Source organism: Aureibaculum flavum (assembly GCF_016406085.1).
Classification (GTDB): domain Bacteria; phylum Bacteroidota; class Bacteroidia; order Flavobacteriales; family Flavobacteriaceae; genus Aureibaculum; species Aureibaculum flavum.
The window spans coordinates 173,014-216,561 of sequence record NZ_JAEHFJ010000007.1; the positions used below are offsets into that span (position 1 = coordinate 173,014).

General features: G+C 30.8%; 33 protein-coding genes (1 of these 33 only partly in view). 21 read left to right on the top strand and 12 right to left on the bottom strand.

The features are described from left to right. From prfA to JBL43_RS14845, 18 genes are all read left to right on the top strand, one after another. Positions 1-256, top strand: partial view of a peptide chain release factor 1 gene (gene prfA / locus JBL43_RS14760; protein WP_198842171.1) — the end only. 821 nt of this gene lie to the left of the window's left edge; 256 of the gene's 1,077 nt are visible here — the last part of the coding sequence; its start codon lies off the left edge, out of view; the stop codon is at positions 254-256. A gap of 45 nt (positions 257-301) precedes the next feature. After that, positions 302-1,021, top strand: a complete 720-nt coding sequence (locus tag JBL43_RS14765; protein ID WP_198842172.1) for a DUF6090 family protein — start codon at positions 302-304, stop codon at positions 1,019-1,021. 119 nt (positions 1,022-1,140) lie between these two features. Continuing rightward, on the top strand, positions 1,141-1,671 hold the full coding sequence (locus JBL43_RS14770; RefSeq protein WP_198842173.1) for a DUF6913 domain-containing protein: 531 nt from the start codon (positions 1,141-1,143) through the stop codon (positions 1,669-1,671). Then, on the top strand, positions 1,668-2,543 hold the full coding sequence (gene dapA / locus JBL43_RS14775) for a 4-hydroxy-tetrahydrodipicolinate synthase (RefSeq protein WP_198842174.1): 876 nt from the start codon (positions 1,668-1,670) through the stop codon (positions 2,541-2,543). Before JBL43_RS14770 ends, dapA begins: the two co-directional genes overlap by 4 nt. A 30-nt stretch (positions 2,544-2,573) precedes the next feature. Continuing rightward, complete coding sequence (locus JBL43_RS14780) at positions 2,574-3,089, top strand: ferritin (protein ID WP_138950630.1); 516 nt, start codon at positions 2,574-2,576, stop codon at positions 3,087-3,089. 155 nt (positions 3,090-3,244) lie between these two features. Then, positions 3,245-4,078 carry an outer membrane protein assembly factor BamD gene (locus tag JBL43_RS14785; protein WP_198842175.1) on the top strand — a complete coding sequence of 278 codons (834 nt, stop codon included), beginning with the start codon at positions 3,245-3,247 and terminating at the stop codon, positions 4,076-4,078. Then, positions 4,068-4,397, top strand: coding sequence for a DNA-directed RNA polymerase subunit omega (locus JBL43_RS14790; protein ID WP_198842176.1), 330 nt, complete (start codon positions 4,068-4,070; stop codon positions 4,395-4,397). The genes JBL43_RS14785 and JBL43_RS14790 overlap by 11 nt, the downstream gene beginning before the upstream one ends. A 2-nt stretch (positions 4,398-4,399) precedes the next feature. Beyond that, complete coding sequence (gene coaBC, locus JBL43_RS14795) at positions 4,400-5,611, top strand: bifunctional phosphopantothenoylcysteine decarboxylase/phosphopantothenate--cysteine ligase CoaBC (protein WP_198842177.1); 1,212 nt, start codon at positions 4,400-4,402, stop codon at positions 5,609-5,611. After that, on the top strand, positions 5,583-6,494 hold the full coding sequence (gene porD, locus JBL43_RS14800; protein WP_198842178.1) for a type IX secretion system protein PorD: 912 nt from the start codon (positions 5,583-5,585) through the stop codon (positions 6,492-6,494). Before coaBC ends, porD begins: the two co-directional genes overlap by 29 nt. Before the next feature lie 143 nt (positions 6,495-6,637). Further along, positions 6,638-8,095: a sulfatase gene (locus JBL43_RS14805; protein ID WP_233098796.1), complete on the top strand. Its 1,458-nt coding sequence runs from the start codon at positions 6,638-6,640 to the stop codon at positions 8,093-8,095. Between the two features lie 54 nt (positions 8,096-8,149). After that, positions 8,150-9,385 (top strand): ATP-binding cassette domain-containing protein, encoded by a 1,236-nt coding sequence (locus JBL43_RS14810; protein ID WP_233098797.1) that lies wholly within the window; start codon positions 8,150-8,152, stop codon positions 9,383-9,385. A 209-nt stretch (positions 9,386-9,594) separates the two neighbouring features. After that, positions 9,595-11,259: a DNA repair protein RecN gene (gene recN / locus JBL43_RS14815; protein ID WP_198842179.1), complete on the top strand. Its 1,665-nt coding sequence runs from the start codon at positions 9,595-9,597 to the stop codon at positions 11,257-11,259. A gap of 69 nt (positions 11,260-11,328) precedes the next feature. Then, on the top strand, positions 11,329-12,141 hold the full coding sequence (locus JBL43_RS14820) for an enoyl-ACP reductase FabI (RefSeq protein WP_198842180.1): 813 nt from the start codon (positions 11,329-11,331) through the stop codon (positions 12,139-12,141). A 120-nt stretch (positions 12,142-12,261) separates the two neighbouring features. Continuing rightward, positions 12,262-13,461, top strand: coding sequence for a T9SS type A sorting domain-containing protein (locus tag JBL43_RS14825; RefSeq protein ID WP_198842181.1), 1,200 nt, complete (start codon positions 12,262-12,264; stop codon positions 13,459-13,461). A 108-nt stretch (positions 13,462-13,569) separates the two neighbouring features. Beyond that, positions 13,570-14,565, top strand: a complete 996-nt coding sequence (locus JBL43_RS14830; protein ID WP_198842182.1) for a glycosyltransferase family 2 protein — start codon at positions 13,570-13,572, stop codon at positions 14,563-14,565. Between the two features lie 131 nt (positions 14,566-14,696). Next, complete coding sequence (locus JBL43_RS14835) at positions 14,697-16,058, top strand: pyridoxal-phosphate dependent enzyme (RefSeq protein WP_198842183.1); 1,362 nt, start codon at positions 14,697-14,699, stop codon at positions 16,056-16,058. 134 nt (positions 16,059-16,192) lie between these two features. Further along, the gene (locus JBL43_RS14840) at positions 16,193-17,467 is read left to right on the top strand and encodes a DUF2851 family protein (RefSeq protein ID WP_198842184.1); all 1,275 of its coding nucleotides are present in this window, start codon (positions 16,193-16,195) and stop codon (positions 17,465-17,467) included. A gap of 112 nt (positions 17,468-17,579) precedes the next feature. Further along, positions 17,580-19,289, top strand: a complete 1,710-nt coding sequence (locus JBL43_RS14845) for a L,D-transpeptidase family protein (protein WP_198842185.1) — start codon at positions 17,580-17,582, stop codon at positions 19,287-19,289. A 71-nt stretch (positions 19,290-19,360) separates the two neighbouring features. Here the strand turns inward: JBL43_RS14845 and JBL43_RS14850 are convergent, their stop codons facing one another. The 12 genes from JBL43_RS14850 to uvrA all read right to left on the bottom strand — a co-directional run bounded on the left by JBL43_RS14850 (position 19,361) and on the right by uvrA (position 41,033). Next, on the bottom strand, positions 19,361-20,101 hold the full coding sequence (locus tag JBL43_RS14850) for a murein L,D-transpeptidase catalytic domain family protein (RefSeq protein ID WP_198842186.1): 741 nt from the start codon (positions 20,099-20,101) through the stop codon (positions 19,361-19,363). Between the two features lie 208 nt (positions 20,102-20,309). After that, positions 20,310-20,933, bottom strand: coding sequence for a tRNA (guanine-N1)-methyltransferase (locus JBL43_RS14855; protein ID WP_198842187.1), 624 nt, complete (start codon positions 20,931-20,933; stop codon positions 20,310-20,312). 92 nt (positions 20,934-21,025) lie between these two features. Further along, positions 21,026-23,440 (bottom strand): alpha-ketoacid dehydrogenase subunit alpha/beta, encoded by a 2,415-nt coding sequence (locus JBL43_RS14860; protein ID WP_198842188.1) that lies wholly within the window; start codon positions 23,438-23,440, stop codon positions 21,026-21,028. A gap of 179 nt (positions 23,441-23,619) precedes the next feature. Next, positions 23,620-26,202, bottom strand: coding sequence for a zinc-dependent metalloprotease (locus JBL43_RS14865; protein ID WP_233098798.1), 2,583 nt, complete (start codon positions 26,200-26,202; stop codon positions 23,620-23,622). Positions 26,203-26,213: 11 nt separating this feature from the next. Then, on the bottom strand, positions 26,214-27,551 hold the full coding sequence (locus tag JBL43_RS14870; protein ID WP_198842189.1) for a RagB/SusD family nutrient uptake outer membrane protein: 1,338 nt from the start codon (positions 27,549-27,551) through the stop codon (positions 26,214-26,216). 31 nt (positions 27,552-27,582) lie between these two features. Further along, positions 27,583-31,101, bottom strand: coding sequence for a SusC/RagA family TonB-linked outer membrane protein (locus JBL43_RS14875; RefSeq protein WP_198842190.1), 3,519 nt, complete (start codon positions 31,099-31,101; stop codon positions 27,583-27,585). Between the two features lie 150 nt (positions 31,102-31,251). Beyond that, entirely contained in the window at positions 31,252-32,412 is a 1,161-nt protein-coding gene (locus tag JBL43_RS14880) for a FecR family protein (protein ID WP_198842191.1), read from the bottom strand. 71 nt (positions 32,413-32,483) lie between these two features. Continuing rightward, positions 32,484-33,032 carry an RNA polymerase sigma-70 factor gene (locus JBL43_RS14885; protein WP_198842192.1) on the bottom strand — a complete coding sequence of 183 codons (549 nt, stop codon included), beginning with the start codon at positions 33,030-33,032 and terminating at the stop codon, positions 32,484-32,486. Positions 33,033-33,322: 290 nt separating this feature from the next. After that, positions 33,323-36,127: an aminopeptidase gene (locus tag JBL43_RS14890; RefSeq protein ID WP_198842193.1), complete on the bottom strand. Its 2,805-nt coding sequence runs from the start codon at positions 36,125-36,127 to the stop codon at positions 33,323-33,325. A gap of 1 nt (position 36,128) precedes the next feature. Next, complete coding sequence (locus JBL43_RS14895; protein WP_198842194.1) at positions 36,129-37,367, bottom strand: T9SS type A sorting domain-containing protein; 1,239 nt, start codon at positions 37,365-37,367, stop codon at positions 36,129-36,131. A gap of 81 nt (positions 37,368-37,448) precedes the next feature. Beyond that, the gene (locus JBL43_RS14900; protein ID WP_117884869.1) at positions 37,449-38,174 is read right to left on the bottom strand and encodes an LOG family protein; all 726 of its coding nucleotides are present in this window, start codon (positions 38,172-38,174) and stop codon (positions 37,449-37,451) included. Positions 38,175-38,213: 39 nt separating this feature from the next. Further along, positions 38,214-41,033: an excinuclease ABC subunit UvrA gene (uvrA, locus tag JBL43_RS14905; protein WP_198842195.1), complete on the bottom strand. Its 2,820-nt coding sequence runs from the start codon at positions 41,031-41,033 to the stop codon at positions 38,214-38,216. A 132-nt stretch (positions 41,034-41,165) separates the two neighbouring features. Here uvrA and JBL43_RS14910 point away from each other — a divergent pair, with 132 nt between their 5' ends. The 3 genes from JBL43_RS14910 to JBL43_RS14920 are packed head-to-tail and all read left to right on the top strand — an operon-like array spanning position 41,166 to position 43,306. Then, the gene (locus JBL43_RS14910; RefSeq protein ID WP_117884865.1) at positions 41,166-41,393 is read left to right on the top strand and encodes a PspC domain-containing protein; all 228 of its coding nucleotides are present in this window, start codon (positions 41,166-41,168) and stop codon (positions 41,391-41,393) included. 3 nt (positions 41,394-41,396) lie between these two features. Beyond that, positions 41,397-42,395, top strand: coding sequence for a potassium channel family protein (locus JBL43_RS14915; protein WP_198842196.1), 999 nt, complete (start codon positions 41,397-41,399; stop codon positions 42,393-42,395). Then, entirely contained in the window at positions 42,395-43,306 is a 912-nt protein-coding gene (locus JBL43_RS14920; protein WP_198842197.1) for an SDR family oxidoreductase, read from the top strand. The genes JBL43_RS14915 and JBL43_RS14920 overlap by 1 nt, the downstream gene beginning before the upstream one ends. Positions 43,307-43,548 lie beyond the last annotated feature (242 nt).

A 43,548-nucleotide genomic window follows, 5' to 3' on the forward strand; every position in this document is an offset into this window, starting at 1 on the left:
TAGATTATACGAATCTGAATTGGCAAAAAAACAAGCTGCTGACTCCATAAAACGTAAAAGTATGGTTTCGAGTGGTGATAGATCTGCAAAAATTAGAACGTATAATTATCCTCAAGGTCGTGTTACTGAGCATAGAATTGGATTAACTCTTTACGATTTAAGTAATATTATTAATGGTGACATCCATAAAATTGTTGAAGAATTAAAACTTGCTGAAAATGCTGAAAAATTGAAAGAATCAGGCGAAATACTATAAATTACTACAGACTTTTTTTATATTTAACGGACAATAGTTACAATAATGAAATTATTTTCAAAAGCCAGAAATCAATTAGTGAAAACTTCTGGTTTTAGTAAATATTTAGTATATGCCTTTGGCGAAATTATTCTAGTCGTTACTGGTATTTTGATAGCTCTATCAATTAATAATTGGAGTGAAGATAAAAAACAAACAAAAAATTTAGATAATATTTTACATATTTTTAGAAGTGATATAGTTAGAGATACTACAAGAGCTGACTATATAATTAAATATTATAAAAAGCAAGATTCCGTGGGTAGGTTAGCCCTTAGCGATAGTATTTCTAAAGATTTTTATAAAAAAAATGGAGATCTTCAATCTATTATTTTTACAGGTATTCCGTTAGCAATTACTAGAAATGGTTATGACCTACTTAAAAATTATAGTTATGATGTAGAGATAGCTCAAGATTCTACAGTGGTGTACGGATTGGCTTTGTACAATGAAATTAACGCAAGTTTTATAGACTTAAATACGAAAATTGAAAAGGATGTTTATGAAAACACCTTAAATATGAAAGAGAATTATAATTTTGCCGCTGATATGTACATGAGAAGAGAAAATCAAAAGGCAAGAGATTATTTTAAGTCTGATGACTTTAAGAACCGATTAGCGTTGAATCTACAATTGAAAGCTCAAGGAGCTGTAAGCTTATTGCAAGGATTTAATGCGGCTTCTAAAATGCTATTAGAGAAGATGGATAAGCGTTTAAATAATTAAATTTCAATTATTATACTTGTTTAAATACTAACGTATATAAACTATTCGTTTAATTTGAATACATTACCTTTAGTTTACAACCCGAATTATTAATTTTGCCTTACAATTGTTAGAAACCAATGAATTTTACAGGTTTAAAAAAGAAAACAGCTGCACAGTATTATCAAAAACAATTAAAAAAATTAAAAAGTACAAATGATAATATTCCGACAAAAATAAAAACAATTGGCGTGTTGGCCGATTCGCGATTATTTGGTGGTTATGATATTTCTAGAAATTTGAGTCAGAAATTAAAAATGCCTCATAAAAGCTTAGAAATTATCATTTTTGAAAACCTAAAAGACGATTTTGTAACGCAACATTACAATACCTTTTCTGAAAAGGATTTGGGAATGTTTGGTAAACCAAAAGCATCTAATGTATTAGATTTCGTAAATGCTGATTATGATTTGTTAATCAATTATTGTAGTCATTCAAGTATTTACACAAATATATTATCAATGCGATCACAAGCGAAATTTAAAGTGAGTTTTGCCAATGAAGAATTACAAAATTTGTATGATTTTACCATTGCTGTTGAAGGAAATAAAATTGATGTTTTTAACGATGAGTTAGCAAAGTATTTACAGATTTTTAATTTAATAGAATGACACAATTTTATGGTACTGGAGCGGCTCTAGTAACTCCTTTTAAAGTAGATAAATCAGTTGATTATGAGGCTTTAGTAAGACTCGTTAATTTTCAGATTGACAATGGTATTGACTATTTAGTGGTTATGGGAACTACTGGAGAACCTGCAACGTTAACGAATGATGAAAAACAGAAAGTAATAAAGACGGTTGTTGAAGTAAACAATGGTCAGTTACCTTTGGTTATTGGTATTGGTGGTAACAATACGCAAGCTGTTATCAATGAAATACAAGAAACGGATTTATCAGCATTTGATGCTATTCTTTCTGTTTCTCCGTATTACAACAAACCTACGCAAGAAGGAATTTATCAGCACTTTAAGGCGATTGCATCCATAAGTTCTAAACCAATTATTATATATAACGTGCCTAGTAGAACAGGGGTGAGCATGACTCCAACAACGATCTTAAGATTAGCTTCTGATTGTTCAAATATTATTGGTGTAAAAGAAGCCTCTGGTGATATGGATCAGGCATTTAAGTTGCTGCAAAATAAACCAGAAGGATTTTTAGTTTTATCTGGTGATGATATGGTTGCATTACCAATGGTATTAATGGGTGGTGCTGGAGTAATCACTGTAATTGGTCAAGGCATTCCAGGTGATTTTTCTAAAATGATAAAATTAGCTTTAGAAGGTAAAAGTAAGGAGGCCTCTAAGTTGCATTTTAAATTAATGAATAGTATATATTATATTTTTGAAGAGGGTAACCCAGCAGGAATTAAAGCTTTACTTCAAAAACGTTCCATTTGTGAATCTTCGGTAAGACTTCCTTTGGTAGAAGCGAGTGCGGAATTGCAAGAAAAAATTAGTAACTTTATCGATAATTATTAATAAAGTTAAACGTAGAAAAATAGATAAAAAATGTTGATTAAAGAAGTAGAAAAAGCCCTGAATGAGCAAATAACAATAGAAGCAGAGTCTTCTCAAATTTATTTGGCAATGGCATCTTGGGCAGAAGTAAAAGGATTAGAAGGTGTTGCTGAGTTTATGTATGCACAATCTGATGAAGAAAGACAACATATGCTAAAATTAGTAAAATATATTAATGAAAGGGGAGGGCATGCTAAAGTTTCCCAGTTGAACGCACCTTCATCTTCATTTGGTTCTTTCAAAGAAATGTTTGAAACCTTATTTAAACACGAAGTTCATGTTTCTGAAAGTATAAATGAATTGGTACATATTTGTCTTCAGGTTAAAGATTATGCTACACATAATTTTTTACAGTGGTATGTGGCTGAACAGATTGAAGAAGAGGCTGTTGCGAGAAATATTCTTGATAAAATCAACTTGATTGGTGATGATAAAGGAGGGTTGTATTTATTTGATAATGATATAAAGCAACTTACCGTTCAGTCTTCAGTTCAAATACAACCTTAAAGTTATATTTCGTACTATTAACAAAGTTTTAGTAATCATTATTCTAACAATAAAATAACAAATTTTACATTTGCTTTTCGCTTAAAGCGATGCTCTACGATGAGCTATTAAAAAATAGTTTTTATTAATTAGTTTTAAATAAGTACTTTTGCAAAATGTTTAGAATAAAACAACTTGGTTTATTGGTTATCATTGCGGTGACTTTTTCAGCTTGTAGTGAATACCATAAGGTGTTAAACAAAGGCACAACTGAAGATCAGTATAAATTGGCTACTCAACTATTTGAAGAGGGTAGTTATAATAAATCCATTAACTTATTTGAGAAGGTAATTCCAAAATATGGTGCGAAACCTCAAATGGAGCGTATCCAATATATGGTGGGTGAAGCAAATTTTAAAACAAAAAGTTATGAATTAGCCGCTTATTATTTTGAACGTTTTATTGGAAACTATCCTTCGAGTTCGAAAATAGAAGATGCTACTTTCTTAGCAGCACAAAGTTATTATTATGATTCACCAAAATCAAGTAGAGATCAGGCAAATACACACAAGGCGTTAACTGCTCTGCAAAATTTTATTGATAAATTTCCGGAATCTGAGAAAATTAAAGAAGCAAATCAGTATTATGATGATTTAGCTACAAGATTAGAGAAAAAAGCATTTGACATTGCTAAACAGTATTATATTACAGAAAAATATCAAGCTGCAATTATGGCTTTTGATATTTTTATTGAAGATAATTTTGGTACAGAATATAAAGAAGAAGCACTTGCTTATAAGTTTTTGGCAGCTTATAAATTGGCAATGAACAGTGCAGAATTTAAAAAAGAAGAACGTATTACTAATGCGACCGCTTCTTTTGATAGATTAAAGAAAAACTTTCCTGAATCAGAAAGGTTAAAAGAGTTTTCTTCTAAAGTAGAAGATTTGAATAAAGAGTTAGAAAAGTTAAAAGAACTATACGCAAAATATACTAAAAATGGATTATAAAAATTCTGAAGCACCGCTATCTACTATTACTTATGATAGAAGTAAAATTGAAGCACCTACTCATAACATTTATGAGTCAATTTCAATAATGGCAAAAAGGGCTAATCAAATTAATGAAGACCTTAAAAAGGAACTTATTGATAAGTTAGAAGAATTTGCTACACATAATGATAGCTTAGAAGAAGTTTTTGAAAATAAAGAACAAATTGAGGTTTCTCGTTTTTACGAAAAATTACCTAAACCTACAGCAATGGCAGTTGAAGAATGGTTACATGGTGATATCTATTACAGAAACCCAGAAGAAACTGAAGCTAAGTAATAATGTCTGTTTTAAGCGGTAAAAATATTCTTTTGGGGGTAACCGCAGGAATCGCTGCTTATAAAACCACCTACTTAGTTAGACTTTTTATAAAAGCAGGAGCTCATGTGAAAGTTGTCATGACTCCTGCTTCTAAAGATTTTGTTACTCCACTCACACTTTCTACACTTTCCAAAAATCCAGTTTATTCTACTTTTTACGATAAAGATGATGAGAATGAAATATGGAACAACCATGTTGATTTAGGTCTATGGGCAGATCTTGTTGTAATAGCTCCGGCAACAGCAAATACCATGTCCAAAATGGCAAATGGAATTTGCGATAACTTGTTGCTAGCTACTTATTTGTCCTCTAAATGTAAAGTTTATTTTGCCCCGGCAATGGATTTAGACATGTACAAACACAATTCAACCAAAGATAATTTACAAAAATTAGAAACTTTTGGAAATATTATGATTCCCGCTGAAATTGGTGAATTGGCTAGTGGTTTAGAAGGTGAAGGTAGAATGGCTGAACCTGAAAATATTTTAGCTTTTATTGAAAACCACATAATTTCAGGATTACCTTTACGGAATAAAAAAGTACTTATTACAGCCGGACCAACGTATGAAGCTATTGATCCTGTTCGTTTTATTGGTAATCATTCTTCTGGTAAAATGGGGTTCGAATTAGCAAAAGAAGCTGCGAATCTAGGAGCAGAGGTTATTTTAATTTCTGGTCCATCCAATGAAAGTATAAAACATGCGTTAATTAAGAGGATAGATGTTGTAACTGCTGAAGAAATGTATACAGCGGTACATGAACATTATGCAACGTGTAATATAGCAATATTGTCTGCAGCAGTAGCTGATTTTAAACCAGATCATGCTGCAGTTGATAAAATAAAAAAGATAGATGCCGTATTAAATATTAATTTAGTACCAACTAAGGATATATTGGCTTCTCTTGGGGAAGCTAAAAAGCATCAATTTTTAGTCGGTTTTGCTTTGGAAACTTCTAATGAATTAGAAAATGCTAAAGGTAAATTAAGACGTAAAAATCTTGATTTAATAGTATTAAATTCACTAAATGATAAAGGAGCAGGTTTTAAAAAAGCCACCAATAAAATAACGCTTATTGATACTGAGGAAAAGTGTCAACGTTTTGAAACAAAGTCAAAAACAGAAGTCGCAAAAGATATTTTTAATGAAATACTCAAAAAGCATCAAGCATAGTATATTATTCGTATTATTTTTATGTGCTACTTTTAAAATGAGTGGTCAAGAATTGAATGCTCTTGTCATTGTAAATTCAGATCAAGTTCAAAGTAGTAATAAACAATTATACGATAATCTGCAGGCTTCAATTTCAGATTACATTAATAACACAAAATGGACTGATAAAAATTATAAACCTCAAGAACGTATAAATTGTGCCATTACATTAACTATATTAGAGCAACCCTCAACTAATGATTTTAAAGGTAATATTTCCATTATTGCTACACGGCCAGTATATAACTCTACTTATCAAAGTCCCATTTTAAATTATAAAGACAATAACTTGTCGTTTAATTATACTGAATTTCAAAACTTGATTTATAACGAAAATAGTTTCCAATCTAATTTAGTTTCTATTCTTACTTTTTATGTTTACACCGTTTTAGGTATTGATGCGGACTCTTTTGAGCTTAATGGTGGTGAAGAATATCATAAACAAGCTGAAAAAGTAGTAAACCTTGCTCAACAAGGAGGTTTTTCTGGTTGGAATAGAATAGATGGTAATAATACGAGATATCAATTAAATGAGAACATTTTATCTCCAACGTATAAGGACTTTAGAACTGCACTTTATAAATATCACTTAGATGGGTTAGATCTTATGAGTGAAGATAAGAAAACAGCCAAATCAAATATTAGTGATGCAGTTCTGCTTTTAAATAATATTTATAATACTCGCCCCAATGCTTTTTTATTACGAGTTTTTATGGATACTAAATCGGATGAAATTGTTGATATATTTTCAGATGGTCCACGAATTAATGCGGTAAAACTTAAAGAGACTTTACTTAAAATTTATCCCTCGTATAACGAAAAATGGGATCAAATTAAAATCTAAAATATCAATCGAATTTCCTGTTTAGTGTATTAAAAATTGTATTTATGCTTATCTTAGCGTAATAATTCAATTTTAATTTGATCTTCTCATATATTTTGTACTTAAAAATAATTTCAAAAAGAGTATTTGTCATTTTCATAATTTTGTTAGTTTCAAGTTGTGTAAGTAAGACAGGTAATAATAACACCAAACCAAAAGCGATAAAGAACCCAAATGTTGTATTTATAGCTGTTGACGATTTACGTCCGGAATTAGGTTGTTATGATAATGCCATAATAAAGTCGCCTAACATAGATAATTTAGCTTCAGAAGGTTTAGTGTTTACAAACCATTTTGTACAGGTTCCTACATGTGGAGCATCAAGATATAGTCTAATGACTGGTCTTAGACCTAAAAAAACATCTCATCTCTTAAATAATGCATTTGAAAGTGAAATGGGCCATAAGTTAGATACCATTCAACCAGAATCTTTTGTACATCAATTTAAAAAGAACGGGTATTATACTGTTGGTATTGGTAAAATGAGCCATTCTGCTGATGGATTGGTGTATGGTTATGAAGAAGCCCCGTCTGCCATAAAAGAAATGCCAAATAGTTGGAACGAGTTTCTCTTCAATAGTGGTAAATGGAAAACCGGATGGAATGCCTTTTTTGCTTATGCCAATGGAGAGAATAGACAGAGCCTTAAAAGACAGGTTAAACCTTATGAATCTGGAGATGTAGATGATAATGGTTATCCTGATGGACTAACTGCTGAGTTAGCTATTGCTAAATTAAAAGAATTAAAAAATAAGAATAATCCTTTTTTTCTTGGTGTAGGTTTTTTTAAACCACACTTACCCTTTAATGCTCCCAAAAAATACTGGGATCTTTATGATAGAAGTGATATGCCACTGGCACCGAACCCATTTATCCCAAAAAATGTAAATAAGAATAGTCTTCAGAAAAGTGGTGAGTTTAATGGATATCAACTTACTGATGAAAAAGCCGGATTAACTAAGCCATTGTCAGATGCGTATTCAAAAAAATTGACACATGCATATTATGCCGCTGTTAGTTATGTTGATGCTCAAATTGGTAAAATTATTACTGAGATTAAGGCACTTGGTTTGGATGAAAATACAATTGTTGTAATTTGGGGCGATCATGGTTGGCATTTGGGAAATGATTTAGTTTGGGGGAAACACACACTGTTCGATGTCGCCTTAAGAAGTGCTCTTATCATAAAAGTACCAGGAACGATGTCACAAGGGAAAAAGGTGAATACAGTTGTAGAATCTGTAGATATTTACCCAACCTTAATGGAATTATGTGGAATCTCTGCTGATTACCCACTTGATGGAAAGAGCTTAGTAAATACTATTTCTAACCCTGATACTATTCAAAATAGTGTTGCTTACAGTTATTTTAATAATGGAATTTCTATGAGAACCAATCAATATCGACTTACTAAATATTGGAGAACTGAAGAGCCTACATTGGAATTGTATGATCATGATAAGGACCCTTGGGAGACAAAAAATATTGCAAAAGAAAATCCTGAAATTGTTAGACTTTTATTGCCTTTATTAGCCAAAGGAAATACAGGTCTGTATAATTAGACGGTCAATAATTTTCGAGTAAATATTCACATAACATAGAAAAGTACTTAAGCATTGAAATCAATACAACACTTCGCCATATTAATTAGTAATCGAGTCAATAAAAAGGAATTAATTAATAGAATTTTATCTCAAAATATATACGGACAATTGGCCGTATTTAATAAATCGAAAGGGGTATTATTTTCTGACATTGCAATTGCTGATTTTATTGCCAAAGAACATAGATATCATACTATAGAAATAACAACATCTGAAAAGAGACAATTAAATACCTTTTCTTCTGGAGAGCGGAGAAAAGCCTTTTTAAAATACTGTCTAGCTCAAAAGCCAGATTATATTATTTTCGATAACCCATTTGATCATTTAGATCATCAATCAAGAATAGATTTAGGAGATCAGTTGATAGAGTTATCTCAAACAATATCAATTATTCAATTGGCAAATCGAGATGAAAATATGCTTCCATTTATAAAAGAGAAATGGTATTTAGAAGATAATAATTTTTTGTTTTCAGAAATAAAAAAAACACCTAGAATAAAAACGACCACGTTAAATTCCGAAATTCCTGGCTCTTTATTATCATTTAGTCAAGATTATAAAAGTGTTGTAAAATTTGAAGATGTTTCGGTAAGTTATAATGATAAGGTAATTGTAAAAGATATAACTTGGGATGTTAAAAAGGGTGAGTTTTGGCAATTAATTGGACCAAATGGATCTGGGAAAAGTACTATTCTATCTTTAATAACAGGCGATAATCCAAAAGCGTATGGTCAAAACATATCTATTTTCGGTAAAAAGAAAGGAACTGGTGAAAGTATTTGGGATATCAAAAGTAGGATAGGTCATTTTTCGACTAATATAGCAGAATTGTTTAAAAGAAATCAAACCGTTGAACACATGGTTTTATCAGGTTTTTTTGATTCCATTGGTTTATATAAAGAACCTTCAGATTTACAGCAACACAAAGCGGAACAATGGTTGGAGATTATTGATATGACTCAATTAAAAGATACCTATTTCAATAGATTGACACTGGGGCAACAGAGGTTGGTGTTGATAGTTAGAGCATTAGTGAAACAGCCGCCATTGTTAATTTTAGATGAACCGATAGAGGGGCTTGATCAAGAAAATTCCAACTTGGTTACGCAACTAATAAATACTTTAATAGAAAAAACGAAAATTACAATACTTTATGTTTCGCATACCATTGAAAAATCATTGGAACCCACTAATATTTATGAATTAATACCATCTGAAAATGGTTCAAGCGGACAATTATTATTATAGATTTGAATTTTTAACACTATTTTTCATAAGATGCTTAGAGCGAATTAGATTATTTCTCAAACGTAAAAACTTTAATGAGTTCAACAAAAAAGGCTTAATTTTGGAATTGATTTTAAACAACTATTTCTGATAGAATAAAATGTAAAATGTAAAATGTTCAATGTTTCTAGTTGAATAATTAAGTTACTAATAAATAATAAATTGACAAGATGTTAGCATCATTATCCATAAAAAATTACGCCTTAATTGACCATTTAGAAGTTGATTTTCAAGATGGTTTCTCTATTATTACTGGTGAAACAGGTGCAGGTAAATCAATTTTACTTGGTGCATTAGGACTCGTATTAGGAAAGAGAGCAGACCTGTCAAGCCTAAAAATAAAAGATGAGAAGTGTATTATTGAAGGAGAATTTTTAATAGATAAATTTGACTTACAATTATTTTTTGAGACCAATGATTTAGATTTTGAAAAACGAACAATCATTAGACGTGAAATTTTACCAAGTGGAAAATCAAGGGCTTTTATTAATGACACTCCAACAAAACTTTCGGTACTTACAAGTTTAAGCGATAAATTGATTGATGTGCATTCGCAACATCAAACATTACAATTGGCAGATAATGAATTTCAATTTTTGGTTATTGATGCTTTAGCAAATAATTCTAAAACGTTAACCTCCTTTAAAAAAGGATTGAAAATTTATAAAAAGCTAAGCAAAGAATTTAAAGAAATAGAAAATCGTCAAGTTGAAGCTCAAAGTCAACATGATTATAATTCATTTTTATTAGATGAATTGATAGAAGCTGATTTTAAAGAAAACGAGCAGGGAATTTTAGAAGAAACGTTAGAGAAACTCAATCATGTTGAAGAGATAAAATTACTCTTGACAGATGCTCAGAATTTGGTTGATTTGGAAGATACCGGATTAAGTGATGGATTGTTAAATTATGTAAATATTATTCAAAAGTTGTCTAAGTATGGTAAAACGTTTGAGGATTTGTCAGACAGAATATCAAGTTTAAAAATTGATTTTGATGATATAACTAAAGAACTTGAAAATAGTAATGATGGAGTAGATTATAGTCCTCAAGAAATTGAAAAATATAATGACCGTCTTCAATTACTATATAATTTACAAAAAAAACATCAAGTAGCAACTATAAATGATCTGCTAGAGAAAAAGCAAATTTTGGAAGTAAAAGTTAGTGCTGTTGAAAATGCTGATGAAATTGTAAAAGCAAAGAAAATAGAAATCTTAGAGGTTGAGAAAAAGCTGGACAACTGCTCTGATATTTTACATCATAGTAGAAAGAAGGCAATTCCAGAATTAATTAAACAATTAGAGACGTTACTTAAGAATTTGGAAATGCCGAATACATCCTTTAAAATTAATATAATAAAAGGGACAGCATTTTTTAGTAATGGTAAAGATGAGTTAGAATTTTTAATATCTACAAATAAAGGTAGTAATTATGAAACACTCAAGAAAATTGCTTCAGGAGGTGAAATGTCTAGAATTATGTTAGCTGTTAAATCTATTTTATGTAATTATTCCAATTTACCGACTATAATTTTTGACGAAATAGATACGGGTGTATCTGGAGAAGTTTCAAATAGAATCGCTAAGGTGATGTCGACGATGAGTAAACATATGCAAGTTATTGCAATTACACATTTACCTCAAATAGCAGCAAAAGGACAATATCATTATAAAGTTTATAAAACGGATAAGAATAAACAAACGTTAACCAATATTAAAATTTTATCTCAAGAACAGCGTATACAAGAGCTAGCAGAGATGTTAAGTGGGAAAGATATTGCGGAAACTGCTATTGTTCACGCGAAGCAATTACTAGATCAAGAAATTCATTAATTGGCTGAGTAATTAAAGAATATTACATTAATTTTGCACTTTCTAAAACAGATATAATAAAAGCTTTATATGTACAATTTATTGAAAGGAAAACGAGGAATTATTTTTGGAGCATTAGATGAAAATTCTATAGCTTGGAAAACAGCAGAAAGAGCTCATGAAGAGGGGGCAACTTTTGTGTTAACCAACGCTCCAATTGCAATGAGAATGGGGCAAATTGATAAGTTAGCTGAAAAAACGAATTCTGAAGTTATACCTGCAGATGCCACTTCAATAGAAGATTTGGAGAATTTGGTTGAAAAAGCAACAGAAATTTTAGGAGGAAAATTAGATTTTGTATTGCACTCTATTGGAATGTCTGTAAATGTTAGAAAAAAGATACCTTATACCGAATCTAATTATGATTTTACGACTAAAGGTTGGGATGTTTCCGCTGTATCTTTTCATAAAGTAATGAGTGTTTTATACAAAAAAGATGCAATGAATGAATGGGGATCTATCGTTGCATTAACATATATGGCAGCACAACGTGTTTTTCCAGACTATAATGACATGGCTGATAATAAAGCGTATTTAGAATCAATTGCCAGAAGTTTTGGTTACTATTTTGGTTCAGATAAAAAAGTAAGGGTCAATACGATATCTCAGTCTCCAACACCGACAACAGCAGGTCAAGGGGTAAAAGGTTTTGATGGTTTTATCGCATATGCCGAAAAAATGTCACCTTTAGGAAATGCCACAGCACAAGAGTGTGCCGATTATACTATTTCATTATTTTCAGATTTAACAAAAAAAGTAACATTACAAAATTTATTTCATGATGGCGGATTTTCTAACATGGGTGTTAGTCAGTCAGTTATGGATTATTTTATAAAAGAATAATATTTTAATATTTCGAATAACCTATTATATAATTATAATACCTTTTATACCTTTTTTTTATAATTTTTTTAATAAAAAATCGTTATGTGGGTATTGACAACCTATTTTAATAATAAAATTATGAACAGAAAAACTACATACGGATTTTTAATCGCGTTTTTCTTCGTATTTACTGGACTAGTTCAGGCGAATGTAAATGAAATTGACGACGTTGTTGCACCACCTACCAATGATAATTGTGCTAATGCTACAACTTTAACAGTTAACCCTAATTATTTGTGCGGAACTGTATCTTCTGGAACTTTAGTTGATGCAACAGCATCTTCAATAGCATCAGATGGATTAGGTGGTAGTTGCTTGCCATCTGGCAGCACTAAAGCAAATGATGATGTCTGGTTTAAGTTTACAGCTACTGATGCGACTCATAGAGTTAAATTATCAAATTTTGCAGGTAGTCCAACGGATTTATACGCAAATGTTTTCAACGGAGGTATTGTTGGAAGTTGCCCTACAGCGACAACAGACACTCCTATTTATTGTAGTGATAATAATAATTTTGATTTGAATGGCCTTGTTGCTGGTAATACCTATTTTATACGTATCTATAGTAATTCTACCGCAAGTGGTGCCACTACAACTTTTAACATATGTATTGGAACAAATCCAATAGCTCCACCAAATGATGATTGTGGTAATGCTATATCAATTGGTAGTTTACCTCATGATGTTAATTATGATGCAACTTCTGCAACTAACAATGCTGGTTTTATTTCAGCATCTGGATGTGTTTCTTTGAATGATGGTGTGTGGTTTACAATGGTTGGAGATGGTGGAACTATTTCTATGACTGCTGCCCCTGATTCTTGGGATTTAGGCATAGCTGTTTATACTGGGTCATGTGGAACATTTACTTGTGTTGAGGATAGTAATAGTGGAACAGTAGATGTTATTGAAGGAATTACGTTTACTTCAACCCTTGGTGCCGTTTATTATATAAATGTAGGGTATCCTAGTGGAACTGTAAATGGTGCTGAAGGAGCTTTTGATTTAGCCATAACATCTTCAACATTATCAATAGATAAAATTTTAGCTAAAGGCTTTTCTTATTATCCAAATCCAGTGGATAAGGTTTTAAAAATGAGAGCTAATGAAAATATTCAACAAATTAGTTTGTATTCTGTTTTAGGTAAAGAAATTAAGAGAGTACATCAAAATGATATTCAAGCTGAATTAAGTTTAGACCAATTACCAGCAGGAACTTATTTCGTAAAAGCTATGGTTGGGGGTAGTACAGGAACATTTAAAATACTTAAGAAATAAATAGATTTCGATAATATTTGTAAAAGACTCTCTATTTCGAGAGTCTTTTTTTTATGTCCAAAATATATAAATGCAATCCTTATCTTTGAGATATAAAAAATTAACTATTTGGATCTTCAATTTTCAATAATAATTCCCGTTTATAATCGTCCAGATGAACTTGACGAGCTTTTGCTCAGTCTTGTTGCTCAGAAATTTAAAGAGAATTTTGAGATTGTTGTTGTAGAGGATGGTTCAAATCTAACCTCTAAACATATAATTGGTAAGTTTAAGAATAAACTGAATATTAATTATTTAATAAAGGATAATTCAGGGCCTGGTTTAAGTAGAAATTATGGTATGCAAAAAGCTACAGGTAATTATTACATCATTTTAGATTCCGATTGTATTTTACCTGAGAATTACTTGAGCACAGTTTTAGAGACCTTGTTAAACAATTACACAGACGCATTTGGTGGTGCCGATGCAGCACATCCTTCTTTTACAACAATACAGAAAGCAATAAATTACGCTATGACTTCTGTTTTAACCACAGGAGGACTTCGTGGAAATAAAAACTTAAAAAAATTCCAACCTAGAAGCTTTAATATGGGGATTTCAAAAAAAGCATTTTTAGAAACTGGTGGTTTTAGTGCTTTACGCTTTGGAGAAGATATAAATTTGACTTTTAGATTGTGGGAAAATAATTTTGAGACGCAGTTTATTGAACAAGCATATGTTTATCATAAGAGACGTGTTAATTGGACTAGTTTTTATAGACAAACTTTTAACTTCGGTTCTGCGAGACCAATATTAAATAGACTTCATCCAAACACGGGTAAGATTACTTATTGGTTTCCCAGTATTTTTGTAATTGGTTTGTTCCTGTCATTAATAGGACTTATTTTTCATTTTAACTGGTTAGTCTTATTTTTTATTAGTTATTTTATTTTCATATTTTTTGATGCTTTGTTTAAGAATCAGAATGTGATGGTGGCCCTTTTAAGTATTGTAGCTACGTTAGTCATGTTTTTTGGATATGGGTTAGGTTTTTTGCAATCAATGTTTAGATTGTCAATACTTTCTAAACCTCTAGAAGATACTTTTCCAAAAATGTTTGGATAAAATTTAAAACGGATTTTATGAATTACGATTTAAAACTTGTTTTTTGTATTTTTAAACCATTATAATTATAAATAAAAACTTTTATTAACTCACTACTAGTTGAAAAAACACAATTAAATAGAAAAAAATAAATGCAGTACGCAAAAAATATATTGGAAACGATAGGTAATACGCCATTAGTAAAGTTAAATAACATTACTAAAGAAATTGATGCATTAGTCTTGGCTAAAGTTGAAACTTTTAATCCAGGAAATTCAGTAAAAGATAGAATGGCATTAAAAATGATTGATGACGCCGAAGCTGATGGTAGATTAAAACCTGGAGGAACTATAATAGAAGGAACTTCTGGTAATACAGGGATGGGTTTGGCGTTAGTCGCAATAGTCAGGGGTTATAAATTAATCTGTGTAATAAGTGACAAACAATCCAAAGAAAAAATGGATATTTTAAGAGCAGTAGGAGCAGAGGTAATTGTTTGCCCTACTAATGTTGAGCCTGATGATCCTCGTTCTTATTATTCTGTTTCTAAAAGATTAGCTACGGAAACACCAAATTCGTGGTACGTAAATCAATATGATAATCCTTCTAATAGTTTAGCCCATTACGAGCAGACAGGACCAGAAATATGGGAGCAAACTGACGGTAAAATAACACATTTTGTAGCTGGTGTTGGTACAGGAGGAACAATTTCAGGAGTGGGTAAATTTTTGAAAGAGAAAAATCCTAATATTAAAATTTGGGGAATAGATACTTATGGGTCAGTATTTAAAAAGTATCATGAGACTGGTATTTTTGATGAGAATGAGATTTATCCTTATATTACAGAAGGTATTGGAGAAGACATTTTGCCTAAGAATGTTAACTTTGACATTATAGATGGTTTTACAAAGGTTACTGATAAAGATGCCGCCGTTTTTACAAGAAAGTTGGCAATAGAAGAAGGAATTTTTTGTGGGAATTCAGCAGGGTCTGCAATTAAAGGGTTATTACAGTTGAAGGAACATTTTAAACCGGAAGATGTTGTGGTGGTATTGTTTCATGATCATGGTAGTCGTTATGTTGGTAAAATGTTTAATGATGATTGGATGAGAGAACGAGGCTTTTTAGATGAAGAAATTACCAAAGCTATAGATTTAATTAAAGATAGAGTTGGTAACCAACTCGTAACTGCTAAAACGGAAGAGTTAGTTTCTCATGCTATTGAGCGTATGCGTACGCATGATATTTCTCAAATTCCTGTTGAAGATCAAAATGGTTTTGTGGGATCTATAGATGAGAGTGATTTATTCAGACTTTATTTTGAAGATAAAAATATAGCAGATAAACCAATTAAGGAAGTAATGCGTAAAGCATTCCCTATTGTAAATAAGGATGCATCGATTGACAAAATTTCTAATTTAATAGATAAAGATAATAAAGCTGTGTTAGTTGATTTAGAAAACGGTTCATATCAAATCATTACCAAATACGATGTGATTTCTGCAATACGTTAGCTTTAAGGAATTAATTTTACTGTAACTAATTTGATAAATTAATGATAATTTGAAGATAAACGCTTAAACTAGATTGCCAATGTAAATAATGAATGATATCGTAATTTAAAAATTGATAAATCACAACGAGCTAAATGTTTAAAGAAGATTTTCTACATTATATATGGAAGTACAAATTATTTTCTACTGAAAATTTAAGCACTACCTTGCAAGAAACAGTAGTAATCATAAATAGTGGCGATCATAATTTTAATTCAGGTTCTGATTTTTTTAATGCAAAACTGAAAATTGGAGATCAACTCTGGGCAGGGAATGTAGAAATTCATATTAAATCATCAGATTGGTATGTGCACGGTCACGAGAAGGATAGTAATTATGATAATACTATTTTACATGTTGTTTGGCAGCATGACGTTGATGTGCACCGAAAAGACAATAGTGTAATTCCCACGTTAGAATTAAAAAATTATACTCAAAAAGATATTCTAGATAATTATCATCAATTATTTTCATCACAAGATAAATGGATAAACTGTGAGAGTGATATTAAAGATGTAGATAAATTTCAATTAAAAAATTGGTTAGAACGTTTATACATTGAGCGATTAGAAGAAAAATCTAAACTTATTGAACAATTACTGGTAAGTTCTAAAAATGATTGGGAAGCTGTTTTGTTTAAAATGTTAGCGAAAAATTTTGGACTAAAAGTTAATGGTGATGCTTTTTTTAATCTTGCCAATAAACTCGATTATACTTTAATTAGAAAGCAATCGAATAGTTTAAATTCACTAGAAGCATTATTATTTGGTCAAGCCAATTTATTAACTGATGAAATTCAAGATCCATATTATATCAATTTACAGAATGAGTACCGTTTCTTGAAATCCAAATTTAAGTTATCACATCAAATTGTTACACCATTTCAATTCTTTAGATTAAGGCCTAATAATTTCCCTACAATTCGCATTGCACAATTAGCGGCATTATTTAATAAACATCAGAACCTATTTTCTGAAATTGTTTCAATAACAGATATTCATGAACTCTATAAGTTATTTGATATTAGTTTAACTAGCTTTTGGAAGACGCATTATTCTTTTACTTCACAATCTAAAAGGAGTAGTAAAAAACTAACTAAATCTTTTGTTGATTTATTGTTGATTAATACAATTATACCATTAAAATTCATCTATTTAAAGTCTATTGGTAAATTAAATGAATCAGAGATTATAAAATCTATTAGGCAATTGAAGCCTGAGGTAAATGGTATAATAAATAAGTTTGATCAATTGGAAATTACATCTAAGTCGGCATTAGAAAGTCAAGCTTTATTGCAACTGAAAAATAGTTATTGTACAAAGCAAAGATGTTTGGAATGTGTAGTAGGTAAATATTTAATTGGTAACTAAAAATATTAAATTTTCTACACACCCTGTATTCAGGGATAGTATTATTACGGTAAAGTGTCCTTTTTTTGGTTTGATTCTTGTATAGATTTGTAGTATCAATAAACCTACAAGTATGAAAAAGATATTAAACGAGAACTATGTGCAATTTAATTTGTTAAATTTGCGACTTAGTTGTTATATGAAAAAGACATTAAATATTCTCGTAATCTGTGTTCTGGTTATGCTCACTTCATGTGCTGAAAAGACCCAAACAAAGAACATAGAAATTCCAAAATCAGATTATAGAGCTGATTTTAATCAGTTCTTTGCATCTAATCGTAATTCGATTATTACGGATAAAATAAATGAAATAAGAGTTGATAGCCTACAATGGTTAGAAACGCTTTATAAGAATGTCAATTATTCTACATTATGGGTGTCAGACTCTATCACATTAAATAAAGATGGAAGTAAATTGTTAGAAGCTTTGTCAGATGCTAAATCGTATGGATTAGACACGAGGTTATATCCAATTAACGAATTAAGAGAAATTCATAAGGAAATTGAAGGTATAGCCGATAAAAAAAGTAGGTATGCCTTGTTAAGCAGATTAGAGGTGCTTTTGTCTTATGAGTATATGAGATTTGGTAGGCATTTAAATTATGGTGTTTTAGACTCTTTAAACGAGGTGTCTATTTTACCGCGTAAAAAATTTAATATTAATTTACCTAAGTACTTACAGATTGCTTATGAGAAAGATAGTTTAATGGAAAAATTGATTGATTTTCAGCCGAAACAACCAGAATACAGAAATCTGCAGAAAGGATTGGCAAAGTATTTGGAACACGCTAGTTTGTCAACAGAGACAGTAGCAGTAGTTAACTTTAGACAAGACTCTGTAAAATCAATTGTTCAGGCAAAAAAGGCTCTAGTTTTGCATAATTATTTATCAGAAGAACATAAAGATTCTCTTTACGCAAGTGCAATAGAAAACTTTCAGTTAGATCATGGTTTAAAGTCAGATGGTTTAATAGGTACAAATACTGCGAAAGCATTATCTGTAAGTCCTTATGAATATTACCAACAAATTAAAGCGAGTTTAGAAAGATGGAGATGGAAAGAAAATTGGCCTACAGATTACTTATTTGTGAATATACCATCTTACCAATTAAGAGTTGTTAATGACAATAAATTATCTAAAAAGTTTAATGTTGTGGTTGGAAGTGTTAAAAACCAAACTCCAGAAATAATAGACTCTTTACAATATATTATTGCTTATCCTTATTGGAACGTTCCTAAGACCATATCTGTAAGAGAAATATTAGTTAAAGCTAAAAGAGATTCTACTTATTTAATAAGAAATAATTTTGAGGTTATTGGTAAGGATAGAAAAAAAATTGATCCTACTACTGTAGATTGGGGTGAGGTTAATAAAGCTAATTTTAATTATTCTTTTAGGCAACAAGGAGGTGGTATAAATGCCTTGGGGTATGTGAAGTTTATATTTCCCAATAAGGATGCAATCTATTTACATGACACACCTTCAAAATCTTATTTTAATAGAGAGATAAGAGCATATAGTCATGGATGTGTAAGAGTTCAAAATGCACTAGATTTAGCAGATTACTTGTTAGAAAAAGACCAGAATCGCTACACTATGGATACCGTGAATACATATATAAAAAAGAGAAAAGAAAAGTGGATGCCTATGAAAAAGAATGTTCCTGTGTTTTTATATTACGTATCAGTAGAAGCTGATAGTTCAGGGAAAATTACTTTTTTTAAGGATGTTTATGGCGAAGATAAAAAGCTAATTAGAAGCATGGCAATAAACAATATATAGAAATTAGATATACAAAAAACAGCTCAACGAAAGTTAAGCTGTTTTAAAAATTGTTAGTTATATTTATTTTGTTAGTTTTTCGAATCTAAAATATTTTCCATCGAAATAAGTTTAGATTTAGATAAGTATTGTTCTTGCGGATAATATACAAACACACAACTGCCTTCTTTAATTTTATTTATTATTACGGTGTAATCTTTATCAGGTAGTGCAGGACATCCCCAACTTCTTCCTAACCTACCATTTGATTGTATGAAATCAGGATTGGCATAATCAGCAGAGTGTATCACGATAGCACGTTCTCTGGCTTTATTATTAGAAAATTCTAATCCATCTAAACGTAAAGAAAGTCCATGTTTACCACTATAGGTCTCAGCTGTTTTATAAAAACCAATACTTGATTGATGACTATTAACTTTATTTGAAAATTTCTTGGCATATTCTAAACCTGACTTTTCACCATGAGCAACAACACTTTTATGCTCAATAGTTTGTGTTTCCATGTTTATCAGATAAAATCTTTCCGTATTTGCAGAAACACTCATATCTATTAAAGTTAAATACTTAGAATTTTTAAGTTGTTGTTGGTTTTGTAATTGAACATAACCCTTTAGAGCATGTTTAAAAGCTTCAAAATCTAAGTTATTATCGTTAATTTTTTGGTATATATCTTCAGAATAAGAAGAGAATGCACTTTCTGTATTAGAAGTCGGTTTGTCAGTATCGTTATTATATGAAATTGGAGTTTCCCATGCGTAAATAGGGAAAATTAGAATAAAACTGATAGTTAAGGTAAGAATTTTTCTATACATCTAAATTAGTTTCTTTTGTTATTAAACATTCTAAGTAGTATTTTTCCTACCTAGATAACGTTAATTTTTTTCAAATCTTTTTTAATAATAATCGGGTCGAAAAAAATTATTTAAAAAAACTTAATTCATAGCAACAGAAAATAATAACTCTTAAATCTCAGATTTATTGCATAATACACTGCTAAAAAAATAATTTATTAATAATTAATTATTTTTTCTTAGTTGCATTTTCAGAGTATTTCTGTTTGTTTAATTCGTCTTGCAATTCTCTTCTTAATTTTTGTTCACGTTCTATAGAGCGTTGTCTATGACTTTCATATTCTTCTTCAATCTCAGCTTTTGCTTTTTTAGCATCTACAGTTACAGTATTACTTCTTTTAAATTTACCAATAAAAAACAATAATAGTCCTGTTAATGCAGCTATAATTGTCCAAAGTATAGTATTGTAACCAGTTTTACTCATAGGGATACCCAATAGCTTAATACTGTCTTTTTCTTCAGTAACGGCTGATAAGTTTCCTTTAGTGGCTTCTAACTTAACGTTTAATGAGTCAATTTCTATTTTTTGAGCACTAACAACGTTTTGACTTTCTGCATAAATCTTGCGAGCTTCCTTTAAAGAATCGATCACATTATTTTTGAATTTAAAAAGATTATTAGTTTTTACACTGCGATAATCTTCCCATTTCGGAGATTTTTTATACATATAATCAAATTGGCTTTCAATAGTACCACTATTTAAGGAACCTTTATCTTCCTCTTCTTGGGCGAAAATAATACCTGTTGTAGATACACAAAGGAGAAATGTGATTAGAATTTTAGCGAATTTCATTTGTTTTTATTTAGAGTTGTATAATTCAGCGTTCAAAAGTAAATAATTACTTCTAAACATGAAAGTTAAAGCACAGAAAAAAGTTGAGCAGTTTAGTATAATTTTTTATATTTTAACGGATTAACCTCATTCATAACGTTATAAAGACTTTCAAAAATATCTTCGATAGAGGGTTTTGAAAAATAATCACCATCCGTACCATAGGCTGCTCTATGATTTTTTGAAGTAATAGTCAATGGTTTACTGTCTAAAAATTGATATGCATTTTGCTTGTTTAATATTTGATCTAAAAGATATGCCGAAGCACCACCGGGAACATCTTCATCTATAATAACGAGTCTGTTGGTTTTTTCAATACTTTTAACGACTTCTTTATTTAAATCAAAAGGTAATAATGTCTGAGCATCTATAATTTCAATATCAATTTCGGCTTTTAATAATTCCTTAGAAGCTTCCTCTACTAATTTTAATGTAGAACCATAAGAGACTACAGTAATATCAGAACCTTCTTTTATGGTTTCAACAACACCAATAGGCGTTGTAAACTGACCTAAGTTGGTTGGTAATTTTTCTTTTAATCTATAACCATTTAAATTTTCAACGATTAATGCAGGTTCATCACTTTTTAGCAGTGTATTATAAAATCCTGCAGCCTTGGTCATATTTCGTGGTGTAAGAATATATATACCTCTTAACAGGTGTGTAATAGCCCCCATATGCGATCCTGAATGCCAAATACCTTCTAATCGATGTCCTCTAGTTCTTATAATTAAAGGAGCTTTTTGCTTACCAAAAGTTCTATAACGCAGTGTTGCTAAATCATCACTTAAAATTTGTAATCCATATAATAAATAATCGAGATACTGAATTTCTGCGATAGGTCTTAACCCACGCATAGCCATGCCAATACCTTGTCCCATAATACTGGCTTCTCTAATACCGGTATCAGCAACTCTTAATTCACCATATTTTTGTTGTAAACCTTCCAAGCCTTGATTAACATCACCAATTTTACCCGCATCTTCTCCAAAAATAAGGACATTGTCGTGTTGTGATAAAATAGTATCAAAATTATCTCTTAATACGATTCTAGCATCAACAATTTCTGCATCTTTAGCATAAGTAGGTTTAATTTCTTTTATAGAAGTGGCAGTGTTTTTGAATTCACTATACAGATGTGTACTGTAATTATACTGCTGCTCTTTTTCATAACTATTAATCCAGTTGATCAAAGGGGCTTTCGCGTTATTGTTTTCGTTTCTAACGTAAACCAAGCATTTTCTTGCTGTCGATAAAATATCCTTTTTTAAGGGAGCCTCTAACGTTTCTAAATCATTTTTTAGTTTTGCAATAAAAGGTTTATTCTCACTTTGGTTAGCTAAATCATTTAATAAAGAAACCACTTTTTTTTGTGTTGAAATAATACCTTGCGAGTAAGCAGTCCATGCGGATCGTTTTGCAGCACTAACTTCTTTTTTAGCATTTTTCTCAATAGTTATAAGCTCTTCTTCATTCTCAAAAACATCAAGTATCCACTCTTTCATTTTAGCGTTACAGTCATGTGCTGCTTCCCACTCTAGCCGTTCTGCACTTTTATACCTTTCGTGCGATCCAGATGTAGAATGCCCTTGGGGTTGCGTTAGTTCTTTTACATGTATTAAAACGGGTACATGGTTTTTTCTTGCAATTGTGGAGGCTTCATTGTAAACATCGATTAGTTTTGAATAATCCCATCCATTAACTACAAAAATTTCGTAACCATCAACATCATTTGTACGTCGAAAACCTTCTAAAATTTCTGAAATACTTTCTTTTGTGGTTTGATGTTTTGCGTGAACCGATATACCATATTCGTCATCCCATACACTAATAACCATAGGGACTTGTAAAACACCTGCGGCATTAAAAGTTTCAAAAAAATGTCCCTCAGATGTACTTGCATTACCAATTGTACCCCAAGCTATTTCGTTACCGTTATTAGAAAATGTATTATATTTTTTAAGTTCAGGAATTTCTCTAAACATTTTAGACGCTTGAGCAAGTCCAAGCAAACGTGGCATTTGTCCTGATGTAGGCGAAATATCTGCACTAACATTTTTTTGCTTCATTAGGTTTTTCCATGAGCCGTCATCATTAAGGGAATGTGTAGTGAAATGTCCTCCCATTTGTCGTCCTGCTGAATAAGGTTCTGCCTCAATATCAGTGTGGGCATATAGCCCTGCAAAAAATTGTGCAGGTGTTAATTCTCCAATAGCCATCATAAAAGTTTGATCGCGATAATAACCTGAACGCCAATCTCCATTTTTAAAGGCCTTTGCCAATGCCAATTGTGGCACTTCCTTTCCGTCTCCAAAAATACCAAATTTAGCTTTTCCAGTCAACACCTCTCTTCTTCCTAATAGGCTACATTCTCTGCTAATAACCGCAATTTTATAATCTTCAAGAATTTCTTTTTTAAAATCTTCATACGACAATTTATGCTCTGGTTCTAAGGTTTTTTCTGACATATATTACTTTTATTGGAGTCTCGCAAAAGTACGATTTTTAAGAGAGAAAAGAAAATTTATGGTTTTGGTTTTTTATATATTCATATATATGATTTTCTATATTGGAGTTACTGTAGTATTAAAAAAATAAAACCTCGAATATTTTCGAGGTTTAGAAATAATTTAATTCAAATAATAATTTACTCTAATTTCATTGCTTCATTAAATACATCTTCTATTTGCTTATACATATATTGTAAATGAGCATTTGTCATGCGGTCAGAAACTTTAGGTATGGTTCTCTTTAAGTCTTTTTTTAAGCTTGTTAAATAGCTCAAAGCAAGTGCTCTTGTATCAGTATTTACGGTTAAGCTTTGAGAAAGAATGGCCATAAGCCCTGAAAGTCCTTTTTTAGCTTTTTCAGGTCTATATAAGGCTATCATGTTTTTTAAGTAAGCTTTTTGAACATGTCTTTGATAGATACTCGGACTAAATTTTCTGCCCATATCCAAATCATGCCACACAATAGTATAAAGATCATCAAGGTATTCTTGAGGCTTATAAACTTCTAATGAAGATGCTGTAGCTTCTTTTTGAAATTCTTGTCCGAATTCAGCTAAATCACGTTCATATCTTTCAGCTATAAATCCCATTCTACTTAGCTGTATTCCACTTAAAAGACTAGACATAACACCTTCCATAGTTTTTATTACTTCTTCTTTAGACTGAGGTGATTTTATTTTATTTAAAATTTGATTATCCAATAACCAAACAGGTTCTTTTAAAATGTTATCTCTTAAAAAATAAAGAGCTTCTTTTTGTCTTTCTTTAGAAACCATTCCATAAACATCACCTTCTTCTTCCACGGATTTTGGTGTAACATAAATACCACCAATATTAGTTTTTACATGGGTGATGTATCTCGAATATTGTCCTAAAAGAGCAGTATATGAATTTTTTAAATTTTGATAATCATCACTTTCTCGTTCCTTCGTCCAATAGATTAAATTTGGCAATATTCGCTTTAAGTTTTTAATACCATAGGTACTTGCTAAGGCGGCATTATCACCTAAATCTTCAGTTTGTGAACGAGGATCGTAATCTCTACCTTCTCCACCAAACCATAATCTTGGATTATTAGTAGCTCTATTTACAATCAGTTTACTCAGCATTTCCCTTTCTTCATCTTCAGACATTGATCCTGAAAATTTTGTATAACCCCAAAGGATGGCCCATTTATCATAATCTCCAATTCTGGGCATTAGATTTTCCATACTTATCGAGTCTTCTGGCTGAGCAACATAATTAAATCGAGCATAATCCATTATTGACGAAGTATGACCATTTTTACTTAACCATTTATTATTTCGCAAGCTGTCTACAGGAGTTGCGTAACTAGCCCCCATATTATGTCTTAAACCGAGTGTGTGTCCTATTTCATGGGAAGAAACAAACCGAATTAAATTACCCATAAGTTCATCATCGATTTTCATTTTACGAGCTCGTGAGTCAACAGCACCAGTTTGTATCATATACCAGCTGTTTAATAGACTCATTAGATTGTGATACCATCCTACATGCGATTCTATAATTTCGCCACTTCTAGGGTCAACAATATTAGGTCCGTATGCATTTTTCATTGGAGAAGCAAAATATCTTATTACGGAAAATCTTGCATCTTCTAAGCTCATTGTACTATCCTTAACCGGCCACACTTTACCTGTTATAGCGTTTTTAAAACCTGCAGCTTCAAAAGCAATATTCCAATCATTAATACCATCTATTAAATGAGGAACCCATTTTTTTGGTGTAGCAGGGTCTATATAATATACTATTTTTTTTTTTGGTTCAACCAACTGACCATCTTTCCATTTTTCTAAATCTTTTTCTTGAGGTTCTAATCGCCATCTATGAATAAAGGCTTTCTCTTCAACCTTTTGTTGGTTATCATCATATTGTAGGTTAACACTCGCAAAATACCCCACCCTCGAGTCATAAATTCTTTTTCGCATGGGTGTCGTTGGTAATAACACAAAAGAATTGTTTATTTCTAAGGTAACCATGCCTGATAAAACTGCTGCAGGCACATCTTTATAAATACTTTCAGAACTCGTTTTTGCCGTATAGGTTTTTACAGATTTTATTTCGGTGTTAATTGGAAATGTTTTAATCTCTGATATAAACGATTTACTTTTATCAAGCGAAATTAATTTGTACCGCGTTTTTTGTGCTTTACTTAAGGTTAATAAGTAGTTGTCACTATTCAAAAAATCGGTCACTTCAAAAACAAATGCCCCCGTAAGATCATTTGTAGCATTAATTTCAAAAGCTTCAACAATAGGAGCTACGTTAGAATTTTCTACCGCTTGAGCGATGGCATCTTCTTCAGATGCCGTGCTAATAGAAGTTTTAATTCTTAACAGTATTTTGTCGTTAGGTGCTTTTTCGAAAAAAATCACTCTTTTCCCAATTTCTTCACCACCATAGTATCCGCCTAATTCGGGTGTTCTGATGAATCGTGATACCACCAAAATTTTTTTATTCAATAGAGATTTTGAAAGTTCAAAATAATACTTATTTTCAACCTGATGTATTTTAATTAATCCGTTTTTTGTAATTGCTTCTTTTGTAATTATCTTTTTGTATGGCTCTATTTTTACAACCGTATCAAGTTTTACTAAATTACTGTTATCTATTTTAATTGAGGATCTAAAAAGTCCACAAGAACTTAATAGCAATGATGAAATTATCATTGCTATTAATACTGATTTATTAAAATTCATAGAATTCTATTTTAATGATTTAACTTTATACTAGGATTAAGTATTCTTACTTTTAAAGGAATTTCAAAAGTATAATGTGTACTACCTTTAGCCAAAGTTTCAATAGGTGCTTCATTTGGGTCGTTATCCGGATAACGGCTCACATCTGGCATTTCGCCTAAAAGACCAAGACGTTTCATGTCCATCCAACGGGTTAGGGTATAGGCTAATTCTCTTCGTCTTTCTTGCATAACATGTGTCAAAGCTTCTTCTTTGCTTTCTGCAATTAATATTAAATCTGGAGCATCATCTGGCAGCCTTTTGAGACGTAAATTATTCACCAATTCCATGGCTATGGTAAAATCGCCTAAGCGTGCTTCATATTCTGCTTGTATCATAAGCATTTCAGGGTAGCTAATACCAGTATTTTCGCGATTATCATTACGTGTTTTTAGTCCACTTGTTTGCGTTAAAGTGAATAAAGGTACTCTAATGTCATTTTCACCATAAAGGTCTAATAGGGTTTTTGAATAAGCAGGTGTACTGCTTAAACCATAAGTACTTAACCAAATTTTTTCATTATTCTGTTCCTCTTTAGGGAATTCTGTTCCTTCAAGAAACATATTGTAATCTAAAACCTTGTCAATTTGAGAACTTTCCAAAGCTAATGTCGCATAAGCATTTGCTTGTTCAAAATTTCCTAAGTAAAGATAAATACGAGCCAATAACCCTTGTGCTCCAAACTTTGTAACTCTATAACGTGTAGCTTGTATTTCAGGTAATAATAGTATTGCCTTTTCTAAATTACTAATAATATGCTCAAATGAATCTTTTAGTGTTGCTCGTGGAGGAATTTCTTCGGTTACACTTGTAGAGCTCATTAACGGAATTCCTAAATCGGAAGGATTTGTTATAGGGTCGTAAGTATTCGCAAAGACGGTAAGTAGATGGAACTCGGCCATAGACTTAACAGTTAGTGCTTCTCCTAAAATTTCATCTTTTTGTTGTTGTGACCCTTCCGTTGCATCTTGAATATTATTGATGATAGAATTGGCATAATAAATACTTCCATACATTAAATACCAAACTTGAGGTGTATCTGAAATATCAGTATCTAAATCCGTTTTCCAAAAATATGAATTTACGATTGGAGTTTCGTCTTCAATACCAAGGTTTAAATATACATTATCGGTCATGTACAGTAAATTATTATCTCCAATACTGTGCATACGTCCAGTGTTTAAAAGTAATTCATAGTCTTCAACGGTTTCGGGTATAACCTCTCCTCGCGGTGTAACTTCTAAAAAATCATCACAAGCCGTAAATAAGCAAATGATAGCTGCTACTAATACTATTTTATAATTTTTCATTTGTTTTATTTTATAATTTTTATTGATCATATTAAAATTGAGTGGTTAAAGAAATACTGTAGATGGGTTGCGTACTTAAACCACGAATACCGGTAACTGGATTGATAGCATCTGAATCGATGTTTTTATTGGCCAAATTAAACTTGAAAGCATTTTGAACCTGAAGACGCAATCGGGTATCCAATAATTTTACACGATCTAATAAATGATTAGGTAACCTGTATGTAAGGTTTATATCTGTTATGTTAATTTGATCAGCTTTTATCACATTACGATCTGCCTTGGTGTAGATGGTGTTACCAAAACTAGAAGCACTATAATTAGGATCTCTGAAGGCTGGTTTTACTCTAGGAATATCAGTAGTCAGTTCATCACCAGGTTGTTTCCAATAATTTTCCGTACCCATAAGTGGATAGTCAGCTCTTGTGTTAGGGGTTTCAATTCTTGAGTAATGTCCACCATAAAACATAACTTGAGCAAAGAACTCAAAATTACCAAAACTTACATGATTACTTAATCCAAGTACTTGTTTTGGAGTTGTGGTTCCACTATTTACTAAATCTTCAAATTGAATTTGATCAGAACCAGAAATTGTACTTATAGAGCCGTCATTACGAACTCGCATAGGGTCTCCAAATTCACTTAATCCTGCATATTGATAACTAAGTAATGAATTTAAGGCATAACCTTCTAAAGGAGAGCTACTGTTTATATAATACTGAGACCGGTATGCATTTGGATTTGATTCGTAAACTTTTAAAATAGTATTGGTGTTAAAAGATGCGGTAAGTGAACTCGACCAGTTAAAATTATCTGTGTCTACGATTCTTGCATTTAACCAAAGCTCTAATCCTTTATTTTCAATCGCTGCCGTATTTGATGTGTAATTTAAAAATCCTGTTGTAGGGTCAGCTAATGTGCTTCCAAGAACATCTTCCGTTTTTTTACGATACCAATCAATTGAACCAGAAATGCTATTGTTGAATAAGCCAAAATCTATACCAAGGTTTAAGTTTGTTGTGTTTTCCCATCTAATAGATTCATTTACAGGAGAGATAATGCTATTTGATAATACAGATGGAGATACTAATCTGTTTTGAATAGTTCTTAATATTAAAAAACGTCCGCTATTACTTTGGGGAACATTTCCTGTTAAGCCGTATGCAGCTCTTAATTTAAATTCATTTAACCAATTAGAAGTACCTTGTAAAAACGTTTCTTTATGTAGTTGCCAGTTAGCACCTATAGACCACTGCGGTTTGTTTCTATAGCGTGAATCTGTTCCAAATAAGTTAGATTGATCTAAGCGTACGCTCCCCGTTAAAATGTATTTTTCATTAAAAGAATAGGTCATTTGCGAGTAATAAGATCTAAATCTTCGGTCTGAAAATGCTTCATCAAAATAATTGGCAGTATTAACAAATGGGTTTCCAAAACCTAAAGATGGAAATCCGGACTTTACATCTCTACTCTCTAATGCAGCTAAATCAACTGAGCCTATAATTAGACTTTGACCATTATAGCCAAAAAACGAACTCAAGTAGCTTTGTGATTCTGTTTTACGAACTTCTGTACCTAGGATTCCAGAGAGCTGATGTCTTTCTTTATCGTCTAAATAAGTATTGAGGTTAAACTGAGCTCTGAGTGTAAGTGCTTTTATTGTATGATTTGTTTTTTTTAGAATATCACCTTGTGGTATATGCACAAATAAAGGATTACCCGTAGATTCATCTTGCTGTGCAGAACGATTCAATACATCTCTAACCAAATAATTATCTTCATTAAAAAGCTGATCATCAATCTCATTGTCATGTTCAAAAGCTCCTCCTAAATCCAGGTTTAGCCATTCTGTTATTTTTGTATTCAATTTTACTTGACCACGAATGGCATTTCTGTTTCTATTGTTTTTTTCGGTTAAAAAATCAGAATATGGTTTTAATCTTCTATCATAAAGGCCCAATGCTATTCCTTCGGCATTCAATGCGTCTGAACCTTTTAAGTTTTTATAGTTTGGTAAAGCATTACCTTGGTCGTCTATTATTCGTGTATAAGGTAAAAGTGATGAATAGGTGGGCACATTGCCACGTTGACTATTCCGTTCGTTAGTATAAATAGCTCCAATATCCAAAGTGAAACGATCAGAAATATTATAAGTAGAGTTTAGGTTAGCAATAAATCTTTTATTATCATCAAATTGTTCGTTTCCACTGTAGTCAACATAATTAAGACCTACTCTGTAAAGATTATTTTCTCCACCACCACTCATACTTAGGTCATAATTATTAATGATTGAAGTTCTATAAAACAAATCTTTATATTCATTAAGGTTGTGATATTTTCCTAATTCTTTCAATGAAGCATTAGCTTGTTCTTCTGTTATTAGACCTTCTTTAAAATCTAATCCTATTGATCTTACTGGAGAAGGTTGTGTATATCTCTCAGCAGGACGAGAGCTTGTACTTTGTAATTCTGTTGCATATTCAATACCTATAAATTCTGGAGACTTGGCGTAATTCAGGTCTGAAAAATTAGAAGATGTTTGAAACGAAGTTGAGTTTCTAAAAGTAATTACAGGTTTTCCTTTTCTACCATTTTTTGTTTCTATTACAATAACTCCGTTTGCGGCACGAGCACCATATATGGTACTTGCAGATGCGTCTTTTAATACGGATACAGAAGCAATAGTATTCGGATTAATAGAGTTTAATGAAACTTCAGTTGGAAAACCGTCAATTACAATTAAAGGCAATTTTACTCCATCAAAAGTAGAAACACCTCGAATAGTTAACTGCTCATCTGCAGGAACATTGGGATTTCTAGCATTATAAACCAAACCTGGTAAACGACCTTCTAAATTTTCTAAAAAATTACCATTAATTGATGTACGTTGATTAATCTCTTTGGCAGATATCACTGAAGCGGCTCCGGTTAATTGGTCACGTTCTATATTTTGATATCCAGTAGATACCAAGACCACATCTTCTAATTGATTCATAGACTCTATTAGAGTAATATCTAATGTGTTTTGTTTTCCGACAGCTATTTCTTTAGGCTCATATCCAATACTAGAAAAAGTTAAGATGACATCATTATTAGAAACAGTAATAGCGTAATTTCCTTCAAAATCGCTTACGACGCCTTTCTTGGTGCCTTTAATTTTTACAGTAACACCGACTAAAGGCATTCCAGCTTCATCAGTAATTGTACCATTTACCTGATGTTGAATTTTGAAATTTTTTTCCTTAAATTGATTTATAATGATGGTATTTTCAACAGATAATTTAAACTGATAGCCATAGTTTGATAAACTAAGCTTTAACAATTTACTTGTTGCAATAGAACCCTTCTTTAATAATACCTTTGGAGTATTTTTAAACATGTCAGCCTGAAAGATGAATGTGTAATCAGTCTGTTGTTGAATGAGTTCAAAAACTTGATCTACTGTTATAGTCTTGTCTTTGTCAATAATAACTATCGAGTTTTGGGGGAAAACATCATTATTTGTTAATCCAAAAATGGTTGTGCAACATAAAAACAAAAATGTTCTCATAATAAAATTGGTGAATTTTTTTCTTTCAAAGAAAAAACTGCGTTTAAAATTAATTTCCATAAATTTATTGTCTGTTAGTTAATAATTAATTAATAGATGAATATTGGGATAAAGTGATGTACTGTCCAAGGTCTATACTTTATCCCTTTTTTATTTTATATCTATAGTATCAGTGCTAATTTTATAATCATTTATAAAACCTGTATTTTTTATATTTGATAAAATACTTTCGAGCTGTTGCTTTTTATTTAAAGTACCTGTGAATTTAATGGCTTCTAGGTCTTTGTTTTGAAAGCTAAAATCTATATTATACCATCTTGAAAGAACAACCATAATATCTTTTAAAGGTTTGTTTTTAAAACGAAATAGACCTTTTCTCCAAGACGTTTCTAAGGTTACATCAACATTTTCTACACTAATTTCTTTAGATATTTTATTAAATACAGTTTGTTGATTAGGTTCTAAATACTGGTTATCTTTATTCCCAATATTTACAGCTACTTTACCTTCAACTAAAGTGGTTAACACAAAATTTTCATCTTTATACGACTTTATGTTAAATTGAGTGCCTAGTACATTAACTTCTTGAGAAGAACTAATTACTTTAAAAGCATCACCATTATGAGCTTTACTTGGTGATACTTCAAAATATGCTTCGCCATAATTTAAAGTTATAGTTCTAGTTTCTCCGGATATAAATTGTGAAGGATATTTCAATTGTGATTCTGAATTTAGCCAAACCTTAGTGCTATCAGATAATTGTATAAAAAACTGCCCCCCTCTAGGTATGGTTAAATAATTGTATTTAACTTCTTCCTGATGGTTAAGAGTTATATTTTTATAAATTAATTTTTCACCATTACTATTAACGTTTTTGCTTGTAAAGCTTTTACCTTTCGTTAAAGCGATGGTAGTGCCATCTTCTAAGGTTAAGGTAGCTTTATCAGTACCAATTAAAATATTATTTTTTACTACTACAGATGTAGGATTACTTTTTTTATTAAAATAAAATATTGAAAAGGATGTAACTACAGCAATAGAGGCAGCAACTGCATATTTCCAATAAAGACTTCTACGCTTAGTTCGAAAAATATTTTTTTCTATATGGTTCCATCCTTCTATTTTATCAATAGCATCATGTTTTTCTTTTCGTTTATTAATTTTTGATGTTTCAGTAAGGTTACTCACGATGTAATCTTTATCTGTTTTATCAAAAATTTCAGGTAATTCTATTTCAAAAGAATTTTTGCCCGATAAAATAAGATTGGCTAATTTTTTTGAATACGTAAATATTTTTTTAGAGATCGACATTAATAAAACTTGTTGTTATACTTATAAGACGACAAAAGTTTAATGTAGGGTTAAAAAGTTGAGAAAATAATTTAATCAAATATTGAAATAATAAGTATAAAATATTCTTTTAACACAGGGCGTAGTCTTTTGTAAGCAATTTTTTTCTGTGCTTTTACTGTATTTATTGAGATAGAGAGTGATTCAGCAATTGCTGCATTAGAATATTCCTTAATACTTAATTTTATAATCTCTGCACATTTTTCTGGTAAGGTGTTAATCGCATGTTCAATTATTATTGACGTTTCTGTAATGACTACCTCACGTAAAAAAACAGATTCCGTTTCTAAGTTTATTATACTCTCGAAAGCATGTGATTCAGTTTTCTTATGAATACTACTTTTTAAGTAATCTAAGGCCTTATTTCTAACTGCAGTGAATAGGAAAGATTTGACTGTTTTTTTACTATTAAAAGAAATTTTATTTTCCCAAATTTTTATAAATATTTCCTGTACAATATCTTTAGATATTTCAGAATCCTTTATAAATGTATTTGAAAAAACGCATAAAGATGCATAATGAGACTCAAATAACTTTTTGTATTCTTTTAAAGATAATTTGTATTTTTTCTTTTTTTCCATTTAAAATACCTGAATCCTTCTGAATTAAGGATCGTCGGTTTAATATTTTTTTTGAGAAATCTAAAAATCAAACAAAGCTAAATAAAACAAATTAATTCTCAATAGATAAGAGAACTTAATGGGTATTTGAAATATTTTAATTGATTTTTTTGAAGTAATCTGATATTTAAATCAATTAATTTGCAGAATTATTATTTTAATAAGCGGATAATAAAACAGAAGTAAATTATTTATCAACTCTGTTTTTGCAGTAGGCTACTATTTGAATTATTTACCTCATATTATTTAGTTTAGAAAAATCCTCTTCTAATTAGTCCTATCAGTTTTTCTGGTGCTAATGTAATTACAAATCTAATTTTTGAGGCATAATTTGGTCTAAAAGGTTCAAACCCTAAACTAGATTGTATTGGAAAATAAACCTCAAAAAAGTTATGGACAAAGTTTAATCTGATACCGCTGTCGTACCTAAATAAAGCTCGGTTGTTTTTATTTTTGTAAAAACCGGCATCCGCATAGGCTTCAATCCAACTCCAAATACTCATACTATTATTCGTAGAAAGCATCCATTGATTAGCAAAAGGGTTATCAAACATAGATTTAAAACCTCCTTCTGTAATAATAATTTGTTGACTTAAAAATCCTGATTTTTCAGATCTTCCTAAAAAGTTGTAATCGAATAAATAATCTGATGGACGATCTAAAGAAAAGCTAAAGAAATCGCTTTCTGTTTTATTCGACAGAAATGTACCAAAGTAAAGCCTAAAATCATATTGTCTATGAGTATCGGTTAATTTTCTATATCTAAAGTCTAACGCTATTTTACTAAATTTTTCAGCCAGCTGAAAATCTATATTATAACGTAAGTCTTGAATAATATCTGGTTTGGTATAACCATACCGTAGATTTAAAATATTATAATTGTCTGATTCTAATTTGGGTGCGAACTTAGGAATCTCTTTATTTACAATTACATACCGTGCTGATAAGGCACTGCCGCCAACATCACGTAAACTTTTACGTTTAAATTCAACAGACGCAAACGGTGATATTCTGACATAGCTCAAGTTCTTATCATAATGAAAATTACTGGCACTAATACCAATTCTATACCTATATACAGAAGTCTCTTCGGGTATGTGTTGATAAACAAAAGATGCTGCACCTGTAATTTTTCCACTATTTGTTCCGTACGTGGGCGTAATTTTATACAACCATTTTTTCTTAAATACAGCTTCGTTATATAAGCTAGGGCCTAAGATTAGCCCATCATATAAATTGTAACCAGTATAAAAATTATAAAAAACTTGATTGTAATAAGGGTTCTCCACATCTTTAAAGAATCGAAATTGTATTGGCTTATTTAATAAGCCTTTTAAATTTTTCCAATTATCTCTTAGGTTTAATTCTGGATATAAATATTCGTAATTTAATGATAACCGGTCATAGTCTCCTTTTGGAATTGAAATGGTAGTAGTAGAGTCAATATCAGTTAACCATTTTCTGAAGGTTATTTCTTTTTTATTAATACCATAGAGTGCAATAGGAACAGTTATATTTCTTCTGTTTTTAATTGTAATTTCAACAGAATCTTTGGTTTGTTTTATTTTCTTTATAGTGTAATCTATTTTTTTCTTAGTGTTAATATAATCACCAAAAAACCAACTTAAATCCTTATCCGACTTTTCAGTAATGATACTTTTAAACAAATTACTACTAGTTTCCTTATGCAAACTTTCTGAATAAAACTGTTTTATACTTTTGAAGACGATACTATCATTTAAATACTCATCTAAATATTGTAAACCTAGCCCTGCCTTATATTTATTGACAATTTTTCTATTAAAATTGGATAAGGAATCGGCTCTTGTGGTTAATGCTTGGTCATAATTTTTACGTGCTGCAAATTGATATACAAAAGGGTACTTATCATTAATACCTAATTTGGCTATGTTGAAACTTCGTACTCCCCAAATTTTAGAAATATTACCTAATGCCTTAATTTCAGGATAATATTGCTCAACATACTTTATCATAAGAAAGTTCTGAATTCCATCCAAAACCCAGGCATCTTTTCTTCGATTTACAATAATTGTATTCTCTAAATATTTTCTAGTTAATGCTTTAAACATTTTTATATCCCATTCAAAAGCTCCAGAAAAAGGATTAAACATTTTTGGTAATTGGTTTAAACCATATATGGGATTTTTGCTATAACTAATGCTGTTTACTAAAAGTTTGTCATTTGGATATTTACCAATGTGCTCTTCAATAAAAGCTAATTCCCTAGTAACGATATCTGTTTTTAAAGAATTACTTAATGAAGTTCCATTTAAATTTGTAATAATTTTCGGGCTAGTTTCAAAATCAATAAAATCGTTAATCACATTAAAATTAAGTTCAATATCAATTCTATTTTTACCTTTTAAATGGTAGGTTGTAAACGGTGGGCTAGTACTTTTTGTATACTCTAAATCTGTATTGAAATGTACTCCTTGAGGAATTGAAAATTTTATGTCATATGCTGAAGGTTGCATATATAAATCATCCATGTTTAAATTACTCATGGTTTGCCATTCTCCATCAAATACAGCGGGGGTTATATACCAATATCTTAAATTATAGGTGTTATTCTTTTGACCGTATTCAGTAAATATTGAAGATGGAACTTTTGTAATATAAGTTAAGGATAAAACAACTGAGTCTTTCGATTTTAAAGGCTTATTCAAAATTACCTTTATAATGTCTGGCTCATTTTTATCGATGAGCCATTTATCAGAAACATAATTACTAGAAATGTTTTTAATGATTGTTCCTCCTCTTAAATTGGACTTTGCAAAATATAAACTTTTATCATAATCTTCAATCAACCTTTTAGATAAAGGAGTGTGCCTATTTTTATATGAGGCAGCCCAATTATGAAAATAAAGTGTATCTAATGTGACTTTCGAAACATTATGATACGTTATTTTATGTTGAATTTTAAGTTCTTTATTTTGATAGTCAAGTTTAGCGTCAATGGTAGTTTTGTTATGCTGAGCATTACAAATAAAGGCCGAAAAACAGCATAAAGCGATAATGTATTTTGATATCCTCAATTTATAGTTTTATAAATTTTAACGTTGAGGTTGTGTTTTGTAGTTTTATATAATAGATACCACTTGTCAAATTGGTTGCGTCAATCTTTTCATTTTCTTCGTTTAGTCTAACTGATTTAATTTTTTGCCCCATACTATTATATATAACAATATGCTTTTCAAAAATACTAGCATTCACATCTAAAGAAAAATAGTCTTTGACTACATTACCATTTTTAAACTTTAAATAATCGGCCGTATGGGTTAGGTTGTTAGTCGCTAGTGTTTTGTCTGTTTCTAGTTGCATAACTACAGGTAAATGGTCACTCATATTATATAATGCTTCTCTTATTTCTTGATTAAATGTACCCGTACAAGTTGGGTCATTTATGGCTTTATTATAACAATTACCGTTATTTCCAAACGCTTTATAGGAGTCTGGTGTGTATTTTAATGTGCTACTGTTTTTTAAATTATCAGAAATTAAAATAAAATCAAATCGATCATCAATACCACCACCAGCACCTCTATTATTAAAGTTCACGTTAGAATCTCTACTTGATTGTGTATGTATATCTTGATATGTAGAATTATTATGCCAATTCCCATCTTTATTAATCGGGTCATGCAAAACAATTGCATTTGTGGGGTCTAATAATTCTTGATATGCCCCCTCTTGACCAGTGTATAGGTTAAAATCACCAGAAATAAGTACAAAATGGTCTGATGGAATGTTAACGAGTGTACTTGTAAAGTCCAGAACCATATCTAATCGTTTATCTTCATTTGCAAAACCTTGACTTGATTTTAAATGTGTAACAAAAACATCTAAATAAATAGGATTTGTTGTGTTATCTGGCGTGTTTAATTTAAAAAGATAATGATTAATATCTCTAATGCCAGTTGTAATTAAATCTTGACTAACTAAAATTAATTTCTTTTTATTAAAGAAAACCAGTTGCTGTAAATCCGTTGTCAAATTTGATTGATTAGAAATAAAAGCAGCTTTAGCATATCTATTATCATTAGTTTGTAACGAAGTACCTAAAATGGAATTAGCACCTTCTTCAGATTGCAATTCGCAAACCATAAATAAGTCCGGTTGATAATCATCTAAAATTACTTTTAAAATAGTTGGCCTATTTGTTGGTGGTGCCTCCGGAAATTCTAATAAGTTATAAAACATAGTCTTAATAATGTTTTGAGCTTCTAGTACAGAAGTCAAAAGAATCATTATTAAGATGACTAGTTTTAGTTTCATTATTTCAATGTTAAGATTATGCTGCGTATATTTCTTATCTTTTTTTATATTAATATTACTTCAATCAATAGGGTGTATATATTAGAAGTTTGGACTCAAACTATATTTTTTATAAAAGTTATTTAGTATATCAACAACTTCCTTTTCAGTATCAACAATTTGAATCAAATCCATATCCTCAGCACTTGCATTACCAAATTTTCCAATTAAAACTTCCTTTACCCAATCAAAAATACCGTTCCAAAATTCAGAGCCCACTAAAATAATTGGAAATTTTCCAATCTTTTTAGTTTGAATTAATGTTACAGCCTCAAAAAGTTCATCTAATGTTCCAAATCCACCAGGCATTACTACGAACCCTTGAGCATATTTTACAAACATTACTTTACGAACAAAAAAGTAATCAAACATTACATTTTTATCATGATCTATATAGGGGTTGTCATGCTGTTCAAAGGGTAAATCAATGTTTAGTCCAACCGAAGCACCTTCGCCTCTATGAGCTCCTTTATTACCAGCTTCCATAATACCAGGACCACCACCTGTAATAACACCAAAACCATTTTGTGTTAATTCATAGGCAATGTTTTCAGCCAATTTATAATATTTTTGATCAGGTTTTGTCCTTGCTGAACCAAAAATACTAACACAAGGTCCAATTTTACTCATCTTTTCGTAACCATTTACAAACTCAGCCATTATTTTAAAAATGGCCCAAGTATCATTGGTTTTTATTTCATTCCACGTTTTATGTTGAAATTTTTCAATTATTTTTCGTTCTTCATTTAAATTTAACGCTGACGACATATATTTTCTCTTTTTAGTTTAATTTATTTCTATAAGTTGCTAATGTAATTCTTTTTTTAGAAACTGTGCAGTGTAGCTAGTTTCTACTTTGATGATTTCCTCAGGTGTTCCAGTGCATAATACCTTACCACCATTTTTCCCACCTTCAGGGCCAATATCTATAATGTAATCGGCCAATTTTACAACATCTAAGTTGTGTTCTATAATTAAAACAGTATTACCTTTATCAGTCAACTTGTTTAACACTTTCATTAAAACATCAATATCTTCAAAATGTAAACCAGTTGTAGGCTCATCTAAAATATAAAATGTATTTCCTGTATCCTTTTTCGATAGTTCAGTGGCTAATTTAATGCGTTGTGCTTCTCCACCTGAAAGGGTAGTAGATTGTTGTCCTAAAGTTATGTAACCTAAACCAACATCTTTTATGGTTTTAACCTTTCTATGTATTTTTGGAATGTGTTCAAAAAACTTTACACTTTCATCAATGGTCATGTTAAGTACATCAGAAATTGATTTTCCCTTATAGCGTATTTCCAACGTTTCTCTATCAAAACGTTTGCCCATACATGTTTCGCATTCCACATAAACATCAGGTAAAAAATTCATTTCAATAACTCGTACACCACCACCTTCACAAGTTTCACATCTACCTTCTTTTACATTAAAAGAAAACCTTCCAGGTTTGTAACCTCTAATAAGAGCCTCGGGAGTCTTTGCAAAAAGATTACGAATTTCACTGAAAACACCTGTGTATGTGGCAGGGTTTGATCTTGGGGTTCTACCAATAGGAGATTGATTAATGTCTATGATTTTATCAACATGTTCTAATCCAGTAATACTTTTGTAAGGCATTGGTACTTTAACACCTTTATATATATGTTGATTTAAAATAGGATATAACGTTTCATTAATTAAAGTTGACTTTCCACTTCCAGACACTCCTGTAACACAAATCATTTTACCTAATGGTAAAGTAACCGTTACATTTTTTAAATTATTTCCTGTAGCACCTTTTAAAATAAGAACTTTACCGTTTCCGATTCTTCTTGTTTTAGGAATCTCAATTTTTTTAGTACCATTTATATAATCAGCTGTTAAGGTATGGCTTTTCAATAATTCTTTTGGAGTAGAGCTACTGATAATCTCACCACCAAATTTTCCTGCTTTAGGGCCAATATCAATTACATAATCGGCTTGCTCAATCATATCTTTGTCATGTTCAACAACCAAAACAGAATTTCCAATGTCTCTCAATTTTTGAAGAGAATCTATAAGTCTATGATTGTCTCTTTGGTGCAATCCGATACTTGGCTCATCTAAAATATATAATACACCCACAAGTTGAGACCCAATTTGAGTTGCTAATCTTATTCGTTGTGCTTCACCTCCTGATAAGGTTTTAGAACTTCTATTCAATGCTAAGTAATCCAAGCCTACATCCAATAAAAATTGAATTCTAGTTTCAATTTCTTTTATGATTTCAGAAGCAATTGCGGTTTGTTTTTTACTAAGTTTATTTTTAACATTTTTAAACCAATCTGCCAACTGAACAATATCCATGTCTGCTAAATCGGCAATGTTTTTTCCTTGAATTTTAAAATGTAACGATTCTACTTTTAAACGAGAACCACCACAAACAGAGCAGTTATTCTCATCCATATAAGTAGATGCCCAACGCTTTATTGAAACGGAACTCGTTTCATCAAATTGATATTTTATAAAATTGGCAATTCCCTCAAAATCAATAGCGTAAGATCTGGTTATGCCCATTTCTTTAGATAGTACTTCAAATTTTTCTTTACCTCCATATAATATAACATCTAACCCTTCTTTGGGAATTTTGTTAATGGGTGTCGTTAATTTGAACTGGTATCGTTCCGCAATAAGTTCTATTTGTTTTAAAATCCATTTACTCTTTTGCTCGTTGATTGGTGCAATACCACCATTGGCAATAGAAACCTCTGGGTCAGGAATTATTTTGTCAATATTAACTTCATTTACAGTTCCTAAACCATTACAATTATCGCAAGCACCTTTTGGTGAGTTAAACGAAAATGAGTTGGGCTCAGGCTTGGGGTAGGAGATACCCGTTGTAGGACACATTAGACTTCTACTAAAATATCTAGTTTTATTGGTCTCAACATCTAAAACTAAAATAGTATCATCACCATGGTACATCGCTGTCTTAATAGTTTCTTCTACTCTTTTTTGTTGCTTTTTTTCAACCAACAATCTATCAATAACTATTTCTATATCATGCGTTTTATAACGATCTAAACGCATTCCTTTTTCAATATCTATAACTTGACCATCTACACGAACTTTAACAAATCCTTGTTTCGAAATTTGCTCAAAAAGTTCACGATAATGTCCCTTTCGGGATTTAATAACAGGAGCTAATATATTTACCTTTTTAGAATCGAAATCAGTTAAAATCAAATCAATAATTTGTTCATCTGAATAGCTGACCATCTTTTCACCACTATTGTAAGAATAAGCATCAGCAGCTCGGGCAAATAATAACCTTAAAAAATCGTAAACTTCAGTAATTGTGCCAACTGTAGATCGAGGACTTTTACTCGTAGTTTTTTGTTCAATTGCAATTACTGGAGATAAACCATCAATTTTGTCAACATCAGGACGTTCTAATCCTCCTAAGAACTGTCGGGCATAAGCTGAAAAAGTTTCAATATACCTTCTTTGTCCTTCGGCATAAATAGTGTCAAAAGCCAATGAAGATTTTCCACTACCACTTAAGCCAGTAATAACAACAAGTTTCTCTCTAGGTATTTTAACATCAATGTTCTTTAAATTATGGACTCTTGCCCCTTGAACATCTATATAGTTTTCAGACATATTTTTATAAAAAGTTGGAAAAATGCAAAGATAATTAATTGAGAACAGAATTAATGGTAAATTTAGCTCTTAATGATAATTATAATACATATTCAATTATAAAATTATTAAATTGCATCGAAATATAATAGAATGAAAATAGTCCAATCTTTGCGATATTTTTTTGAAAAAAGAGGCTTTGAAGTTTCTTCAAGGTTGGCTGATAAAATGGGAATGAGAGTAACCAATGTAAGGTTATTTTTCATCTATATATCTTTTATAACACTAGGTTTTTGGTTTGGTATTTATTTAACCTTGGCATTTTTATTAAAATTAAAGGATATGGTTTATACGAAACGCAGTTCAGTTTTTGATCTTTAAGCTATGAACATTTTTAAACCTAAATTATATATAGCTCTTTTATTATTTATAGGAGTAATTTGTGTCGGTGTTTTTGGATATATGTATTTTTCAGATGATACCTTTATCAATGCTCTGTACATGACTATTATAACCATAACAACTGTAGGTTTTGGTGAAGTTCATCCTTTGAGTCAATCGGAAAGGTTATTTACAATTTTTCTAATTTTAATGAGTGTATTAACGTTGGGTTACGCAGCGTCTGTAATAACTCAATATATTGCTAGTGGAGAATTCCTTAAAAACATAAAAACTAAAAAGGTGCAGAAAACAATTGATAAGCTAAGCGGTCATACCATTGTTTGTGGCTATGGTAGAAATGGTAAGCAGGCAACTGTTAAATTAATTAAATATAAAAAGCCATTTGTTATTATTGAAAATAACGAAGAACGAATTTTAGAAATTGAAGAACAAAATTTACTATATATTAAAGGAGATGCAACTATTGATGATTTTTTGGTAAAAGCAGCGATTGGTAAAGCCTCAAGTTTAATTACTGCATTGCCTTCTGATGCTAATAACCTCTATGTAGTTTTATCGGCCAGGCAATTAAATAAAGAATTGACTATTGTTAGCAGAGCATCAAATGATTCCTCTGATGCAAAATTGCGAATTGCTGGTGCTAATAATGTAATTATGCCAGATAAATTAGGTGGAGAGCACATGGCTTCCTTATTAGTTACGCCTGATATTGTAGAATTTGTAGATAAACTGGCAGCTGATTCTGAAAACGCTACACATCTTGAAGAAATTGTTGTAGATAACCTGCCAAAGGAATTTCTACTAAAGTCAATCCGTGATTTAGATTTACGAAAAAAAACAGGTTGCTCTGTGATAGGCTTTAAAACGCCAGATCATGAATATATAATTAATCCAGATGCCGAAACTAAGCTGGTAATGGACTCTAAGTTGATAATATTAGGCAGTGCGAAGCAAATTCAAAAATTAAATAAATTATTTTAATGGGAGGGAAGTTAGTGATTACTGGCAGCAATGGTCTGCTTGGTCAAAAGTTGGTGAATTTATTTTCGCAATTGGAAAGTTTTGAGGTTACTGCAATTTCTCGCGGTGATGATAGGAATGAAACCGCAAAAAATTATACTTATAAGAGTGTAGATATAACAGACCATTTAAAATTAAACACTTTACTTGATGATGTAAAGCCTAATTATATTATTAATTGTGCTGCGATGACTAATGTAGATCAATGCGAAAAAGAACAAGTTGAATGTGATAAGATCAATGTTGATTCTCTGAGGGTAATTGCAAAAGCTACGAAGAAACATCATTCTCATTTAATTCATATCTCTACTGATTTCATTTTTGATGGAGAAAATGGTCCTTATTCGGAGGAGGATAAACCGAATCCAATTAATTATTATGGTCTCTCAAAACTGAAAGGAGAGTTAATTTTAAAAGAGGCTCAAATTAACTATACTATATTAAGGACTATACTTGTTTATGGATTGGTAGATAATATGAGTAAGAATAATATTGTTTCTTGGATAAAGAATGGTGTAGAAAACAAGCAAACACTGACCATTGTAAATGACCAATTCAGAATGCCAACCTTGGTGGATGATTTGGCAGAAGCCTGTTTTTTGGCAATACAAAATACCGCGTATGGTATTTTTAATGTTTCTAGCAGTGAATTATTAAGCATTTATGAGGCTGCTTTGCAAGTTGCAGAAGCTTTTAATCTTGATACTTCTTACATCAAATCAATTCCAACTAGTCAATTAAAGCAGCCTGCAAAAAGGCCAAGCAAAACAGGATTTGATTTAAGCAAGTCAGAAAAGATACTAAAGTTACCTATCGTGACTTTTAAGAATCGACTTCAAGTGTTTAAAAATCAGCTCTTAAAACTAGAATAATAATAATTGAAGTTAATATCTCTGATTATTGTTAATAACTTTAAACCTTGTTAAGTGTGAATCTATAAAGATATTGTTTATATTTGTGCCCCTTTTAGAGGTTTTTATATTGGTTTTAAGGCATTTAAATAAATGACAAAAAAAATATAAAATAAAATTGAAATAATGTTGTTAGATAATAAAAAGAGGTGTATGTTTGCACCCGCAATTGAGAGGGGTATATGATGAGAGTTAGTTGCGAT

Bases quoted from the DNA above. Each gene is read 5' to 3' on its own strand.
- JBL43_RS14765 (WP_198842172.1), top strand. From the start codon at position 302: ATGAAATTATTTTCAAAAGCCAGAAATCAATTAGTGAAAACTTCTGGT.
- JBL43_RS14770 (WP_198842173.1), top strand. From the start codon at position 1,141: ATGAATTTTACAGGTTTAAAAAAGAAAACAGCTGCACAGTATTATCAA.
- dapA (WP_198842174.1), top strand. From the start codon at position 1,668: ATGACACAATTTTATGGTACTGGAGCGGCTCTAGTAACTCCTTTTAAA.
- JBL43_RS14780 (WP_138950630.1), top strand. From the start codon at position 2,574: ATGTTGATTAAAGAAGTAGAAAAAGCCCTGAATGAGCAAATAACAATA.
- JBL43_RS14785 (WP_198842175.1), top strand. From the start codon at position 3,245: ATGTTTAGAATAAAACAACTTGGTTTATTGGTTATCATTGCGGTGACT.
- JBL43_RS14790 (WP_198842176.1), top strand. From the start codon at position 4,068: ATGGATTATAAAAATTCTGAAGCACCGCTATCTACTATTACTTATGAT.
- coaBC (WP_198842177.1), top strand. From the start codon at position 4,400: ATGTCTGTTTTAAGCGGTAAAAATATTCTTTTGGGGGTAACCGCAGGA.
- porD (WP_198842178.1), top strand. From the start codon at position 5,583: ATGAAATACTCAAAAAGCATCAAGCATAGTATATTATTCGTATTATTT.
- recN (WP_198842179.1), top strand. From the start codon at position 9,595: ATGTTAGCATCATTATCCATAAAAAATTACGCCTTAATTGACCATTTA.
- JBL43_RS14820 (WP_198842180.1), top strand. From the start codon at position 11,329: ATGTACAATTTATTGAAAGGAAAACGAGGAATTATTTTTGGAGCATTA.
- JBL43_RS14825 (WP_198842181.1), top strand. From the start codon at position 12,262: ATGAACAGAAAAACTACATACGGATTTTTAATCGCGTTTTTCTTCGTA.
- JBL43_RS14835 (WP_198842183.1), top strand. From the start codon at position 14,697: ATGCAGTACGCAAAAAATATATTGGAAACGATAGGTAATACGCCATTA.
- JBL43_RS14840 (WP_198842184.1), top strand. From the start codon at position 16,193: ATGTTTAAAGAAGATTTTCTACATTATATATGGAAGTACAAATTATTT.
- JBL43_RS14845 (WP_198842185.1), top strand. From the start codon at position 17,580: ATGAAAAAGATATTAAACGAGAACTATGTGCAATTTAATTTGTTAAAT.
- JBL43_RS14850 (WP_198842186.1), bottom strand. From the start codon at position 20,101: ATGTATAGAAAAATTCTTACCTTAACTATCAGTTTTATTCTAATTTTC.
- JBL43_RS14855 (WP_198842187.1), bottom strand. From the start codon at position 20,933: ATGAAATTCGCTAAAATTCTAATCACATTTCTCCTTTGTGTATCTACA.
- JBL43_RS14860 (WP_198842188.1), bottom strand. From the start codon at position 23,440: ATGTCAGAAAAAACCTTAGAACCAGAGCATAAATTGTCGTATGAAGAT.
- JBL43_RS14865 (WP_233098798.1), bottom strand. From the start codon at position 26,202: ATGAATTTTAATAAATCAGTATTAATAGCAATGATAATTTCATCATTG.
- JBL43_RS14870 (WP_198842189.1), bottom strand. From the start codon at position 27,551: ATGAAAAATTATAAAATAGTATTAGTAGCAGCTATCATTTGCTTATTT.
- JBL43_RS14875 (WP_198842190.1), bottom strand. From the start codon at position 31,101: ATGAGAACATTTTTGTTTTTATGTTGCACAACCATTTTTGGATTAACA.
- JBL43_RS14880 (WP_198842191.1), bottom strand. From the start codon at position 32,412: ATGTCGATCTCTAAAAAAATATTTACGTATTCAAAAAAATTAGCCAAT.
- JBL43_RS14885 (WP_198842192.1), bottom strand. From the start codon at position 33,032: ATGGAAAAAAAGAAAAAATACAAATTATCTTTAAAAGAATACAAAAAG.
- JBL43_RS14895 (WP_198842194.1), bottom strand. From the start codon at position 37,367: ATGAAACTAAAACTAGTCATCTTAATAATGATTCTTTTGACTTCTGTA.
- JBL43_RS14900 (WP_117884869.1), bottom strand. From the start codon at position 38,174: ATGTCGTCAGCGTTAAATTTAAATGAAGAACGAAAAATAATTGAAAAA.
- uvrA (WP_198842195.1), bottom strand. From the start codon at position 41,033: ATGTCTGAAAACTATATAGATGTTCAAGGGGCAAGAGTCCATAATTTA.
- JBL43_RS14910 (WP_117884865.1), top strand. From the start codon at position 41,166: ATGAAAATAGTCCAATCTTTGCGATATTTTTTTGAAAAAAGAGGCTTT.
- JBL43_RS14915 (WP_198842196.1), top strand. From the start codon at position 41,397: ATGAACATTTTTAAACCTAAATTATATATAGCTCTTTTATTATTTATA.
- JBL43_RS14920 (WP_198842197.1), top strand. From the start codon at position 42,395: ATGGGAGGGAAGTTAGTGATTACTGGCAGCAATGGTCTGCTTGGTCAA.